The 57,671-nt window shown below is 36.2% G+C and carries 53 protein-coding genes, 2 tRNA genes, 1 other RNA gene and 2 pseudogenes (2 of these 58 only partly in view); 28 read left to right on the plus strand and 30 right to left on the minus strand.

Annotated elements, in window-relative coordinates:
• The 4 genes from tuf to carA form a co-directional block, all read right to left on the minus strand.
• Positions 1-618: the 5' portion of an elongation factor Tu gene (gene tuf, locus ABWU72_RS07600; protein ID WP_010962759.1), read on the minus strand. The gene continues 555 nt to the left of window position 1, outside the view; only the first 618 of its 1,173 coding nucleotides appear in the window; the start codon lies at positions 616-618; the stop codon falls past the left edge of the window.
• Between the two features lie 78 nt (positions 619-696).
• Positions 697-767, minus strand: a tRNA-Gly gene (locus ABWU72_RS07605).
• Between the two features lie 4 nt (positions 768-771).
• Positions 772-854 (minus strand) — tRNA-Tyr (locus ABWU72_RS07610).
• Positions 855-968: 114 nt separating this feature from the next.
• Positions 969-2,168: a glutamine-hydrolyzing carbamoyl-phosphate synthase small subunit gene (gene carA, locus ABWU72_RS07615; RefSeq protein ID WP_353284029.1), complete on the minus strand. Its 1,200-nt coding sequence runs from the start codon at positions 2,166-2,168 to the stop codon at positions 969-971.
• A 205-nt stretch (positions 2,169-2,373) separates the two neighbouring features.
• Between carA and ABWU72_RS07620 the strand changes: the two genes are divergently transcribed.
• A complete protein-coding gene (locus tag ABWU72_RS07620) occupies positions 2,374-2,868 on the plus strand; it encodes a hypothetical protein (protein WP_155968320.1) in 495 nt (164 codons plus the stop codon).
• Between the two features lie 420 nt (positions 2,869-3,288).
• Here ABWU72_RS07620 and ABWU72_RS07625 read toward each other — a convergent pair whose 3' ends face one another.
• Both ABWU72_RS07625 and glpX read right to left on the minus strand, forming a co-directional pair.
• Positions 3,289-4,656, minus strand: coding sequence for a hypothetical protein (locus tag ABWU72_RS07625; RefSeq protein ID WP_353284030.1), 1,368 nt, complete (start codon positions 4,654-4,656; stop codon positions 3,289-3,291).
• Between the two features lie 81 nt (positions 4,657-4,737).
• A complete protein-coding gene (gene glpX / locus ABWU72_RS07630) occupies positions 4,738-5,664 on the minus strand; it encodes a class II fructose-bisphosphatase (RefSeq protein WP_155969529.1) in 927 nt (308 codons plus the stop codon).
• Positions 5,665-5,792: 128 nt separating this feature from the next.
• Between glpX and ABWU72_RS07635 the strand changes: the two genes are divergently transcribed.
• Positions 5,793-6,821, plus strand: coding sequence for a hypothetical protein (locus ABWU72_RS07635; protein ID WP_174516021.1), 1,029 nt, complete (start codon positions 5,793-5,795; stop codon positions 6,819-6,821).
• An 85-nt stretch (positions 6,822-6,906) separates the two neighbouring features.
• Here ABWU72_RS07635 and ppdK read toward each other — a convergent pair whose 3' ends face one another.
• Complete coding sequence (gene ppdK, locus ABWU72_RS07640) at positions 6,907-9,633, minus strand: pyruvate, phosphate dikinase (protein ID WP_196770132.1); 2,727 nt, start codon at positions 9,631-9,633, stop codon at positions 6,907-6,909.
• Between the two features lie 210 nt (positions 9,634-9,843).
• On the opposite strand from ppdK, the pseudogene ABWU72_RS07645 reads away from it, so the two are divergent.
• From ABWU72_RS07645 to ABWU72_RS07660, 4 genes and pseudogenes are all read left to right on the plus strand, one after another.
• Positions 9,844-10,089: pseudogene (locus tag ABWU72_RS07645) on the plus strand (PD-(D/E)XK nuclease family transposase); the annotation flags it as partial.
• A gap of 454 nt (positions 10,090-10,543) precedes the next feature.
• Positions 10,544-10,687 (plus strand): hypothetical protein, encoded by a 144-nt coding sequence (locus ABWU72_RS07650; protein WP_173862902.1) that lies wholly within the window; start codon positions 10,544-10,546, stop codon positions 10,685-10,687.
• A gap of 37 nt (positions 10,688-10,724) precedes the next feature.
• On the plus strand, positions 10,725-12,272 hold the full coding sequence (ltrA, locus tag ABWU72_RS07655; RefSeq protein ID WP_006280223.1) for a group II intron reverse transcriptase/maturase: 1,548 nt from the start codon (positions 10,725-10,727) through the stop codon (positions 12,270-12,272).
• Positions 12,269-12,997, plus strand: a complete 729-nt coding sequence (locus tag ABWU72_RS07660; RefSeq protein WP_353284031.1) for an Rpn family recombination-promoting nuclease/putative transposase — start codon at positions 12,269-12,271, stop codon at positions 12,995-12,997. Before ltrA ends, ABWU72_RS07660 begins: the two co-directional genes overlap by 4 nt.
• Positions 12,998-13,103: 106 nt before the next feature.
• Here the strand turns inward: ABWU72_RS07660 and ABWU72_RS07665 are convergent, their stop codons facing one another.
• On the minus strand, positions 13,104-14,459 hold the full coding sequence (locus ABWU72_RS07665) for a phosphomannomutase/phosphoglucomutase (protein ID WP_155968310.1): 1,356 nt from the start codon (positions 14,457-14,459) through the stop codon (positions 13,104-13,106).
• Positions 14,460-14,597: 138 nt separating this feature from the next.
• Here ABWU72_RS07665 and ABWU72_RS07670 point away from each other — a divergent pair, with 138 nt between their 5' ends.
• From ABWU72_RS07670 to ABWU72_RS07680, 3 genes are all read left to right on the plus strand, one after another.
• The gene (locus ABWU72_RS07670) at positions 14,598-16,691 is read left to right on the plus strand and encodes a hypothetical protein (protein ID WP_231115860.1); all 2,094 of its coding nucleotides are present in this window, start codon (positions 14,598-14,600) and stop codon (positions 16,689-16,691) included.
• Between the two features lie 509 nt (positions 16,692-17,200).
• The gene (locus tag ABWU72_RS07675; RefSeq protein WP_007552904.1) at positions 17,201-17,464 is read left to right on the plus strand and encodes a hypothetical protein; all 264 of its coding nucleotides are present in this window, start codon (positions 17,201-17,203) and stop codon (positions 17,462-17,464) included.
• Entirely contained in the window at positions 17,454-17,969 is a 516-nt protein-coding gene (locus tag ABWU72_RS07680; RefSeq protein WP_155968308.1) for a transposase, read from the plus strand. Before ABWU72_RS07675 ends, ABWU72_RS07680 begins: the two co-directional genes overlap by 11 nt.
• A gap of 352 nt (positions 17,970-18,321) precedes the next feature.
• Here the strand turns inward: ABWU72_RS07680 and tsaD are convergent, their stop codons facing one another.
• Positions 18,322-19,329, minus strand: coding sequence for a tRNA (adenosine(37)-N6)-threonylcarbamoyltransferase complex transferase subunit TsaD (tsaD, locus tag ABWU72_RS07685; protein ID WP_155968306.1), 1,008 nt, complete (start codon positions 19,327-19,329; stop codon positions 18,322-18,324).
• A gap of 134 nt (positions 19,330-19,463) precedes the next feature.
• On the opposite strand from tsaD, the gene ABWU72_RS07690 reads away from it, so the two are divergent.
• Complete coding sequence (locus ABWU72_RS07690; RefSeq protein WP_213863588.1) at positions 19,464-19,676, plus strand: hypothetical protein; 213 nt, start codon at positions 19,464-19,466, stop codon at positions 19,674-19,676.
• Between the two features lie 106 nt (positions 19,677-19,782).
• On the opposite strand, the gene ABWU72_RS07695 is transcribed toward ABWU72_RS07690, so the two are convergent.
• A complete protein-coding gene (locus ABWU72_RS07695) occupies positions 19,783-20,520 on the minus strand; it encodes a hypothetical protein (RefSeq protein WP_213863589.1) in 738 nt (245 codons plus the stop codon).
• A 528-nt stretch (positions 20,521-21,048) separates the two neighbouring features.
• A complete protein-coding gene (locus ABWU72_RS07700; protein WP_155968302.1) occupies positions 21,049-22,185 on the minus strand; it encodes a cysteine desulfurase family protein in 1,137 nt (378 codons plus the stop codon).
• A gap of 155 nt (positions 22,186-22,340) precedes the next feature.
• Here ABWU72_RS07700 and ABWU72_RS07705 point away from each other — a divergent pair, with 155 nt between their 5' ends.
• A complete protein-coding gene (locus tag ABWU72_RS07705) occupies positions 22,341-23,039 on the plus strand; it encodes an alpha/beta hydrolase (protein WP_151808056.1) in 699 nt (232 codons plus the stop codon).
• Between the two features lie 238 nt (positions 23,040-23,277).
• Here the strand turns inward: ABWU72_RS07705 and ABWU72_RS07715 are convergent, their stop codons facing one another.
• Both ABWU72_RS07715 and ABWU72_RS07720 read right to left on the minus strand, forming a co-directional pair.
• Entirely contained in the window at positions 23,278-23,952 is a 675-nt protein-coding gene (locus ABWU72_RS07715) for an ABC transporter ATP-binding protein (protein WP_155968298.1), read from the minus strand.
• A gap of 39 nt (positions 23,953-23,991) precedes the next feature.
• Positions 23,992-24,453 (minus strand): HesB/IscA family protein, encoded by a 462-nt coding sequence (locus ABWU72_RS07720; protein WP_010081891.1) that lies wholly within the window; start codon positions 24,451-24,453, stop codon positions 23,992-23,994.
• Positions 24,454-24,500: 47 nt separating this feature from the next.
• Here ABWU72_RS07720 and ABWU72_RS07725 point away from each other — a divergent pair, with 47 nt between their 5' ends.
• The 3 genes and pseudogenes from ABWU72_RS07725 to tnpC all read left to right on the plus strand — a co-directional run bounded on the left by ABWU72_RS07725 (position 24,501) and on the right by tnpC (position 28,233).
• Complete coding sequence (locus tag ABWU72_RS07725; protein WP_065106726.1) at positions 24,501-25,700, plus strand: deoxyguanosinetriphosphate triphosphohydrolase; 1,200 nt, start codon at positions 24,501-24,503, stop codon at positions 25,698-25,700.
• Positions 25,700-26,782, plus strand: coding sequence for a bifunctional diaminohydroxyphosphoribosylaminopyrimidine deaminase/5-amino-6-(5-phosphoribosylamino)uracil reductase RibD (ribD, locus tag ABWU72_RS07730; RefSeq protein WP_353284032.1), 1,083 nt, complete (start codon positions 25,700-25,702; stop codon positions 26,780-26,782). The genes ABWU72_RS07725 and ribD overlap by 1 nt, the downstream gene beginning before the upstream one ends.
• Positions 26,783-26,894: 112 nt before the next feature.
• A pseudogene (gene tnpC, locus ABWU72_RS07735) lies at positions 26,895-28,233 on the plus strand (IS66 family transposase).
• A gap of 143 nt (positions 28,234-28,376) precedes the next feature.
• On the opposite strand, the gene rpe reads toward tnpC, so the two are convergent.
• Positions 28,377-29,057, minus strand: coding sequence for a ribulose-phosphate 3-epimerase (gene rpe, locus ABWU72_RS07740; protein ID WP_155968294.1), 681 nt, complete (start codon positions 29,055-29,057; stop codon positions 28,377-28,379).
• A gap of 94 nt (positions 29,058-29,151) precedes the next feature.
• Positions 29,152-29,580: an MJ0042-type zinc finger domain-containing protein gene (locus ABWU72_RS07745; RefSeq protein WP_353284033.1), complete on the minus strand. Its 429-nt coding sequence runs from the start codon at positions 29,578-29,580 to the stop codon at positions 29,152-29,154.
• 74 nt (positions 29,581-29,654) lie between these two features.
• Between ABWU72_RS07745 and dapD the strand changes: the two genes are divergently transcribed.
• Positions 29,655-30,485, plus strand: a complete 831-nt coding sequence (gene dapD / locus ABWU72_RS07750) for a 2,3,4,5-tetrahydropyridine-2,6-dicarboxylate N-succinyltransferase (protein ID WP_155968290.1) — start codon at positions 29,655-29,657, stop codon at positions 30,483-30,485.
• Between the two features lie 6 nt (positions 30,486-30,491).
• Here dapD and ABWU72_RS07755 read toward each other — a convergent pair whose 3' ends face one another.
• Both ABWU72_RS07755 and ABWU72_RS07760 read right to left on the minus strand, forming a co-directional pair.
• The gene (locus tag ABWU72_RS07755; RefSeq protein WP_010962783.1) at positions 30,492-30,776 is read right to left on the minus strand and encodes a DUF2610 domain-containing protein; all 285 of its coding nucleotides are present in this window, start codon (positions 30,774-30,776) and stop codon (positions 30,492-30,494) included.
• Positions 30,777-31,148 (minus strand): hypothetical protein, encoded by a 372-nt coding sequence (locus ABWU72_RS07760; RefSeq protein ID WP_155969527.1) that lies wholly within the window; start codon positions 31,146-31,148, stop codon positions 30,777-30,779.
• Between the two features lie 101 nt (positions 31,149-31,249).
• Between ABWU72_RS07760 and ABWU72_RS07765 the strand changes: the two genes are divergently transcribed.
• Positions 31,250-32,299, plus strand: coding sequence for a class I SAM-dependent methyltransferase (locus ABWU72_RS07765; protein ID WP_007549412.1), 1,050 nt, complete (start codon positions 31,250-31,252; stop codon positions 32,297-32,299).
• Positions 32,300-32,748: 449 nt separating this feature from the next.
• On the opposite strand, the gene terL is transcribed toward ABWU72_RS07765, so the two are convergent.
• The 3 genes from terL to ABWU72_RS07780 all read right to left on the minus strand — a co-directional run bounded on the left by terL (position 32,749) and on the right by ABWU72_RS07780 (position 37,346).
• Entirely contained in the window at positions 32,749-34,200 is a 1,452-nt protein-coding gene (gene terL / locus ABWU72_RS07770; RefSeq protein ID WP_213863582.1) for a phage terminase large subunit, read from the minus strand.
• 777 nt (positions 34,201-34,977) lie between these two features.
• Positions 34,978-36,552: a penicillin-binding transpeptidase domain-containing protein gene (locus ABWU72_RS07775; protein ID WP_353284034.1), complete on the minus strand. Its 1,575-nt coding sequence runs from the start codon at positions 36,550-36,552 to the stop codon at positions 34,978-34,980.
• On the minus strand, positions 36,507-37,346 hold the full coding sequence (locus ABWU72_RS07780) for a polysaccharide deacetylase family protein (protein WP_065106681.1): 840 nt from the start codon (positions 37,344-37,346) through the stop codon (positions 36,507-36,509). The genes ABWU72_RS07775 and ABWU72_RS07780 overlap by 46 nt, the downstream gene beginning before the upstream one ends.
• A 122-nt stretch (positions 37,347-37,468) precedes the next feature.
• On the opposite strand from ABWU72_RS07780, the gene ABWU72_RS07785 reads away from it, so the two are divergent.
• From ABWU72_RS07785 to ABWU72_RS07800, 4 genes are all read left to right on the plus strand, one after another.
• Positions 37,469-38,977 (plus strand): YifB family Mg chelatase-like AAA ATPase, encoded by a 1,509-nt coding sequence (locus ABWU72_RS07785; RefSeq protein ID WP_353284035.1) that lies wholly within the window; start codon positions 37,469-37,471, stop codon positions 38,975-38,977.
• A gap of 85 nt (positions 38,978-39,062) precedes the next feature.
• Positions 39,063-39,581, plus strand: a complete 519-nt coding sequence (locus ABWU72_RS07790; protein ID WP_246165607.1) for a hypothetical protein — start codon at positions 39,063-39,065, stop codon at positions 39,579-39,581.
• A 245-nt stretch (positions 39,582-39,826) separates the two neighbouring features.
• The gene (gene ftsZ / locus ABWU72_RS07795; RefSeq protein WP_010962790.1) at positions 39,827-41,023 is read left to right on the plus strand and encodes a cell division protein FtsZ; all 1,197 of its coding nucleotides are present in this window, start codon (positions 39,827-39,829) and stop codon (positions 41,021-41,023) included.
• Positions 41,023-41,421: an EVE domain-containing protein gene (locus ABWU72_RS07800; protein WP_077188253.1), complete on the plus strand. Its 399-nt coding sequence runs from the start codon at positions 41,023-41,025 to the stop codon at positions 41,419-41,421. The genes ftsZ and ABWU72_RS07800 overlap by 1 nt, the downstream gene beginning before the upstream one ends.
• 33 nt (positions 41,422-41,454) lie before the next feature.
• Here the strand turns inward: ABWU72_RS07800 and ABWU72_RS07805 are convergent, their stop codons facing one another.
• Together ABWU72_RS07805 and ABWU72_RS08235 are read right to left on the minus strand one after the other, a co-directional pair.
• Entirely contained in the window at positions 41,455-41,634 is a 180-nt protein-coding gene (locus ABWU72_RS07805; RefSeq protein ID WP_022626337.1) for a hypothetical protein, read from the minus strand.
• A gap of 15 nt (positions 41,635-41,649) precedes the next feature.
• Complete coding sequence (locus ABWU72_RS08235) at positions 41,650-41,781, minus strand: hypothetical protein (protein ID WP_259348783.1); 132 nt, start codon at positions 41,779-41,781, stop codon at positions 41,650-41,652.
• Between the two features lie 24 nt (positions 41,782-41,805).
• Here ABWU72_RS08235 and ybeY point away from each other — a divergent pair, with 24 nt between their 5' ends.
• Both ybeY and ABWU72_RS07820 read left to right on the plus strand, forming a co-directional pair.
• Positions 41,806-42,258 (plus strand): rRNA maturation RNase YbeY, encoded by a 453-nt coding sequence (gene ybeY / locus ABWU72_RS07815; protein ID WP_010082473.1) that lies wholly within the window; start codon positions 41,806-41,808, stop codon positions 42,256-42,258.
• Between the two features lie 86 nt (positions 42,259-42,344).
• On the plus strand, positions 42,345-43,133 hold the full coding sequence (locus ABWU72_RS07820) for a succinate dehydrogenase iron-sulfur subunit (protein WP_010082472.1): 789 nt from the start codon (positions 42,345-42,347) through the stop codon (positions 43,131-43,133).
• A gap of 3 nt (positions 43,134-43,136) precedes the next feature.
• Here ABWU72_RS07820 and ABWU72_RS07825 read toward each other — a convergent pair whose 3' ends face one another.
• From ABWU72_RS07825 to ABWU72_RS07840, 4 genes are read right to left on the minus strand one after another with little or no spacing between them, the layout of a single operon-like run.
• Positions 43,137-44,273, minus strand: a complete 1,137-nt coding sequence (locus tag ABWU72_RS07825) for a hypothetical protein (RefSeq protein ID WP_010962793.1) — start codon at positions 44,271-44,273, stop codon at positions 43,137-43,139.
• A 42-nt stretch (positions 44,274-44,315) separates the two neighbouring features.
• Entirely contained in the window at positions 44,316-45,095 is a 780-nt protein-coding gene (locus ABWU72_RS07830) for a GNAT family N-acetyltransferase (protein ID WP_155968998.1), read from the minus strand.
• Positions 45,085-45,567, minus strand: a complete 483-nt coding sequence (locus tag ABWU72_RS07835; protein ID WP_006279290.1) for a phosphatidylglycerophosphatase A — start codon at positions 45,565-45,567, stop codon at positions 45,085-45,087. The genes ABWU72_RS07830 and ABWU72_RS07835 overlap by 11 nt, the downstream gene beginning before the upstream one ends.
• Before the next feature lie 19 nt (positions 45,568-45,586).
• Positions 45,587-46,570 (minus strand): NAD(P)H-dependent glycerol-3-phosphate dehydrogenase, encoded by a 984-nt coding sequence (locus tag ABWU72_RS07840; protein WP_010962796.1) that lies wholly within the window; start codon positions 46,568-46,570, stop codon positions 45,587-45,589.
• Between the two features lie 325 nt (positions 46,571-46,895).
• Between ABWU72_RS07840 and ABWU72_RS07845 the strand changes: the two genes are divergently transcribed.
• Positions 46,896-47,666, plus strand: coding sequence for a response regulator transcription factor (locus tag ABWU72_RS07845; RefSeq protein WP_010962797.1), 771 nt, complete (start codon positions 46,896-46,898; stop codon positions 47,664-47,666).
• A 51-nt stretch (positions 47,667-47,717) separates the two neighbouring features.
• On the opposite strand, the gene rnpB is transcribed toward ABWU72_RS07845, so the two are convergent.
• Positions 47,718-48,067, minus strand: an RNA gene (rnpB, locus tag ABWU72_RS07850) — RNase P RNA component class A.
• 157 nt (positions 48,068-48,224) lie between these two features.
• On the minus strand, positions 48,225-50,327 hold the full coding sequence (locus ABWU72_RS07855) for a hypothetical protein (RefSeq protein WP_353284036.1): 2,103 nt from the start codon (positions 50,325-50,327) through the stop codon (positions 48,225-48,227).
• A 224-nt stretch (positions 50,328-50,551) separates the two neighbouring features.
• On the opposite strand from ABWU72_RS07855, the gene nuoE reads away from it, so the two are divergent.
• From nuoE to ABWU72_RS07870, 3 genes are all read left to right on the plus strand, one after another.
• A complete protein-coding gene (gene nuoE / locus ABWU72_RS07860) occupies positions 50,552-51,052 on the plus strand; it encodes an NADH-quinone oxidoreductase subunit NuoE (RefSeq protein ID WP_353284037.1) in 501 nt (166 codons plus the stop codon).
• Positions 51,053-52,267, plus strand: coding sequence for a tRNA guanosine(34) transglycosylase Tgt (gene tgt, locus ABWU72_RS07865; RefSeq protein ID WP_151807958.1), 1,215 nt, complete (start codon positions 51,053-51,055; stop codon positions 52,265-52,267).
• 191 nt (positions 52,268-52,458) lie between these two features.
• Positions 52,459-52,776: a hypothetical protein gene (locus ABWU72_RS07870; protein WP_010082444.1), complete on the plus strand. Its 318-nt coding sequence runs from the start codon at positions 52,459-52,461 to the stop codon at positions 52,774-52,776.
• A gap of 6 nt (positions 52,777-52,782) precedes the next feature.
• Here ABWU72_RS07870 and ABWU72_RS07875 read toward each other — a convergent pair whose 3' ends face one another.
• Positions 52,783-54,054, minus strand: a complete 1,272-nt coding sequence (locus ABWU72_RS07875; protein WP_010962800.1) for a M16 family metallopeptidase — start codon at positions 54,052-54,054, stop codon at positions 52,783-52,785.
• The gene (locus ABWU72_RS07880; protein WP_010082437.1) at positions 54,051-54,671 is read right to left on the minus strand and encodes a superoxide dismutase; all 621 of its coding nucleotides are present in this window, start codon (positions 54,669-54,671) and stop codon (positions 54,051-54,053) included. Before ABWU72_RS07880 ends, ABWU72_RS07875 begins: the two co-directional genes overlap by 4 nt.
• A gap of 943 nt (positions 54,672-55,614) precedes the next feature.
• On the opposite strand from ABWU72_RS07880, the gene ABWU72_RS07885 reads away from it, so the two are divergent.
• Together ABWU72_RS07885 and cydB are read left to right on the plus strand one after the other, a co-directional pair.
• Positions 55,615-57,021, plus strand: coding sequence for a cytochrome ubiquinol oxidase subunit I (locus ABWU72_RS07885; protein WP_006280502.1), 1,407 nt, complete (start codon positions 55,615-55,617; stop codon positions 57,019-57,021).
• On the plus strand, positions 57,014-57,671 hold the 5' portion of the coding sequence (gene cydB / locus ABWU72_RS07890; RefSeq protein ID WP_010962802.1) for a cytochrome d ubiquinol oxidase subunit II. The gene runs 365 nt beyond the window's last position; 658 of the gene's 1,023 nt are visible here — the first part of the coding sequence; its start codon is at positions 57,014-57,016; its stop codon lies off the right edge, out of view. The genes ABWU72_RS07885 and cydB overlap by 8 nt, the downstream gene beginning before the upstream one ends.

The following is a 57,671-nucleotide window of genomic DNA, read 5'->3' on the forward strand; positions in this document are numbered from 1 at the left end:
TGGTAAATCCACAGGCCTTGGTGGAACCGCTACATATTCATCTAACTTTTCCATCAATTTGTCTATTGATTTCTTTCCATATTCGCTGCTGTCATCCTCCAGCGCCTTGAGCGCTGAACCAACCACCACAGGCACTTCATCCCCTGGAAATCCGTATTTACTCAGTAATTCCCTCACTTCCATTTCTACTAAATCTATCATATCAGCATCAGCAACATCAGCTTTATTTATATACACCACGATATATCCAACACCTACCTGCTTCGCCAGCAATATATGCTCTCTCGTTTGTGGCATTGGCCCATCAACCCCCGACACTACCAATATCGCCGCATCCATCTGTGCTGCACCTACTATCATGTTCTTTACATAGTCAGCGTGTCCAGGACAATCAACGTGTGCATAATGCCTTTTTTCCGTCTGATACTCAACATGCGCTGTTGCTATCGTTATCCCCCTCTTCCTTTCTTCTGGCGCTTTATCTATCTGATCGTACGCTACAAAATTTCCATAATGCTTCGTTATCGCCGCTGTTAACGTCGTCTTCCCATGATCCACATGTCCTATTGTTCCCACATTTACATGCGGCTTTCCAAATGCTTCCACTATTGCTGTCATAATTTAAACTTTTCTACCTAAAATACAAATACATCAATAAATAATATGTTGATTTTATAAAAATACAACAAAAAAAAGAGCGGATAGTGGGAATCGAACCCACGTCACTAGCTTGGAAGGCTAGAGCTCTACCATTGAGCTATACCCGCACAATGGAGGAGGTAGGATTCGAACCTACGTACGCTCACGCGGACAGATTTACAGTCTGTTACCTTTAACCACTCGGTCACTCCTCCGCAAAAATTTGTTAAGAGAATACTATTTTAGCATCTTAACTTAAGCTCTTATTGTATTTAATACTAAACGCCTAAAATTAAAAAATCAAGCAATAAAACCTACCCTGATTAAAATCATGCAGATTTCATTTTATACAACACAATATTGCCAATAAAACGCCTAAACAAATAATGCGAATCATGCGTACCTGGCGCTTCTTCTGGATGATATTGCACAGAAAAGACTAGGTAATCCTTCATCATTATTCCCTCTACACTATTATCAAATAGAGAAATGTGAGTAATTTCAACATTACTTGGAAGAGAAGCTGAATCAACAACAAAACCATGATTTTGGCTAGTGATCTCAACTTTTCCACTAATTACATCATAAACTGGATGGTTACTCCCTCGGTGACCTATATCCATCTTGATGGTCTTTGCCCCCAAAGTAATCGCAAGTAATTGATGGCCCATGCATATGCCAAAAATTGGTATTTTAGATTTTATAATAATGTCTATTTCTGAAACTACACTTTCTCCTATTTCTTGCGGATCACCAGGACCATTTGAAAGCACTATACCATCTGGATTCATACTCAACACTTTTTGAGCAAAACCTGTGCTTGCTCTGATTAATTCAACTGTACAACCAAGTTCTATTAAGCGTGAAACTATACTGATTTTTACGCCAAAATCAACGATTACAATCCTATATTTTGCATTAAGGTCAATAGCTCTATCTGATGTCATTCCAGTGCGTGACACTGGAATCCATATATTTTTTGCTGGATCCGAGTAGTCAGCTACTTGGATGACAAAGTGCTCCGCTAGTCTATTATTTTCAAAACTGTTATTTAAGCTAACCTTATTAGTTATTTCTATCCCATTTACAGGTTTGTATTCCTTCAATTTGTCTAATGCATGCGCCTTACTCGATGAGCATATCATTCCATTTTGAGATCCATGTTCTCTCAAATGTCTTGTTAAAGCTCTAGTATCAACTCCTGATATCCCAATCACGTTATTTTTCTCTAACCAATCATTTAAACTGATATATGAAGAAGGGTGGGACATAGAAGAAAGTTCACGCATAACCACACCACTTGCAAAAATTTTCTTTCCTTCATTATCTTTATGGTTTATTCCAATGTTACCAATATGAGGAAAAGTGAACGTTATAATTTGATCGGCAAAAGAAGGATCAGTTATAGTATGCTGATAACCGGTCATACCAGTGGTAAAACAAACCTCGCCTATGCACTTGCCTTTTTTACCTACTGATTTTCCCCAAAAGCACTTGCCATCTTGTAAAATTAAAACTGCGTCCTGCACTTCATTATCTATTTAACTGATTCAAAACAGTATACAAGAATTTCAAATAATACGTAACTCTTTCTAAAATTCCAAATTTAACCACGAAGCAGCAAAAAATAACATGAAAAACTTTTAATACAATCTTTCATATAAAATATATAGTTGACTACCTTCATATTTCGTATTAGATATAGGTAAATCATAAGTAAAGTGGAGGGTAATAATGAACATTGGTACAAATCAATCAAAAAAAATAAATGAGAAGTGGTTAGCTGGAGGAATTGGCGCGCTATTATTTGTAATGATGCTACCGTCGATTCTTCTTTTAGCAAAAATAGCTATAGGGCTAATTATGGTTTCAGTTGCAGCAATAGCGATAAAAGTTGCCTTAAAAACAATATCGAATGCTTTAGAGGATAAACAGGCAGATCAAAGCCAAGCGACGCAACAAACAACACAAAGTAAAATTATAAACCTGGCTATTGGATTAACATCTATATTCGTAGGAGGATTATCACTATTCATTATAGCACAAACTGGCTTAATTGCAGCATGTGCAGCTATAACTGCTTTAGCTCTACACGAATATGTTAAAAATCAAGAAATAGGAAAAGAGATAAATGATAAATTCGATAAGGTAGCTGACGATACAATCAATTTTATTGTTAGCAGTGTTGAAAAACTTATTCCAACAAAGCCGCCAGGCATAACAGCCTAAACTGTCTCCGTTCAGGGCATAAGTGTTACAAGTAGCATTATATAAAGCGATTAATGGCATCCTCCTGATAATAGAATAATTGTATCTGTTCAGGGGCATCGCAAATATTGAAGCAAAAGTGGTCAGTGCTTACTATACGAATATTGTGATTTGAATCCACTAGGGAGGATGTCATCCCAGTGCCCAGACACTGGGATCCAGGAATTTTGATTAGAGATTAAATTGGTGAGTATAAAAGTAGCTAATCCTACGTTAAAATACAACGTTTTTAATGGGACTGCGTAAAAGGGCTGGATTCCAGTGTCAAGCACTGGAATGACACCTTTGTGTTTGAGGCAAAACCTGCTATAACATTTCTTCGCAAACAAACGTTCGTACAGTTATGTATCAGCTACTTTCATGGCACCATTTGTTGTAAACTCACATTTCTCTATGATTATCTTTATTTGCCGCTTTCCCGAACGGATGCTCTACAGTTATTTCCTCATTAATAGAGCGAGGTGCACCGGAACCAGGTACAACGATATTCTCGTGCGATTGCATATCCTTCTTTTCCTCACATGGTGTTTGCTTAATGAAATGTGCTGCTAAAACTTCATGTAAAGCTTTACCTTTTATAAGCACAGCCTCGTTTTGCTTAGCTAACTCTAAAATTTTCTTTGGTTCAACATCTTTACCGTCAATAGTTGATTTTTTAATACTAACTTGACCTAAATTTATATTTAGAACAACAGTACAGTTAAGGTCTTTTCCAGATTCATCTTTTGCACCCCAACTAATTTCGATGTCACATATTGCAAATTTTGTAAAGGAGTAGTTCCTCTGTTGTTTCTCATTCTTCTCAATTGTTACTATTCTTTCACCATTGCTGTATATTTTTGCTCTTTTTACCTCGCTTTTCTCTTCTTCCATTCTTTTAGTTTTTTCAGTGAAAAGACGACTGGTTTCTAAACTTTGTTCAGGTTTAGTAATGTTGATATTAAGATGGTCATAATGATTAAGAAGACGGTTTGCATATGGAAATGGCACATAACACCCATCAAAGAAAGCAATTGCACTACCAGTTTTTAGAAATTCTTGTCCATCGCTCATTCCTTCACCAATTCGAATAAGATATCTACCCAACCTCTTTTTAAAATTTTCTTTTAACTCCTCCTGATCTTTAGAAGTAAGCTTCTTATCCAATATACCCATTATTTCTTTTCGCTTACTCAATACCACATAATTGAAAAGGAAAATATCATCCTCTCGATAATAATTTGCTATCTTGTCAAATGGATCTGCCGGCCAACCGTTATTATAATTTACGAAATCAGAAGAATCTTCACACTTATTATCCTTAAAATCAAAATTCAATCTTTCAAAATCTGATAATACTTTTTCTGCCCTATCTTCAAAAGACCGAAGTCCATCTTGAAGTTCTTTTCCATAACTCATTCCTTTGTCAATTTGAAGAACATATTGACTATATTTCTTTCTAAACTCCTCCTGTTCTTCGAGGAGAGGAAGATTCCTATCTAATATATCGATTATTTCTTTCCGCTTATTCAATATTACATAGTTAAAAAGGGCACTCTCCCCCTTCTTTTCATAATCGTCTGCTATTTTGTCAAAACACTTATTATCCTTAAACTCCAATTCCTCAAAATCTGAGAGCACACTTTGTACCTGAGTCTCATCGAATTGAAGATTTGCTTGAGGAGATAGAAGAGTCAACTTTTCTTCACTTTCCTTGGTACTCGAATTTTTGTACAAACCATTAAATAGATTTATAATACTAGAAAACATTTCACACCTCTATTGTTATAAGTAAACTTGATTATATCTTAATGCTAAATGTTGTAAAGCTAAAATTAGAAACTAAAAAAGCTAACATAAGTTCTGCATTGTTTGCAGCTTTATCAGCCTATTAGGCAGAATTATTAAAGAATTAGTTGAATAGGTATTATGATTCAATTTAACTCCATCCACAAGTTCTCCGCTTGTTACTCCAGTTGCAATGAACACTGATTCACCTCTTGCCATATCTTTTACGGCGTAGACTTTTTCTGGGTCATCAATATTTAAATTTTTTGCTCTTTCTCTTAACTGATCCGTATCAAGTACTAATCTTCCCTCCATCTGTCCGTCGATAGAGCTTAGCGCTGCAGCCGCAAGCACTCCCTCTGGTGCTCCTCCTATACCGATATACATATCATGATTGCCATTTACTAGTGAAACTATGGCCGCAACATCACCATCATCTATTAGTTTAATTTTTGCTCCTAATTTCCTGATTTTCTCTATTAATTCACTATGCCTTTCACGTTTAAGTACAGTTACCACGAGATCATTCACTTTGCACTTTTTTGCCTTGGCTAAATTGTCTAGATTCTTTTCAATGCTATTTTTTAGTGAGACTACACCCTCTGGAAGATTTTTTCCTACCGCTATTTTTTCCATATAAACATCAGGTGCATGTAAAAAATTACCTTTTTTCGTTGCAGCAAGAACAGACATTGCCCCTGGTTTGTAATGAGCACAAATCGTAGTGCCCTCAAGTGGGTCAACGGCAATGTCGATTTCAGGACCATTTCCAGTGCCAACCTTCTCGCCAATATATAGCATCGGCGCTTCATCTCTCTCACCTTCACCAATTACGATAGTACCATTTATTTCCATTGAATTTAATACTGTACGCATTGCATCAACTGCAACCTGATCAGCCTTTTTTTCATCGCCGAAGCCTGCTAGTTTATATGCAGCAAGTGCTGCAGCTTCGGTCACTTTAACTAATTTATAGGCTAAATCTTCCATCATTTGCTTTAAGAACTATATTCAATATGTATCATGATATATCATGCTGCTTGAAACTGCAATATGCCTTGACTGGTTTTGGGAAAGTTGCTATAATAAATTAGATAGTAATAGTGGTAAAATTTGACATGACTTATGAAAAGATAAAGGAAATTGTAACTAACAATCCTAATATAACTGCTGAGGAGTTTAGTGAGAAGCTCAAAGAAAATAGGATAAACATAAAAAAAACAAATAAATATCATTATACTTTACTTGGGCATATTGTTAATTCAAAGGGACCTAATATTACAGACAACACCAATGATCGTGCTATATTTCTACACATTATTAAATTACTCACAGAGTTGAAAACTGAAGGCAATACTGGTCAATTCAAACATGTAAAAGCTGGATTGAGCGAAGCTATAACGACTAAGCAAGCTGATGTTGTAAGAATACTCCTGGATAGTGGTAAGTTTAATGAAGAAGAAAAATTTAACGCTTTGCTCTGTGCTGTTACTCAAAAGTATGTCCAGGGAGTTAAATTATTGTTAGGTCATGTAAATGATGAAAACATGCAAAAGGCTTTAAAGGTGGCCATGGATAAAGAACAAACTACACAAGTTGAAGAAATTACTCAGATACTATTAAATTTTATTACACCAGAAACATCCAATGTAGAAGAAAATATAGTACCAGCACCTCCTATAGTAACAGAAGCAAATGCTAACCAACCTGTGTCAAGTAGTGTTAATGATCAGCCAGGTCATAGTAACGAAAATGAAACGCCTGTATTAACAATAGAAACAAATACCGGCAAAACTACTATATCAGATTGTGATAATAATAAAAATGTCTTCACAAATTCTCAATTTTCTATGCCAAATGAACAAGAAACTAAATATAAAGAGAGCAAAAAGGATTTTTACACCTCATTGACAAAAGATGTTGTTGGAGTTGTTATTACAGGATTATTCATTACTGCTGCTGTGATGGTTCCATTTGTAGCTGGTGCAGTAGTTTGCAGTGTCATAGCTGCTTTGATTGCAATATATACCGGGTTGCATGTAAAAAATTCTACATTACCAAGTTATAGGGAGATGAGAGAGAATGAAGTTGAACGTGTAACAGGATGTCATCCCAGTGCCCAGACACTGGGATCCAGAAGGTCATAATAAAAACTAGATTCCAGCGTCACGCGCTGGAATGACACCCTCTGGTGGGCTCAAACCATATGAGTAGCCAACACTGCCACTATACTTACCTAGCAAATTTAGATCTAACACTAAACTGTGCTGCCACTAACTTTGCAATCGGTACTCTATAGGGTGAGCATGAAACATAATCTACCCCTGATTCGATGAGAAACTCTATAGATTTTGGATCTGCTCCATGCTCTCCACATATACCCAGTTTTATTTCTTTTCGGGTTTTTTTGCCTCTTTCAATGGCTATCTTGATTAACTCCCCTACCCCTTCGATGTCCAGCACTTCAAATGGATCATTGTCAAATATGTTGCTTTCCTTATAAGAATCGAGGAAATTAACTGAATCATCTCTTGAAAGTCCCATGGTTGTTTGCGTTAAATCATTAGTGCCAAAACTAAAAAACTCTGCATGTTTTGCTAACTTATCAGCAATCAGTGCTGCTCTTGGTAGTTCTATCATCGTTCCAATTGAGTACGCCTTGTCTGATGTCATTCCAGCGCGTGACGCTGGAATCTGCATCTGTGAGATGACAGAGGATTCTTTCTTTGCTAGCTCGCATATCAGAACAAACTCTTTCTCACTCATGATAAAAGGAATCATGATTTCAGGTTCCACTTCTATCTTCTTTTCTTTCTTTAATTCACTTGCAGCACTAAGTATTGCCCTAATCTGCATGCTATATATTTCAGGATGAGAAATAGCAAGTCTACAACCTCGATGGCCAAGCATTGGGTTCTTTTCTGATAACTGTGCTATTTTATTTTTTACTGACTCAACTGACTTACTAAGTGATTTGGCAATTTTTTCTATAGTAGACTGATCATTGGGTAAAAATTCATGCAAAGGTGGATCAAGCAACCGTATAGTGACTTCCTTGCCCTCCATAATAGAAAATATTTCTTTGAAATCAGACTTTTGCATTTCTTCTAGTTTAATGAGCGCATTTGCCCTTTCATTTTCATCGTCAGCTATTATCAATTTTTGAATGAATTCGATTCTATCACTAGCGAAAAACATATGTTCTGTGCGACATAAGCCTATACCTTCTGCACCGAATTCTTTTGCAATTTTTGCATCTTTTGGAGTATCAGCGTTCGCTCTCACTTTGATCGTTTTGATTTCATCTATCCAGTTGATTATCGTTTTGAATTCTTGCGATAATTCAGGCGAAATTGTAGGAAGAATGCCAAGCATAACCTCCCCTGTTCCTCCGTTGATGGTAATTGGTTCACCTTTATTTACTTTTGTATCCCCTACAGAAAAGAAAATTCCATCTTTATCGATATAAAGTCCACTTACACTGCAAATGCATGGCTTACCCATTCCACGGGTTACAACAGCAGCATGCGAGGTCATCCCTCCCCGTGCTGTTACTATGCCGCTTGCAGCATTCATTCCATTAATATCTTCAGGACTCGTTTCTGACCTTACTAAAATCACTTTTTTACCCTGCTCTGCAGCTTTTTCAGCATCACTTGCACTAAACACTACATATCCAGAAGCAACACCTGGAGAAGCAGGTAGCCCCTTCCCTATTACTTTTTGGTCACTCTCAACGTCAAGAACTGGATGCAATAAATTGTCAAAGGTTTTTGGATCAATTCTCAATATTCCTTCTTCTTTTGTAATCGTTCCTTCGTTTACCATATCAACTATTATGCGAATAGCAGCTTCAGCCGTGCGCTTGCCAGACCTAGTCTGCAAAATCCATAATTTACCGTCCTGTACAGTAAATTCGATATCCTGCATGTCTTTATAATGCCTTTCAAGTTTTTCACATACCACACATAATTCTCGGTAGACACTTGGCAGCAACTTCTCCATGGTGTTTTTTTGCTCTCCGTCAATTGGCATAGGAGTATAAACACCAGAAACCACATCCTCACCCTGAGCATTAATCAGAAATTCACCAAAGTATTTTTTTTCTCCAGTTGAAGGATTTCGTGTAAATATCACACCAGTTGCAGAATTATCATTTAAATTACCAAAAACCATTGCTTGCACGTTGACCGCTGTTCCAAGGTTTTCAGGAATATTATGTATTTTTCTATAGGAAACAGCCCTATCATTTTTCCAAGAAGCAAATACTGCATTCACTGAGCTGAGCAATTGCTTTTCAACGTTCTGCGGAAAATGTTTTCCTATTTTTTCATGTACTATCCTTTTGAAATTGTTAACAATTTCTTTTAAAACATCAACATCAAGATCAGCTAAGCTTTTTGCTCCACTCTTTTGCTGCTTATTATCAACAACATCTTGAAATAGGTGATGATCAAGCTGTAGTACAACATTGGAGTACATCATGATGAAACGGCAGTAGCTATCGTAAGCAAAACGTTCGCCACTTTTTTTTGCAAGCCCAACAACGGTTTCATCATTTAGACCAACATTTAAAATAGTATCAAGCATGCCCGGCATTGAACTAACACTACCAGAGCGTATTGAAACTAATAAGGGATTATTTAAATCCCCAAATTTACAACCGATGTCATTTTCGAGCATCGTCATGTAGTTTTTAATTCCACTACATATGTCATTCCAGTGCGTGACCACATTTTTTTCTGGATCCGAGTAGTCAGCTACTTGGATAACAGAAGATCTATTGTCTTGATAATAGACTTTGCAAGCAGAGGTGGAAATTGTGAAACCAGGTGGAACAGGAATGCCAACATTGCACATTTCTGCTAAATTTGCCCCCTTTCCTCCCAGCAGATTTTTCATTTCTGCATTGCCTTCGCATTTACCCTGGCTAAAGTAATGTATTAACTTTTCCCCCATCATTTTCTCCGGATTTTCACTGATAAACACATTGTACATATAGCTCCAATAAACCTGTGAGAACTTGAAACCTTAGGATAATAAATTTTACAAAATTTGGCAACAACGTTCCTTCTGGCAACATCAGTAAAGTTAACAAAAAAGATGACAAATTATTGAATTATTATCAATAAGAATATATAATATAAAGATACATTTAAAAATTTTTTTATGGCTCTTTCTAAATTTCTCGACCCCAAGAATGATGTTGCGTTCCGGCGTATTTTTGGTACTGAAAAAAATAAAGACATCCTCATTCACTTTCTCAATGATATTTTGGGGTTCACTGGCAAAGATGAAATAAAAGAAATAGAATTCCTCAGCACTATTCAAGATGCTGAAATTGCCTCTAAAAAACAAAGTATCGTTGATGTTCTTTGCAGGGATGAAAATGGGGTGCAAGTAATAGTCGAAATGGTGCGACCTGAAAGCCTTCGGTCATATTGTTTAAAAGGAGAGGAATTCATTCAGAAAGAAACTGAAAGGATTCTAAAGCTTATTGAACCAGATGTTTTGCCATCTGAGTCTACGCATCAGTGCGAATTGGGTAACCAGTTGGTGCCGAGCGACGCGGACAATGAACCTCCTCTTGATAAAGAAGATGCTCAATCGTGAGAGAAAGCATAAACTACAAGCATCATGTGGTTGGAGGGCTAGGCTTAGTGGTATGGTGAACGTAAGTGAAGCTTCATAAGTATCGTAACGATTAAAGAGCTAAAGATGCTGATAAGCTCCGACCAAAAGGTAATGTGGATGAGTTACATTTTTCATTTCTGGATGTACGCAAATAATAATTCCACCGGTATAGAGAAGCCACCTAACCCACTATTGTATGACAAAAGGAACAGGATAAGCCTGTATTTTCGCCTATATGGCAGGCAACCCGCAAGGAATGCTGATGGATGTGCAGGTAAAGGATAATGGAGAAAGCGAATGCCATTTTGTAACGAAATGGATAGAATTTGTAACATTAATTCGCGTGAAAACGAGCAGACTTCCATTTGGTCCCTCATGACAAGAAACTTTGTTAACCACTTAAGGTAGGAAAGCAGATGATTACAAGTACAACTGTAAGTGCACCTACCAATAACTCCGAAGCATGGAACCAGTTACCCTGGAAGAAATGCCAAAAAGTTGTTATGAGGCTACAGAGGCGTATTGTTAAGGCTGTCCAACAAGGCAGATGGGGTAAGGTGAAAACTTTACAACACCTTCTCACACGCTCTTTTAGCGGCAAAGCTTTGGCGGTTAAGAGAGTAACTGAAAACCAAGGAAAAAACACAGCAGGTGTAGATCGTCAAATATGGTCAACTTGCAACACAAAATTTCAAGGAATAAAGCTATTAAAACAAAGAGGATACAAACCTTCTCCGCTAAAACGGATATACATCAGTAAGTCTAATGGCAAAAGAAGACCTCTTGGAATCCCTACGATAAAAGATAGAGCCATGCAAGCATTATACTTGTTTGCTTTGGAACCGATAGCTGAAACGATCAGTGATCGTCACTCTTATGGTTTTAGACCAAAAAGATCCTGCGCAGACGCTACTGTGGCTTGTCACTTGTTACTGGCAAGCCGTAACCAACTACAATGGATACTCGAAGGTGATATTAAAGGGTGTTTTGATAACATTAACCATGAATGGCTCATGAAGCATATTCCTATGGAGAAGAAAATTCTTCATAGCTGGTTAAAAGCTGGCTTCCTAGAATCAAAAACTCTGTATTCCACAACTGCAGGTACCCCACAAGGTAGTATCATCTCTCCAATACTAGCAAATCTAGCCCTAAATGGACTTGAAAAATCATTGGAAAGTCAATTTGGTAAACTTGGCAGTAAAAGAAGAAGCAAAATCAGAAGTGGAGTAAATGTAATCAGGTACGCAGATGACTTTATCATTTCAGGAATCACACGTGAAGTACTGGAAAATGAAGTAAAACCTCTAGTATCGTCCTTTCTTCAGGAGAGAGGTCTTATCCTTTCCGAAGAGAAAACAAAAATTACATCTATTACAACAGGGTTTGACTTTCTTGGTTGTAATGTACGCAGGTATAATAAGAAGTTAATTATAAAACCTTCAAAAGAAAGTATTAAGAAACTTCTTAATAAAGCACGTACATTGATAAAGGCAAACATAGCGAACACTCAGGCCGTACTAATCAAGTTGCTCAATTCCCTATTAAGGGGATGGGGAAATTACTACAGCCATGTGTGTGCGAAAAGAGCTTTTAACAAAATAGACCATGAAATTATGTGTGCTCTATGGAAATGGGCAAAGAAAAGACATCCTCGTAAAGGATTACGTTGGATAAAGAATCGTTACTTCAAGGTAATGAAACAACGCCAATGGGTCTTTGCTGCACCCATATGCAAGAACAAACCGAAAGAGATAAGGTATTTAAGACTGCTTAGGTTGATTGATATACCTATCAGACGACATGTTAAAATCAGGGCGGATGCAAATCCACTTGACTTAAAATGGAAAAAGTATTTTGATGAAAGAGTGAAACAAACAAAAATGTTAGCAAGCTCTTTCTCAAGAGAAGGTTCTCTACTGTTGGTGTCACCATTAAGAATGATGTTTTCTGAGGAATCATGAAGGACAAGCCGGTTCGAGAAAAGAAGGACTTAGATAAGGGGCTCAAGCGTAGTGTGGGGAAACCTGCATGCTGCGTTTCTAAGGGAGGGAGTAGTAGCAATACTACTTCCTTACCTAACCAAGTTGCCAAAACTAAAGGCTTTGAAAAACGCGCTCAATATTACGCTGCTAAAGCTTATTCAAGGCAAGCTGATAAAGGTGATCAATATCAGGATCTTAAAGAAATCATTTTTATAGCTATTGCTGATTGTATTCTCTTTCCTAATAAATCTGAGTATAAGTCAGATCATGTAATGTTAGACAAAGATAGCTATGAACATGATTTAAAAGATTTTTATTTTACATTTATTGAGTTACCAAAATTTCCTAAAACTAAAGAAGACCAATTGGAGAGTATAGTTGAAAAATGGATCTATTATTTTAAATATGCAGATGAAACTAGCGAAGAAGAATTGGAAAAGATAATAGGTAGTGATGTAATAATTAAAAAGGCATATGAAGAACTAAATAGATTCAACTGGTCAGAGAAAGAATTTATTGCCTACGAACAGGAAATAAAACGTATTCGTGATGAACGGGCTGTTCTTGAACAAAAACTTGATGATGCTAAAAAGGAAGGAAAAATTGAAGTTGCAAAAACAATGCTAGCTAATAATGTTGATTTCACCACTATTGTTAAGTTTACTGGCCTCTCCATGAGTGAGATCAAAGAATTGCAGAATTAAGTGGACCCGCAAACGGTTACACGAAATAATGCTGCAGCCTGACCAGATGATAAGTACATTTAGCCTATTTATCTTTATACTTTCATGTCAATTTTATAAATCAAATTTATTTCTGTGAGTAGCTACAATTTAAAGACCTTGCTTCATCAATGTAATGGAACAAAACCTTTTTAGTAAGTTCAAAACCCTCTAAAGTCTCTCCTTCGCATCTTGCTGTAATGCAGTTTTGCGTATTTGATACCCTAAGAAGCCACCAACCTTTATTATCGGTTACCTTAACACCATCAAGATCTGAAAATACAATATTTTGCTGCTCCAGTGTTTTCTTTATTGACTCAATTATTTGAAACTTTTTCTCATCTTTCACTACAATCTTCACTTCATGAGTGATATATAACTTCGGTAAATCCTCAATCACCTGAGATAGGCTTTGGTTTTTCTTAAGCAAAATGTCAACTGCTTTAACAGCAGAATATAGCCCATCATCAAAACTTAGCTCAGAAAAGAAGAAGTGCCCGCTTAATTCACCAGCAAACTTTGCCTCTTCCTCTACCATCTTCTTCTTAACTAGTGAATGTCCAGTAGCACAGGTGATAACTTGCCCTCCTAACTTGCTAACAAAATCATGCACTTTCATACTCATTTTTACGTTAGCAATAACTTTGCTTTCTGGATATTCCTCCAACACTTCACGTGCAAAAATTATAAATAAATGGTCATTGGAAACAACGTTGCCTTTATTATCAATTAAGCGCACCCTATCGCTATCGCCATCTAGCGCAATGCCAAGATCACATCCATATTCCTTCACAATGTCAATTAATTGAGCAAGATTTTTTTCCTCTATGGGATCTGGATCATGCAGTGGAAATGCCCCATCTATAGAGTTATTGGTTACGATGTGCGTATGACCAGGCAAGATCTTTTCAATATACCTTATAATTCCACTTGCTGGACTATTTCCACAATCCCAGGCTATTTTTAATTTCTGTGTAGTATTATTCTTCACTGCACTTTTCAATATGCTAATGTACTCACTATATATATTTATGTTAATTAAGCTTCCAATTCTTGTGCTGTTTTTAATTGGACTGCTTATAATTTCCTTCATTTCTTGATCTGAGAAGACTTTTTTATTACTAAAAAATTTAAAGCCATTATATTCGCTGGGGTTATGAGAGGCAGTTATTATGATACCAAGATCCGCCTGTGTGATTTGTGTTGCAGCGTAAAGCATAGGTGAAGAGCATAGTCCAACGCGTATAACATTTGCACCGGATAAAGTTAAGCCCCTAATTAATTCTCTTTCTATACCTGGTGAATCTATTCTGCTGTCGTAGCCGACACAAACACTAACTACGGTTTGGCCAAACTTTCTACCTATCTCGTACCCATCATTAATCTGCAAGTCTTTGCCTATTATACCTCTAATATCGTATTTTCTTATAATGGTATTGTCCATACTGCACTGCTTAAGGAGTAACTACTATATAACATAATGGACAAGTGTTCAAATTTCTTCTTTATTTACCCACATAATTAGTTGATTTTTTAATTAAAATTGTTAGTATTATAGTATATTTTCTAAAAATGTAAAATTATGCCATGGGAGAACGAAAATGTATTTATAGCTGAAAGTCAAAGTTTAGATGTAGATGAACAGCAGAAAAAGGATATTTTAGATGTGATTGAATCTTGTAGCAGCTTTCAAGAGACTATAAAACAATTGGAGGAAAAAAATTTAATCTGGTATTTTATTGGCCCTTTACGCAAAGATGAGAACATTACAGGACAGATAAATTTAAAGTGGGAAAAGGAGTTCCAAAAATTTGAGCAATCAATAAATGAAACACATAGAGAATTTGAAGCATCTTTACCAAATCAAAATTTCTTAGCGTATTCAACAAAAGATGATGACTTCAAAATTAGATTTGAAAATGAAGAAAAACCAATAGAAATTAGCAATATTTTAAGAGCTAGCAGTGAAGGTAAGGTTTATAACATATCTTTAGGGAAAGATAGTCAAATAACTGCAACCAAAAAAGGCAGCGAAAGGCACTATGATTTTACTGGTTCAAGCTCATGTGAAATGACCATTAATTGGCAGGCTAAGGATTCTGAAGGTAACAGCATAGACTGTAGCATGACCGTAAAATTGGATTCTGGTGGTATACAGAGTGTTATTGGTGAGCCAAAATTTGGAGGAATAACGAGTTCAGAAGAAGTATTAAAGTTAGTTGGACAAAATAAAGAAGTTTTTATCAACGGAAAAACTCTGTATCAAGCTTTTACTGGCATATCCAAGAGTGTAGACGATCAGCAAGTACCAGCAGAGGAAATATTTACAAAAGATCTACATATATCACCACAGTCACCTACACCAAGCAGCAGTGGGTATTCCTCTCCTAGCACACCTTCTTCACGTAGAAGTTCTATATCCACCAGCAGTGAATTTAGTGATGAAGATGAAATATTTGAGGATGATATGTCTGGTGATGAAGAAGAGTATGAGCAAGAAGGATTAAAAGATGAAGTTGAGGAATTAGAGGAAGAAAAAGAAACATTTGCTAAATATTTTGCAGTGCAGGCAAAGCAGCTTGAGGATCTAAGATTAGAACGTGACTCCTTGAGAGATAAAGTCAATGAACAACAGCGAGCGATATTTGAAAGAGGTCAAAGAATAAAGGAACAAGAGGAAGAACTACAGGATAAAAATGATGTAATAAAGAACTTAAATGATCAGTTGAAAGATAAGGAAGGTGAAACAAATGAGGCAAATAAAGAATTACAGAGAAAATTGAAGCAAAGTGAAGCTAATTTAACTGTACTAAAGGAAAAGAATGCAAATTTGGAGAATGACCTGAAGAAAATAGTGGAAGGTTTAAAGGATGATCATAAAAAGCAGTTGGCAGAACAGTTAATGGAAACAAAAAAGGAAAACAATACATTGGCTGAAACGGCGAGCCAATTGTCTAAAGAATTAAATGAATTACAGAGAGAAAAGGAAGATTTAGAGAGGGAAATTCGACAACTTGAACCTGGAAGATCACTTGCAGATGAGCTAAGCGAAGAAAATACGAAGAGGGAAATAGAAAAACTTCAATATCAACTTAAGGAAAAGGAAGGGATGTTAACGTGTACACAGGAAGAGCTGGCATCTGTCAAAGAGAGTCTAGAGCAACTGCAGAACATATTACAGCAGGAAAAAGGTCAGGCAGCTACATCAACTCAAACTGAAGTTGAATATGAAAGTAGAGGAACAAGCATGCAGCAGCAAGACCAAGGTATACAAGCTGTAAACAACAACTCAAGCAGAACAGCTAGTGGGTTAAGACAAGAAAACAAAAAATTGACTAGAGACAAACTAACTATATCTGAACAATTAAAACAAAAAATAAGAGAGATTGACGAGTTAAAGAAAAATTTAAAGCAACTGCAAGAAGAAAATAAACAACTAAAACAAGAAGTTACCAAAAATGCAGGAGTTGATGCATCATCTTCAACAGGTCAAAAAGAAGCTAAAGAAGCAGAAGTTATACCGCAAAACATTATGGATTGGCCTGTTCCAATTCCAGATGATAAACCGGAAGAGCAGAAAACTCCATTAGAGCCAATCAAGGTAAATACAGAATTATCAGATCCAAAATCAATCCCTGCTGAGGGTCCGGAAAAATCTCCTCCTCTTTCAAAATGATGAGTTTTGCTTCTATAGCTGACCCAAGCAACACGTCATCCCGCGATTTATTCGCGTTATCTCAGCCGCTAACACGTAGCGGGATACTTAACCGTCATACCGTGATTTATTCACAGTATCTCTTAGCCACTAACAAGCAGCGGGATGACAGCAATCCTACGTCATGCCGCCGCGGTACCTCTAGATCCCGCTAACTAGTAGCGGAATGACGAATTTTTGTTTTTCAAATTATAGCTAAACATACTGTAATTGCTATTGAATGATGGAGAGACATACTCCATTATTTTAGCACGAAGTAACAAATTCAATGAATTGGTTCTTCAAAAATAATTTAAACTTTTACAGTAGGTCATGAAATATTATAGCGATCTCATTAAAAGAAACTTTTATAAGTATCGTTGATGAGAAAGGAAAAGTTGTTAAGGAAGAAGTTGTTGCAAGCGAAAGTAAGGCAATAGCAGATTAGCCAAGGCAAAAAATACGAACCCATAGGAATAGAAAGTGGATAGTTGTCAATATCAATGTGCAAAGAGTTAAGGAGTTTTGGATTACCAGTAATTTGTGTAGATGCAAGGCATATGGCAGCAGCGTTGTCTGCAAGAATCAATAAGAATGATAAAAACGATGCGAGGGGTATAGCGCAGATGATGAGAAGTGTTAGTAAAATCAGTTGTCAAATTAAAATAGCGCTTGGAAGCAGAAGACAGCTAATGTGTAGCAAACAGCAGGTTATTGGAACAATAAGAGGGTTGTTGAAGATACATGGTCGATAAAGGATCAAAATTTGAAACTTTCGCTTTAAGAATACAAGAGGCAATAAATAATTTGGATGAAATCAGTAGGAGTTCAATTGAAGCGTTAGTTTGTAGTTTGGAAGCAATAGAAAAGTCATTAAGAAAGCTTGACAAAATGCTTTCAGAACAAGGTGAAAAAGACGATGATTGTAAATTGTTAACTGCTGTTCCAGGAGTGGGGATTATAGTAGCAATGACGTATAAAGCTGCAATTGATAACCCACATAGGTTTGAGAAATCTGATACAGTTGGAGCATATATAGGGTTGACACCAAGGCAATATTCTTCTGGAGAAGTTGATCGGCATGGCAGCATATCAAAGATGGGACCAGCGGAATGTAGAAGTATGTTATATGAAGCTGCACAAACAATGCTTACAGTTACCAAGAGGACATTTAAATTAAAAAACTGGGGTTGCGAAGAAAAAAGGAATGAAAAAAGCAATTGTAGCAGTAGCAAGAAAATTAGCTGTAATTATGCATAGGATGTTGGTTGATAAAACAGAATTTTATTATCAATAAACATCAAAAGAGCATAGGACAATAATTTTATTGAAAATAAAGATAGCAATGCCGATGGAAGGGACAAGCAAGAACTTAGTTAGACTTCGTGGTAAATATGTTGCCGTCCACTTCCGCCTAACAAGTATAATGCGGCTTGACAAATTTATTGTCATCTCAGACCGCGGAGAGAACCATATGCTACTTTTAACTTATGTAAAATTACCAAGGATTATGGAGAAGATATGCTGTTTTGATTTGTGTGAAAATTATTGTTGACTTATGTGCAATTAGAGAACCTAAGTCACTTTAGCTATAATTCAGAATTGAGAGCTTTTAATAACTCTCTAACTCCCACTTAGGTCTTGGTGCAAAATTGAGAGAATCTATATAGCTTTTCTGTAACATTTCAATTCCTGCCCATCCAACCATTATTGCATTATCTGTACATAGGTTGTTGGGAGGAAAAAATATGTTTAAGTTTATGTGTTGTTTTAATTTTTCTCTCAAGAAATTATTTGCTGCAACTCCGCCGGTAATCACAAAGTCATTGATTTTGATATTTAAAGATTCGGCCATAATAATCGCATTACTAACCCTGTCCAGCAGTATGTCACTAATACACTCTTGAAACGAAGCACATACATCACACACATCTTGCTCGCTCATTTTAAGTTCTTGTACTAAGTTTTTTACTGCTGTTTTAATCCCAGAAAACGAAAAGTTACATCCAGAACGTTTTATCATTGCCCTTGGCAGTTTGAATCTTGTGCCATTGCCTTTTTTAGCCAACTTTTCAATTAATGGGCCTCCTGGGTAGCTTAAACCCAGCATCTTAGCAACTTTATCAAATGCTTCTCCTAGTGAATCATCGAGCGTTTCTCCAAGTTTAATGTATTTACCTACATCCTGTGCAATTAAAAATTGACAGTGACCACCTGATATTAGTAGGACTAAAAATGGAAATTTTACCTCATGCAGTAACCTAATAACCAATGCATGCGCTTCTAAGTGATTCACTGCAATGAACGGTTTTTGTGCTACATGCGCAATTGCTTTAGCCATCATTGTACCAACTATTAATCCACCTATGAGTCCTGGTCCTGATGTTGCTGCAATTGCATTGAGGTCACAAAAGTTAAGGTTAGATTTTTCCACGGCGCTTTTTATTAGACCACTTAAATGCTTCATATGAGCACGTGAAGCTATTTCAGGGATCACCCCACCACGTTTTTTGTGTTCTGCTTGGGAGAGAATTTCGTGAGCAAGGACTTGCTTGTCACTATTTACAATCGCTACTGCAGTTTCGTCGCAGCTTGTTTCAACAGCTAAAATGGTTTTCATGTATATTCGAGCACTTTATTATCAAAACTATATCTTGAAACGCTGTAGAAGTTAACTGCAAAGTTAACTTCTACAGCTAAAAGATTTACCGACAACCGTCATCCCGCTGCTTGTTAGCGGGATCTATACCGCGAATGAATCCACAACTGTACGAACGTTGTGATTTGAGAGCAATTTCCACTAGGAAGGTGTCATTCCAGTGCCTCTATGATGTTATCCCAGTGCTTGACACTGGGATCCAGCTTTTTCATAATCATCAAAATGTTGTATTTTTACATAAAATGGCTATTTTTATGCTTACCAACTTAATAAAATTCCTGGATCCCAGTGTCTGGGCACTGGGATGACACCCCACTGGTAGGAATTGCTCCCAAACTACAACGTTCGTACAGTTGTGGAATGAATCGCGGTATGACGATTCGCGGCGGTATGACGTCTGGCCTGCACTATAAGCTAATCATCATCTCCAAATATAGAGCTAATTTTTTTGCCCCCAGGAGAAAATTTATTAGTCCAACTGCTTTGCACTTTGGTTACGTCTTTAGTGGCAGTTTTATTGCTGTATTCCTTGATTTCCTTATCTATTCTCTCCATCATTTGTGAATCAAGGTAGCTCTTTTTCCATTGGCCAGTAGCAAGGAACACTTTGTTTAAGTCTTGAGTGCGGATTAAGTATTCTTTATCTTTAGGGTAAACCTCCTGCGCCCAAGCAAATAGCTCAAAATAGCGTGCAAATAATTCAGATGCACGTGATTTTGCAGTTTGATAAGCCTGTATCTCCTTAAATATAACTTGGCCGATAATTTTCTGCACAAGAATATTTGCTTGCTTTAGGTTCTGCTCAATATCTTGATAAACTTTATGGAGAAATTCCTGTTCTAAACTTAAGTTCAGTTCATTTTCAACCATATGTGAAAGTTCATGCACTATAATATATGGGTTTGACCTTCTTAGCACAATAACATATCTATTTACACCGGAAGACCTGATTGTCTTACACACTCCCTCTTCCATATCCACTAATCCCTCTTGGTATATTTCAAATGAGAGCCTGTTTTGCTTTATTAGTGATAAAGTGAGGTTTAATGTGTTCCTGAACTTCTCAAATTGATAGAGATATTCGACATACCGTATTGCATTTTCACTGCTTCCTACTTGAGTTGCTTGTTTTATTAAATTCCTGATTAGCATACCTTATTATTAAAGGAATTTTTTTTATACTCAAGAATTGATTGGCTACAAAGTGTTTTTAGGAAGCCTGATTGCATAGCTAAAGTAATTCATGTTTACTGATAACCGTCATACCGCTGCTTGTCAGCGGGATCTATGGTGAGATACCGCGAATGAATCCATAGCTGTACGAACATTCATTTTTGAAGGTAAATTGCACAGCAAATGGTGTCATTCCAGTGCTCTTTTTTTGTCATCCCAGTCTGGGATCTATTTTGCATGTAACTCCAATTGTGTTTTGGCATAAAACGCGACACGTATTAGACTTATTTGCAAGCAAAGCTTGCTAGATCCAAGTAGTCAGGGCACTGGAATGACACCATAGGGGCACTGCCGTCATAAAGGAACCAGTGTCAGCTACTTGGATGACAGCTAGCCTAACAACCGTCATCCCGCTGCTTGTTAGCGGGATCTAGAGATACCGCGGGGTTGTAAAGTAATTTTTTACATCTAATGCTCGGCCAGTGCCTGCATGATACCACGTATTATCTATACCAAGGTGTTCTGCTTGTAGATATTATACCAACAATCCACTATTTTTTTTATGTCTTGTGGTTTAGTTTCTGGACCTATACTGATTCTAATTGAACACTCTGCTTGCTCTTTTGTTGCCCCCATTGCAAGCAAAACATGGGAAGGCTCAACTTTTCCAGAAGAACATGCGGAGCCATTACTAACTGCAATATGATTCAAGTCAAAATGCATAAGCTGCACATCACTCTTTACTCCTGGCATATAAATAAAACTTGTGTTTGGCAGCCTCTTAGAGTTTTTACCGAAGATTCTTATGTCACTGGCAAGATTTAATAATTCACACTCTAATTGATCACGTAGCTCCTTTACTTCATCCATTTTTGATAGAAGGTCTGGAATATTTTGCAGTGCAGCAGAAAGGCCTGCAATCGCAACAATATTTTCCGTACCACCACGAAATCCCTTCTCTTGTCCACCACCTATTATAATAGGTTCTATCGCAAGTTCTTTATTGAATATTAAAACTCCACTGCCTGCTACACCGCCAAATTTATGGGCGGATAAAGTGAGTAAATCCACTCCTAGATCTTCCATATTAACTTTAATTTTCCCAACACTTTGAGCAGTGTCAGTGTGGCAAATTGCTCCAAACTTGTGTACTATTTTAGCTATTTCCTCAATAGGTTGAATAACTCCGGTTTCGTTATTTGCCATCATAACTGAAACTATTGCTTTGTTTCCTTTAAGTTCGCTTAGAATTTTTTCTAGCTCTAAAAAGTCAACAATGCCCTCCTGATTAACAGGTATTATATATGGATTACATGCAGAATTAAGAATTGAAGGATGCTCTATAGCTGAAATTATATGCAGGTAGCCTGCTATTCCTCTCATAACAAGGTTATTCGCTTCAGTTGCACCAGACGTAAAAACTATTTCTTTATCACTTGAGACGCCAATAGCACCACGTACGTTATCTCTTGCATCCTGAAGAATCTTCCTCGCTTCTTGTCCTCTTTTATGTAGTGATGATGGATTGAGCGTTTGTTTTAACAAGACCTCAAATATACTTTTTTTTACATTTTCACTAATTGGAGCAGTTGCATTGTAATCAGCATATACGCAACCACTATTTTCTAAAGAGAATGGACTCATCTGTCACTTAAATAAGTTTACCATCAACTATAGCCATAACTATGTACGTTAGCTTTAACACGATAAAAAATTTATTGCAAAAACAGCGAAATTAATACATAATTAATAACTCACGTCATTAATACCTGTCAAGCGGGTTCTTATTAGGGGTTACCATGGTTGAAGTTTTTTTGAATAATGCAACAAGAAAGATAGAAGGTGAATACCACCAAAGCAAAGATGCCAACGCGCCGGTTGTGCTGGTTTTACATCATCATCCTCAATATGGTGGTAATATGGATAGTAAAATTGTACATAGTACATATACGTCTTTTATCGATAACAATTTTTCTGCATTGAAGATTAACTTTCGTGGTGTGGGAAAATCTACCGGAACTTTTGATAAGGGTATAGGAGAATTAACTGACGCTGCGGTAGCCATTGATTGGCTTCAGGAACATAATCCTAGCAATGTTCCAATTTGGATCGCTGGTTTTTCTTTTGGAGCATGGGTGGCTATGCAGCTAACAATGCGCCGCCCTGAGATAGTGGGTTTTATTGCTCTTTCTCTTCCGGTAACTAAGTACGATTTTTCTTTTCTTTCTCCCTGTCCAGTTTCTGGGCTTATAATACAAAGCAGTAATGATACAATCTCAGAAGAAAGCGATGTAACAGAATTAGCAAAAAGGTTGATAAATTCAGTAAGAAGTGATCACATGAAATACCATATAATAGATGATACTAATCACTTTCTAAAGGATAAAGAAGAGGAAGTGACTCAAATCGTGGACAATTATATAAAACTGCGCTTGAATAGTGCAACTATTTCTTTTCAAAAGGTCAAAAAAGAGGTAAGGGTAAAAGAATATGCCTAATCTTTACAAACAAGAGAAATGAGTGTAGTAATATAAATGAAAAGGTTTTGTTATGTTTAAAAAGCTATTATTTTTTGTTTTAGCTGTGTTTATGTTATCGGGGTGTTCCCTAAGTAAACAGCGTAAGTTAAAAAGTCCGTGTATAAAAAGCAATGAAAGCATTTCATGCGAGTTGTACTCTGTTAATGATCATTGGTTAGATAAGTATAAGGCATAGAAATTGTGCTATTTTTCCTATTCACAACTTCACTAATGATCGATCTCTCAATTGGAAAATGCAGTCTGCCTTTTCTGCAAGGAGATGATTGTGTGTTACTATAAGCATAGAGCTGTTATTTTCCTTTACGTATGAATGTAGCAGTAAAAACACGTTAAAAGAATTTGTTGGATCTAAGTTTCCTGTTGGCTCATCTGCAAGTAAAAGCTTTGGAGAATTTACAATGCTTCTTGCAATTGCAACTCTCTGCCTTTCCCCACCCGAAACTTCAGATACCATGCTACTTGCTTTGTTTTCCAGACCAAATTTTTCCAACATTGCTTGCGAATTTTTTTTTGCTTCAGCTTTGCTTTTTCCTGCAATGAGTTGAGGAAGCATAATATTTTCCAACACCGATAACTCTTGTAACAAATAGTGAAATTGATAAACAAAACTAAGAAAATTTCTTCTTACATGAGTTTTATGCTTATTACTGGCTTGTGCGCAATTTATTCCATCTATCGTAACTATACCTGAAGTTGGCTTGTCCAACAAGCCTGCGATTTGCAATATAGTTGTTTTCCCTGCACCTGAATCGCCAATCAGCGCTACTACTTGCCCTCTTGTGACACTTAAGTTGATATCCTTTACAACAGCAGAATTGTTCTTGAAGCTTTTATCTACGGAAGTTAGTTCTAGTGCTACATTACCACCCATGTTTAAAAGATCCAGAAGGCATCTAAGTTTTAGTAATAATTAAACCGAAAAACTGTTACCACAACCACATTGAGACTTAGCAAAGGCATTCTTTATTTGAAAACCAGAACCACTGAGATCCTCAGTATAATCTATAACTGAGTTATTTAAAAATTTTGCTGAACAATTATCAACCATTAATACAGGGTTTCCATTTTCATCATTAATTACTATATCTTTACCTTTTTCGCTAAAACTGGAGTGGCTTCTATAGTCCTCACTTTCTTCATAGTCATCATCTTCGTCTTCGTCATCAAACTCATCATCGTAATCATCGTCTTCATCATCCAAAGATAGATTTTTATTCATTTGATCCATAAGAAAATTGTATTTGAAGCCAGAACATCCACCACCTGAAACTGCAACCCGTAAAATGGAACTCTTATCCCCTTCCTGCTCTGCAAGAGAGTGGATTTTTTTTAGTGCATTATCAGTTAAGTTGATGTTGTAATTTGTTGACATAGTAACCACCGTTTATTATTGATAACTTATTATAGTAGAAATTTTACATGTCAAACAATAATTTTCTATTAAATTATGCATGTTTTCCAAGCAAAACAAAAGGGAGATACTTCAAAGAGCCAGAAGATGAGAATCGCAGCTGCTTTCAGCGTGATAGGGACCGTATCATTCACTCTAATGCGTTTAGAAAATTGGAGTACAAAACACAAGTTTTTATCAATTATGAGCACGACTACTATCGCACTCGGCTTACTCATAGCCTTGAAGTTGCACAAATTGCAAGGTCCATTGCGCGTAGACTTGGCTTAAATGAGGATATCACTGAATGCATAGCGCTCGCACATGATCTTGGTCATCCTCCATTTGGTCATGCAGGTGAAGATGCTCTAAAGAAATCAGTTCAAGATTTGAATCTTGATAATGAGAAGTATGAGTTTGATCATAATGTTCAAGCTATAAGGATTTTAACTTATCTTGAACAAAAACATGCTGATTTTGATGGTATGAATCTAAGTTGGGAGGTGATTGAAGGAGTTGCAAAACATAACGGTCCCTTGCTTGGTCAAAACGCGGAGTCTTCTACAAGTAATCAGCTGTTATTAGAATACAACAAAAAATATGATCTAAAACTTGAAGAATTTTCAAGCATTGAAGCGCAAGTTGCTTCAATTGCCGATGATATTGCTTACAGTGTTCACGATCTTGATGATGCACTCAGGGCGAATTTAGTAACCATCGAAGATTTGCTGAATGTTCCTTTAATTGAAAAAATGTTTAAAGACATAAGGAGCAGATATTCAGAATTGCCTCAGAGCAAACTCATACATGAATCACTGAGTGGAACTATAGGAACTATGATAAGTGATGTTGTTTCTCAGACTGAAAGAAATATTGAAGATCACAAAATAAAAAGCGTAGAAGACGTAAGAAGTCTAAATAAAATGCTAGTCACATTTTCACCAGAAGTTGCGAATGCTACAAAAGAAATGAAAAGATTCAACATGGAGAAAATATACAGAAGCTATAAACTGAGTAGAACGATGAACAAAGCAAAACGCATAATACAGGAACTCTTTCAATGTTTTTATGAAAACCCAGGATTACTTCCCACAGAGTGGAGCAAACTCGCTTGTGAATCTCAGCGTTCAGTAATAATATGTGACTATATCTCAGGTATGACAGATAGATTTGCTATACACGAGCACAGAAGAATTTTTGATACCTCATACGAAATGACTTCTTTCTAATGACTGATGATCATTTCATGTCAATTGCATTAAGGCTTGCAGAAAAAAATCTTGGAAATGTTGCACCAAATCCTGCTGTCGGGTGTGTTATTGTAAAGGATGGTACAATTGTTAGTGAGGGATACACAGGGATTGGTGGGCGTCCGCATGCGGAGGTAGTCGCTTTGCAAAACGCTAAAGATTCAACTCATGGCGCAACTATATATATCACTCTTGAGCCATGTTGTCATCACGGAGTCACGGGGCCTTGCACTGCAAAAATCATAAAAGCTAGCATAAAAAGAGTAGTAATTGCAACTATTGACCCAGATAGTAGAGTTTCAGGCAGAGGCATGAAAGCTCTGAAAGAAGCAGGAATTGAAGTTGAGAAAGGTATTATGCAAAAAGAGGCAAAAGAACTGAATGTCGGTTTTTTCACCACTAAAGAATTACATAGACCATTTATAGCTTGCAAAGTCGCAACAACTCTTGACGGAAAAATCGCAACATTTACAGGCGATAGCAAATGGATAACAAGTGAAAATACGAGAAACTGGGTGCATGAGCTCAGAACGAAATATGATGCAATTATGATTGGCAGCAATACTCTTATTAATGATGATCCACTCTTAACTTGCAGATTACCAGGACTTGGAAGTAGATCGCCAATAAGGCTAATTATAGATAGCCAAGGGAGATTAAAGGAAGAGCATAACATTGCAAAGACTGCAGACAAAGTAATAACTTGGGTCATCACAAATAAAGAAGTAGAGAAAAAAATAAAAAACATTAACTACTTAGTAGTTAATTCAAGCAACGCAGGTAAGGTTTGCCTAAAGGACATGGCATTAAAACTTGTTTCAGAAATTGGTATAACAAGATTATTAGTTGAAGGTGGAGGAGTGTTAATCACAGAACTATTAAAGTGTAATTTAATCGACAGGTTGATAATATGCCGCAGTGGTAAAATTTTAGGCAATGATGCCACTCCTTTTGTAGGAGATTTAGGGATTCAATTCATTAACAACTGTTATCAGTTTAAAAAAACAAAGATAATAGAGTTTAGTGAGGATATAGTTGAGGTTTGGGATAGGTCGTCATAATCCTTACATACTCAAACAGTAAAAAAAAGGTATCCGTTCAGCGGAGCGGTAAAATAAAAAGTAGACAAGGAGTGCTAAAAACATAATATCACAAGTAGTATTTGTGGTAAATATGTCTGATCTACTAGCTAGTCTTCTCAAGCTCTGTGAAAGCTTTAAAATAGAGATAGAGCAACTAAAAGCAGAGATAAAGAGGTTAGAGATAGAAAACGAAAATTTTAGATCTGAGAATAAGGCGCTAAGAATCGAAAATGCTGAATTGAAAGAAAGACTAGGTCTGAATTCACAAAATTCATCGATACCGAGCTCAAAAGAGTTATACAAGCTAAAGAAGAAAAAGAAAAAAAGTGACAGGAAAATAGGGGCACAGATTGGGCATGAAGGAAAGTATCGCCCCAAAATGGAAGCAGATGAAGTGGTGAAAATAGAGTTCTTGCGAGTGCGGAGGAGAAATTGCGATATCGAAAGAGCCATACATTCATCAAAAAGTTGATTTGCCAGCTTATGTTGTGGAATACCAATGGCCGCTGTTGCAAGTGTGGAAAAAGAAAAAGTAGCAGGCTACCAGAAGGTGTTACTGCGGATACATTTGGTCCAAAAGTTAAGTCAACAATTGCGGCGCTGAGCGGATTTTACAAGAACTCGAAAAGAGAAGTAGCAAATATTATAAAAAATATTTTCAACCTGGACATCAGTGTTGGTAGCGTGTCAAATAGCGAGGCTAGAGTTGCAGAAAAATGCCAAGAAGCATATGAGCAAATCGAGCAAGAAGTAAGTAAAAGTGAAGTTCTGCATATCGATGAAACGAGCCATTATAACAAAGGTAAACTTGGTTGGTGCTGGATGTTTGCCAGTAATACAGCAAGTTTTATAAAATTGACAGAGTCAAGAGGAATGAAGGTTTTACAAAATAGTAAGTTCTGCAATCGCAATAGCTTACGACAGGTACGCAGCATACAACTACTTTGCCGATAAGAACAGGCAAATCTGTTGGGCACATTTATCAAGAGATTTTGAAAGATTAGCACATAGTTGAAGTTAAAGTTCTGGGCTGTTACTTAAGAAACGTAGCCACTGAATTATTTGCACTAAAAAAGGCCTTGCTAAAAAATGAGATAGATGTTTTTAGATTTACCAGACGTGCCAGAAAGTTGCAAAAACGTACAAGGTATTACTTGAAGCCGTTTACCTGAAGCAATTGGAGCTTCTCGAGTTGCAAAAAATATTTTGAAATCTGAAAGAATAATGTGGAATTTTTTAGATGACCCAGAAAACATTCCGCTGACAAACAACCATGCTGAACAGCAGATACGGCATTATGTCGTTTATCGCAAAAATTCATATTTTACCCAATCGAAGTGGGGAACTTGAACGGATAATTTCATTATACTTGACATGGAAACAAATGGGCTTTCCAAAACCTCTTATCTATCATCTCTCACACCGCTTAGCTGAACGGATACAACCCAAGAAAGGTTTTTCTACGTCATACCGCCGCAGTATCTCAGCATAGATTCCGCTAACGAGTAGCGGAATGACGAATTTGTTGTTTTTCAAATTGTAGGTAAACCTAAGCCACTTTAGCTATATAGGGTCACAACAATAGATTTTTAAGATCGTTTACGGCCTTCTTAATATCTTCAGCCTTGAATATCGCCGATCCCGCAACTAAAATATCTGCACCTGCTTTTATTATATCAGCTGCGTTAGAAAAGTTAATTCCACCATCTACTGAAATTTGTGTTTTAAGGTTACGCTCTTGTATCATTTTTTTTATAGTAGATATCTTGTTCAACTGTGAATGAATAAATTCCTGCCCTCCAAAGCCAGGGTTGACTGTCATAATCAGCACAATATCTAGCTCATGTATTATATATTCAAGCACACTTGGGGAAGTTGAAGGAACAATTGAGACTCCAGCTTGAATCGGTTTTTTTGCATCGTTTACATTTTTGTATGACTTTATCTTTCTTATCAACCTCTCAAGGTGTATCTCTGCTTCTGCATGTACAGTGATAATATCAGCACCAGCATTTATAAAGCTTTCAATGTGGTTACCAGGAGATTTGACCATTAAATGCACATCAAAAGGAAGATTGCTATATTTACGTATTGCAGAAACAACGCTAGGACCAATTGTAATATTTGGAACGAAATTCCCATCCATAACGTCTATGTGTATGTAATCCACACCTAAATCGCTAATTTTTCTTACTTCTTCCCCTAATTTTGCAAAATCTGCTGAAAGTATAGAAGGTGCAATTTTAATACTCATGAGCTGCCTTTTTTGCTAAAAAATAACTTATTTTTAAAACTCTGTCACCCTAAGCACCATCTGAGTAGCTAGAGACCGATATCGGTATGCCTATTTAACTAGATCTTAAATTAGATAAAAAAAGGTAGTCTTGATAAAACTTATTTACAGCAAGTTTTTTTACATTTGGACTTTCTGTTTGTTCTTTTTTGTACCCTAATTTATAGCTTATTGAATCCTTGTATAAACTGATCGTTTTGTATGCTTTGTTCATCTCTCTAGGAAAGATGCCGTTAGCAATTACGACGCATAACCCTGTAGCTGTTGCAAAAGCTAGAGTGGTAAATGCTAGATTTTGTAAAAAATTCCTTCCACTAACTTTTTTTTCCTGTATATTAGCAGAGTGCTGTTTGTTTGACACTTCTTCTAGATATTGATACCATATGTGATTGCAGTTCGTACATTTTACCTTTCTTCCAGATGCACCTATTTGCTCGTGAGATACTAAATAAGTCTTAGTACAATTATAACATTGTATTTTCATAGTACTTACGTATAAAGTAGTAACAAGCCCAAATGATACGAGCTACAAATTTAATATCAATATATATATAACAAATGGAAGGTTTGCAACTAAAAAAAGCACAGAGTGAGATAGAAGATATTTGGAAAAATAGAGAAAAATTTAATGACTGTAATCTAAAGAAAACAGCAAGAATAGCAATTAAAGAGGTAATTGAGCTCCTTGATAGTGGCAAAATTAGAGTAGCAGAAAAGCTATCAAGTGGAGAATGGGTAGTACATAAGTGGATAAAGCAAGCAATATTATTACATTTTCTCACTGAAGAAAACAAAATAATAGACAATACCAATTGCTGGTTTGACAAGATCGGTAACAAATTTAGTGAATGGAATGAGGAGAAATTTCGCCAGTTAAAAATTAGAGCAGTTCCTGGGTGTTTTGTCCGCCGATCTGCTTATATAGGTACAAATGTTGTTCTAATGCCAAGTTTTATCAACGTTGGTGCATATGTTGATTCAGGAACAATGATAGATACCTGGTCAACGATTGGTAGCTGTGCGCAAATAGGAAAAAACTGTCATATTTCCGGTGGAGTGGGAATAGGTGGAGTTCTTGAGCCTATTCAAGCTTCACCTGTCATTATAGAAGATAATTGCTTTATTGGAGCACGTAGCGAAGTGGCCGAGGGTGTGGTAGTGAGAGAAGGATCAGTCCTTGGCATAGGCGTGTTTATTGGGGCATCAACAAAGATTATTGATAGAGAAACTAGCAAGGTATTTTACGGCGAAGTGCCACCTTATTCTGTAGTGGTACCAGGGTCTATTCCATCTAAAAATAATATTTCAACCTATTGTGCAGTCATAGTAAAAAAAGTGGATGAAAAGACGAGATCGAAAATCTCTATAAATGAAATATTGAGGGATTAAACTATCTTACTCCTTGTCGTCACTTTTTTTATCATTATTACTAACCACAGTAATGGCATACGCGCATAACTCTGAGAAAGAGACTCCATTTTCTTGAGATAGTTTATATAATTTTTGTAGACTTTCTTTTACTTTATTAGGAATATTCCCTCCACGTTCTTTTACAAGCCAGGAATCTTGATGATGAATTGGATGAGCATCACTTTTTGGATTTCCTATGTATATTGCAAAAGGTGAACTTTGCCCTTTGAAGTCACATTGTACAGTAAATTTTTTTATAGATTCGGCCATTTAAAGACCTCTACTTTTCTTTTTGGTCGATTTTATAGCAGGTGGAAGAGGTGGTTTCTTTATAAAATCTTGTCTATTGACAACACTTTCTCTACCTTCCAAAGCTCGGCGAACATCAGCTCTGCTTAATTGCGACTCTTTTGCTACCTTCATTCCATGCTTTGCCATAATATTAGCACATGCTAGTACTTTTTTTACCAATGCTAGATCACCATCTAGCATTTGAACTAGCACTTGAAACACTTCCGCTAAAGTTAGTCCATCAGCATTTATAACCTTGTTTTCTATAAAATTGACAGCTTCTTCAAATTTGTATTCAATACTATCATCTTGAGGTATAAGGGCAACATAATCGGTGTTTTTGTCGTCCATAACTGAAGCACTATTACTCACAAACTTAAGTTTATACTATATATATAAATACTCTACTATTTTATATTATGGCACGCTATAGTTAAACATTTATTAATAACATGCTCACTTATATACACGAATTAATTGACAAAAGTCAAGGATCAATATCCATCAGTGATTTCATGAATGCCGTTTTGTACCATGAAAAATACGGCTATTATACAAGTAAATTACCGCTTGGTAAGGATGGTGATTTTACTACCGCACCTGAGATCAGCCAATTATTTGGTGAAGTAATTGCAGTTTGGATAATGCATACATGGGAAAAATTAGGAAAGCCATCAAAATTTTCTCTAGTTGAACTTGGGCCAGGCAAAGGAACACTCATTCACGATATAATAAGAGTCACTAAAAAATACAGCAGCTTTTTTAATTCAATGTTGATCCACTTAGTTGAAATAAGCCCTACTTTACGGAAGATACAAAAGGAAAAATTAAAAAGCTTAGATGTTAATTGGCACAAAAATATTGACAACCTACCAGAACAACCAACCATTTTTTTAGCAAATGAGTTCTTTGACGCTCTTCCGATAGATCAGTTTGTATATCATGATGAGGGGTGGTATGAAAATATGGTGACAAAACAAGATGATGGCAGTCTCTTGGTGTCATGCCAGTGCGTGACACTGGAATCCAGAAAAAAAGAATCATGGATTCCAGTGTCAGCTACTCAGATGACAAATGGAAAATTTTTTAATGGTGCAGTGGTGGAAATATGTTCAGTTGGGGTTGAAATATTAAAAAAACTTGAGAAGAAGATATATAATAATAAAGGAGCTGCTTTGATTGTAGATTACGGTTATGTATACCCCGCATATAAGAGCACTTTGCAATCGATAAAACAACATAAGTATGCTAATTTTCTTGAGAATGTTGGTAATAGTGATATTACCGCACTTGTGAACTTTCAAGCGTTAAGAGATTCATTAAAGCATGTAGATTGTGAGATTTTAACTCAAAGGGAATTTTTATATCTTTTTGGCATAAAAGAAAGAACCCAGGCTTTAATGAAAAGCGCAAGTGATGAACAAAAGAATAGGATCTTTAGTGAATTCCTAAGGTTGACTGAAAATATGGGCACTCTTTTTAAAGCAATGCTATTGATATAGCTAACCCAAGAAAGGTTTCCCTACATCATACCGCCGCAGCGCTAACGAGTAGCGGAATGACGAATTTGTTGTTTTTCAAATTGTAAGTAAACCTAAGCCACTTTAGCTATAGCATAGCTAAAGTAATTTATGTTATTGGGTAAGTTAAAAATATGATATAAATAAGATAGGAGGGAGCTACTCACTATAGGAATAGAGTTGTGCACGACCCACAACTGTACGAACATTTGTTCGCGAAGAAATGTTATAGCTGGTTTTGCCTCAAACACAAAGATGTCATACGAGTAGCTGACTACTTGGATCCAGCCTTTCCATCCAAGACGGCAGTGCCCAGACACTGGAATAACAGCAGTCCTACGTCATACCGCCGCGGTATCTCTAGATCCCGCTAATAAGTAGCGGGATGACGGTTGTCTCCTAGCTGTCATCCCAGTACTGGTAGACTCAAATCACAATGCTCGTATAGCTGCAACCCTGGAGGTACTGTTTCTCACCCACTGGAGATATTGCACGGTACTATCTACTTGATCATCGTGTCGAGTTTCAGGAAACATTAAAATCTCATACTCAAAATCGTTCAGCCATACTGCTTGATGTGGCAGAAAAACCTTGCCAGACTCTATAATCGGAACAATTTGATGAAATCGAGTGAGCTTGTCATCATGTGGCACTATTTCAATAATCGGTAAATCACTGTTTGTCTTTAGCTCTTGCACCAATTGTTGACCACTTGTTTTTGCTTCGATTAAAATTGCGTGTGGCGTCCATCTTGCAGCTAGTGACAAAACCTGTTCTTTAAGCTTTGGATACTCAAGCTTTGCGCGATATACGTCGAGTAAATAGAATTTATTATCTATTTTTGCCCAGGTGGTGCAGACACTAAAGTTGCTCATGTTACTTGTTGAAACCGCAGTATCCCAACTTTGTGTTACATGCGAGAGATTATCAGGAACATTTTTATAGCGCTTTAGCCACTCTCGTTTGACTATACCACTTGAAAGCGGCAGAGGGTTTTGTTGATATTGAGCAGCAAAAGCGTAACTCCCAAGTTCAGCTTTTATTATCTCAACTTCTTCTTTTCCTCCATCGAGGGGATATAACAACTGACCTTCTTCTCTTGAATATAATATCCTTACAGGTGACGCTGGTTTATTATATAATCGCCTGGTCGCACAGTGCTGAGCTACTCGGATGATAGGAACGGGAGGTATTGGCTTTTTGATTGAATAAATAACCTGCTTATTTTCAGAAATCATTGGCAAACAAATATGATGCCATATGTTTTTTGGCTTGGAGAGAAGGTGTCCAGTTAAGTCCTCCTGGTGTAGCCTGTGCATTACAAGAACGATGACTCCTTTTTTTCTATCGTTCAGCCTGGTTACTAAAGTCTGATCAAACCAGTTTGTGGCACGCTTTCTAAGCGTTTCACTCAAAGCTTGAGCAGAACTGAGCGGATCGTCCACAATGATAAAATCACCACCTTCACCAGTTAGTGTTCCACCAACTGATGTTGCGATTCTGTATCCTCTCTGCACTGTTTGAAATTTATATTTTGTATTCTGGTCTTTGGATAGTTCTATCTCTGGAAATAGCGCTCTATACCAACTAGACTGCATCACGCACCTGGTGTCGAGCGAGTGCTTTTCGCTGAGCCGCTGAGAATAACTTGCAACTATTATTCTCGCAGTTGGTTGGTTTCCCAGTATCCATGCGGGCCACGCAACGCTTATGCACATGGACTTCATCGAGCGCGGAGGCATATTGAATATTATTCGTTTCACTTCACCAGCGCTCGCCGCTTCCAGCCTATCTGCTATGACTTTTATATACTGATAATCGTTATACTCACACCCCGGCACTACCGTTTGAAAGCACAGTTCAATGAATTTTAGAAAGTTCATGATATAATGTTGAAACCAGCGCGTGACGCTGGGATGACAAAAAAAGGAGCACTGGAATGACACCCTACTTAACCGTCATACCGCGATTCATTCGCGGTATCTCTTAACATAGATCCCGCTAACACGTAGCGGGATACTTAACCATCATTACACCGTCATACCGCGATTCATTCGCGGTATCTCTAGATCCCGCTAACACGTAGGGGAATGACGAGGTCATGCCGCCGCGGTATCTCTTAGCCGCTAACACGTAGCGGGATGACGGTTGTTGTTTAGCTATAAATATTAAGAAATTTACCAAATAAAAAAAAAGGCAAAAGAAGCCCCGTGGTTATTATCCGCTTTAAAATATTGGCGTTTTTTATGTTTTAAACGCTTGACAAGCGAGATTCAGCCGCTTTTAATTGCAACTAACCTACGCTGCAAATGTTTAAGAAATTTACTAAGCAGAAAAAAAGACAAAGAATCCCCGAGTTAGCTAGTCTTTTACTATCTCTGTCGAGTATTGGCATTTTTTGATGTCTTGTAACGCTTTATAAGCGCGTTCAGCTTATTTAGATAAAAATCTAGATGTAGATGAAGTTTTGTAAAGACATACAGTATCTATATACTGCAAAAAATTGAACATAAGACGCCGATACATTAAGTAATCCTTACCTTTTAATCTGCAGATTGGCGAAAGCAAATACAATAGCTTCACTATCATGATAAGGGGGCTGGCGGAGTTTGTCAAGTAAGTTTTTTCGTTTCTATTTCCAATAAAAGTTCGTTATATGGTTATGCAAGAAGTTTAATACTCATAGTTTCAAGCATATACTGAAATATCTCATTAGCAATTGCAACATCTTGGCGTGGGGCTTTGCCGTGTTCTATAAACACAGAGATTGCATAGCGCGGGTTATGGTAAGGGCCATAGGCGATAAATAACTTATGACTTTCGCCCTTAGAGTTTATTTCTGGTGTACCGGTTTTGCCAGCAATTTGTATACCGCTTAGCCCTTTCTTATAGGTTCCAGTTTTAGAATTCACCACATCAAACATAGCTTTTCGAACTATGCTAAGATGCTCACAATCCACATCAATATCGGGAAAATCTTGTATCGTTTCATTCATCTTAATGCGGGGAATTACCTCTTTTCCTGTTGCAATCCTCGCTGCAAGAACTGCAAGCTGTAGTGGTGTTGTAAGCATATACCCTTGTCCTATAACTAAGTTGATAGTGTCACCTAAATACCACTGCGAATATAGCTTTCGTGTACGCCAATCTCTATCTGGCAACAACCCTGGAGCTTCTTCTTTAAACGTTCCAATCAGTGGCCCACTTCCAATACCAAATTTTCTGGCCATTTCTACTAGAGAGTCTACACTTATTTTTTTCCCTATATTATAAAAGTAAGTGTTGCATGATAATGCCATTGCTTCATTTAAAGATACATATCCATGGACTTTGCTTTTCAGGCAACGAAATTTCCGCTCACCTATTTTCATATAGCCCTTACACGAGAATTTTTCTTCTGGTGTGATTATTCCGTCTTTGAAACCCGCAAGCGCAACTATTACTTTAAATATTGAACCAGGTGGAATTTGATATGATAACGCACGATTCACGAGCGGCAATGAAGGAGCATTCAAGCTCTCCCAAGTCTCATTTGATAGCCTGCTAGCAAAAAGATTATTATCGTAAGAAGGTGAATTATATAATGCTAAAATTTCTCCATTATTTACATCAATTACCACTGCGGAGCCTTGGTGATCTTTAAATACCTCTGCGGTTTTCTCTTGCAGATTAATATCAATTGTCAGTTGTACATCTTGTCCGTCTTGTTGTGGTATGCTTGATAATTCTTTTATGACGCGTTTTTTAGAATTTATTTCCTGCTCAGATTTTCCTGACTTGCCTTTCAATATATGATCATATGTATATTCAATACCGCTGATTCCTACTTCGCTTATGCCTTGCTGTCTTTTTGTATATCCGATTACATGAGAACACATTGAACCAAACGGGTAATAACGTTTATAAAGAGCAGTTATTTTTTCTGACGATTTTGCTATCTTAGACTCGACTTCTGATAATGTCTGCAAATCAACTTCCTTACCAGAACCATCAAACAAAACAACATACGAAATTTTGTTTACCGCAAGTTCAATGCTATTCCTATCTAAAATTTTGCCCCGCTTAGGCATAATAGTAGCAACTCTTATTCTATTACTATTAGATAGTGCTTCGTACTTTTGTCTGTTTCGTATTTGTAAATTATATAACCTGCAACTAAAAACCGCAGAAATGGTAAGCTGAATACCACCTAATATGAATGCTCTGCGGTTAAAGACTTTGTTTTTTGTCCACATAACATTCCTTCAAAACACACTTTTTTCCCCTCTTTTATTGTTACACTTCTGGCTTTTACCGTATTACAAACCCTTTTTTCCCACTCACTTAAGGTCACAAACTTATAACCTGATTTTTTTAGTATTTTAATAATATGAGGTAAAGCTTCAATTGTGTTTGACCTGTTATTGTGATCATGAAACAGTATAACTGCTCCATTATGTACATTACTTAAAACTCTTTCAACTAAAGTTTCTGGCTTATCACCTTGCCAATCTAGCGAATCAACTGTCCATAATATTGAATACATATTTAATTGATCAGTATTTTCAATCAGATTATCGTCATAACATCCATATGGCGGACGAAACCATTTTACATCTTGTTTTATTGCATTTTTAATTGCTGTATTTGTCTTTTCCAATTCTTGCAATTGTTCCTCACTTGAAAGTGATGTCAACTTCCTATGCGACCAAGAGTGATTGCCTAACTCATGACCTGATTCATGAATTTTCTTTACTATTTCAGACGTTTTTTCATTTATACGTTCACCAAGCACAAAAAATGTTGCTTTTGCTTCATAGCTTTCCAGAACATTAATAATATCGTTTATTCTATTGTTGGAAGGTCCATCATCAAACGTAAGCGCAACAAACTTATCGTCGTTATTCAATAATTTTTTTATATTACTTAAATTTCTATATGATAGATCTAGATTACAACTGAGCCCACAGTATGGTAAATTAAAATTACAATCACTACAAAAAGCCGTACTTGAATATAGTAAGAAAAAAGTGATTATCCTTATAAACATTTGTAATCAGCAAAGTGATAGAATACTACACTTTTTTGCTAAGTTAAGCCATCTTTAATTGCTGTAGCCTTTACTTCATCGCTTCTTTAATATATTGTATTAACAATTTTATATAATATATTATGATTGCAAATATAAATACCGTTGCGCTTCAGGGAATTAGCACAGTAAATGTCAATGCACAAATTCATATGGCAAATGGTATTCCAGCTTTTAATATTGTTGGCTTGCCGGATAAAACTGTTGCAGAATCCAGAGAGCGCATCAGAGCAGCGTTAAATTCAATCAATCTACTACTACCTCCAAAAAGAATTACAGTTAATCTCTCCCCTGCGGATTTGCTGAAAGAAGGCAGTCATTATGACTTGGCTATTGCTATTGGACTACTTGTTGTAATGAATGTGATACCAGTTGAAAAAGTTCAGTCTTATATAATCATGGGTGAACTGGCTCTTGATAGCAGAGTTATTCCAGTTTCAGGTGTGCTGCCAACAGCAATTAATGCAAAAAAGGACAATAAAGGAGTAATTTGCCCGAGAGGAAATGGTGTAGAAGCTGTATGGGTGAAGAATGTTTCAATTCTGGCTATAGAGAAATTAACTGATATTATCAGACACTTTAAGGGTGAGCAATTAATTCAGCCAGTAATTTTTAATTATAGTGATGCACCCAAAGAAAAAAGATTGGTTCCCGATATGAAGGATATCAAAGGCCAAGTTGTTGCAAAAAGAGCAGCTGAAATTGCAGCAGCAGGTGGGCATAATATGCTTCTTGTTGGCCCTCCTGGTACTGGAAAGTCAATGCTTGCTAAACGCTTTATAGGGTTGCTGCCTGATTTGACCGAACAGGAGATGATTGATGTTAATATTATTTCCAGCATAACAAAAACTGGTAACGAAATATTCAAAGTAACTCGTCCCTTTCGTGAACCTCATCACTCATGCTCTATGCCAGCAATGATAGGGGGAGGAAAGAATGCAAAACCTGGAGAAATTACCATGGCTCACAATGGCGTGTTGTTTCTTGATGAGTTACCTGAATTTCCAAGACTCGTGCTTGATTCTCTGCGCCAACCACTTGAAGATAGAAAAGTTACCGTTGCAAGGGCAAATGCTCACATAACCTACCCTGCCAATTTTCAACTGATAGCTGCAATGAACCCTTGCAGGTGCGGTTATTTAGGTGATGCAAGCAGATCGTGCAACAAAGCTCCAAAGTGTGGCACAGATTACAAAAACAAAATATCAGGCCCATTGCTTGATAGAATAGACATATGCATTGAAATGCCAAACGTTAGCATACTCTCTCCTGAAATCTCTGTGGAGGGAGAAAGTACTAAAATCATAAGAGGAAGGGTGATAGCAGCGAGAAAAATTCAAACTGAGCGTTATAGTAAATTGAATGTTCGTTGTAACGCAGAAGTAAGCGGTGAAGCATTTAATAAATTTACTGAACCAGATCAGGCAGGGTTAGAATTGCTAAAATACGTACTGAAAGAAAATTACATTTCCAATCGAGGCTATACACGTGTATTAAAAGTTGCAAGAACCATTGCAGATCTTGCAAAAACTGAAAAAGTAAAAAGAGCACACATTGCTGAAGCGCTGAATTACAGAATCAGATTATACTAATAAATTAAATTACTTGACAGGCAGCTTTTTTTTACTATATATTATTCTTAATGAAATTTTAATATTCTATTTAAGGAGTAGAGTTATGGCAAGAATTGAAGTAATAAAACAGAAATATAGTCAAGAGGGCCTTTGGTCAGCAACTAAAGAAGTTCCTGTGCAAGGTTGGAATCTTGTAAAAGAAAATCCATACAAAACGGCCGCGACTTTTGTAGCAATTGCAGCAGCAATTTCGCTTACAGCTGCTTATTTTTTGAGCCCAGCTTATGCGGCTTTCGTTGGTACAGTTGGAACAAAAGCTGCAACACTCGTTAGTCCTGCTATTACTGCAATGTCTACATTTGCAGTTGCTCATCCGCTAGTTGCTAGTTTGATAGTTGTTGCTGCGGTGGCGGCTTTAATAGCTGCACCTGTGTATGCATATAAGAATAGTAGTAAGGCAAATCAAATTGATGCAGTGAAAGAAGAGATTCTTAAGGTCTGTGAAAAAGATGGTGATAAGCCTAAAATTGATAATGATAAGCTAAAATTTATTGTTAGTGATGTATCAACATCCTTGAATGATGTTGCGGTAGCAGTTGGATTGGTACCAGCAAAAGCATAATAAAGTAGCTTAAACAGAATAAAAAGGGATAGTCTCTGTCCCTTTTTATAAACATTTTCTATTTTTTTGCATCAGTAGAATGATACCTTCTAAAAATATAAAGTTATTATCTGTTATTTTAAATGTTATTAAGAATAAGTAAATCCCGTTTACTGTTTACGCCTATAGAAGTGAAAAGTATTTGCATATTATTAAAAAAGCAGTAACTTATTATCAAGTGAATTCGCTAAATTTGAGTAATTTAAATGTCTATTGATCTTAGTCTGCCGGAGTTACCTATATTACACCCAAGGATTACCGTTGTGGGAGTGGGTGGTGCTGGTGGAAATGCTGTGAATAACATGATCCAATCTAATTTGCAAGGAGTGAATTTTGTTGTCGCAAATACCGACGCTCAAGCACTAGAAAAGTCGTTATGTGATAAAAAAATTCAGCTTGGCATTAATTTAACTAAGGGTCTTGGTGCTGGTGCTTTGCCTGATGTTGGCAAAGGTGCAGCAGAAGAATCAATTGATGAGATTATGGAGCATATAAAAGATAGTCATATGCTTTTCATCACAGCAGGAATGGGCGGTGGTACTGGAACCGGTGCTGCACCGGTAATTGCAAAAGCAGCCAGAGAAGCAAGAGCCGCAGTTAAGGATAGAGCGCCAAAAGAAAAAAAGATATTGACTGTTGGAGTTGTAACTAAACCGTTCGGTTTTGAAGGTGTGCGCCGTATGCGCATTGCAGAGCTTGGACTTGAAGAACTGCAAAAATACGTGGATACACTTATTGTCATTCCAAATCAGAATTTATTTAGAATTGCAAATGAAAAAACTACATTTTCTGATGCATTTAAACTTGCTGACAATGTTCTGCATATTGGCATCAGAGGAGTAACTGACTTGATGGTCATGCCAGGGCTTATTAATCTTGACTTCGCTGATATAGAAACAGTAATGAGCGAGATGGGCAAAGCGATGATTGGCACCGGAGAGGCAGAAGGAGAAGATAGAGCAATTAGTGCTGCAGAAGCTGCAATATCCAATCCATTGCTTGACAATGTATCAATGAAAGGTGCGCAAGGAATATTAATTAACATTACTGGTGGCGGAGATATGACTCTGTTTGAAGTTGATGCTGCAGCCAATAGAGTGCGTGAAGAAGTAGATGAAAATGCAAATATAATATTTGGTGCTACTTTTGATCAAGCGATGGAGGGAAGAGTTAGAGTTTCTGTTCTTGCAACTGGCATTGATGGTCGCAATAATAAATCAGAAACTTCACCTATAAGTCAGAGCGAAGACTCAGAGAAAGAGAAATTTAAGTGGCCATATAGTCAAAGTGAAAGTACGCAAGACAAAACACTGGAAACAAAACCAGCTGAACAGGTAAGCGAAGGAGCTAAGTGGGGCAGCAATATCTATGATATACCAGCTTACTTAAGAAGAAAAAAATAATGCAATTTTGGCTACTCAAGTCAGAGCCAAGTGAATACTCATGGCAAAAAATGGAAAAGGATCAGGTAGTTGAGTGGGATGGTGTGCGCAATTATCAAGCTCAAAATTACATGAAAATTATGAAAGCAAGCGATCTTGCGTTTTTTTATCATACAGGTAAAGAGAAAGCAATACTTGGAATCGTTGAAGTATTTAAAGAGTATTATCATGTTAATGATCCCAAGTTCGGATTAGTGAATGTAAAGTTTTTGAAACCTTTAAATAACCAAGTAACGTTAAATAATATAAAACAAAACCCACTTTTGAAAAATATGACTATATTAAAACAACCACGTTTATCAATTGCCCCAGTTTCGGAAATTGAATGGAATGAAATAATAAGGATGAGTGATGTGTAATACCTGTCATTTCAGTTCCTAAATGATGTCATCTCAGCACACAACGCACAGCTGTATGAATATTTGTCTCGAAGGCAGTGCATTAAACGTTATAGCCGATTTTGCATCAAACACAAAGGTGTCATTCCAGTGCTTGACACTGGAATCCAGCCTTAATGCAACCACATTAAAGCCGTTGTGTTTTAATATAAGATTAGCTACTTTTATATTCACTAACTTGATGTCTAATCAAAATTCCTGGATCCCAGTGTCTAGGCACTGGGATGACATCCTTCTAGTGTACAATATTCGTACAGTTGTGTACATGACACAAGGGTCTATAACTCTTCTTTTTTGGATTCCAGTGTCAGCTATTTGCATGACACCCTTACTGATGTGTCACTCATGTTAGAAGTAAATATTCTTGACAAGAAATGGTGCAGCATTATAGAAAATCCTAAAAATTTTGTATTAGGTGTCATCAATGCTTCTCTAAAAGAATTAAAAATAGACCACTATAAACCAAATATATCAATAGCTCTGGCTGATGATGACTTGCTACATCAACTTAATTTAAAATTTAGAGAAATGGATAAGCCAACTAACGTACTATCATTTCCGTATGAACAATTGTCTAATGAGTGCGATTTAGGAGACATAGCAATTTCAATAGACACAATAAAAAGAGAATCGCATGAGTATTATATACCCATTCTTGCTCACATTGCACACATGTTAGTGCATGGATTACTGCATTTACTTGGTTATGATCACCAAAAAAAAGATGAAGAAATTATAATGAAAAATCTAGAAAGAGAGATTTTAGCTTCGCTTGGCTACAATATGTGTGCGATTTAAAAGGAATTTAATAAAAATATAGTAGATGATAATAAAATATGTTATCTACAAAGGGTTTTAGCTATAAACAATAAAAGGTAAGTGATATGGTTCAGTTTTCTTTGCCAAAGAATTCTAAAATTAATCAAAAGGGCAAAATTTATCCTATTCCTGCTAGAGCAAAAAACATCAGAAGATTTCAAATTTACCGTTGGTCTGCTGATGACGAGAAAAACCCTAGAATAGACACATTTTTTATTGATATGGATAGTTGTGGCCCTATGGTACTTGATGCATTAATAAAAATAAAGGATGAAATAGATTCGACTTTAACTTTCAGACGTTCTTGTAGAGAAGGCATATGTGGATCTTGTGCCATGAATATTGACGGAACCAATACTCTTGCATGTACTAGATCTATACATGATATAAAAGGTGACGTAAAAATATATCCATTACCTCACATGTATGTAATAAAGGACCTAGTCTCGGATTTGAGCCAATTTTATGAGCAATACAAATCAATTAAACCTTGGTTACAAGCAGATAAGCCTGCCCTACCAAATAAAGAATACTCTCAATCTTCTGAAGATAGAAAAAAATTAGATGGCTTGTCCGACTGTATATTATGTGCTTGCTGTTCGACTGGTTGCCCAAGCTACTGGTGGAATAGTGATAAATTTTTAGGACCAGCAATACTATTACAAGCTTACAGATGGATTGCTGACAGCCGTGATAATAAGACAGGTGAAAGACTTGATGTTTTAAACGACCCATTCAAGTTGTATCGTTGTCATACAATAATGAATTGCACAAAAACTTGTCCTAAAGGACTTAATCCAGCAAGAGCAATAGCGAAAGTAAAACAGCTCATGGTAGAGAGAGAAGGAGTTTAAGTATTATCTTTTGCATTCTTCGTAAGAGAACAGCAAACCTTCCGAAGCGTAGGGTATTGTTAATACCCTGAACGCTTTTCCGTTTGTGAAGTGCATCGTATCATCGTACGATTCAAATAATTTTTTGAACAACTCATGTCTTTGGTTACTAATAGTTTGAAAATCCTCTTTTTCTAAAAGCTTTTTAGATTCGAAGAGGTAAAGCATAACTTCGTGATAAGTTGGGTAAGATGCCAAAAATTTTGGGTCAAATTGAAAGGTTTTTATAAAAGCATTATTATAAAATTTTAGCTTTTGATTCTTACTATATATTACTATAGCAACCGGTAACCTCTCAAGCAAATTTTTCTGTGTAGCTAAATAACTGTTTAATTCAGTATATAATTTCTCTGCATCACTAACATCTTTCCCATACATTACTATGCTACCAGAACCTTGTATTGGAATTTTAACAAAATCGAAAACCTTAGGTTCGTTCTTATAAGTTATGACATGTCTTCCTGGTTTTGTGCTATGAGCGCTACCGGTAATAGCAAATTTCTTAGAACCATCTACATATTTATCATAAAACAAGTTATAAAATTCCACCTTTCTACTCTTGTTATATCTTAGTATTGGAAACGGTAAAGAGTTGAAAACGTTTTTATAGCTCTCCACTTCCTGTGTAAGCTTACTATTTTCTAACTCAAGTCCGTTAGCCTTTATCTTACAGTCTGAGACATTCCTTATCCATAACAGCACACCTATCACATTGTTAGAATCATCTATTATGCTTCTACCGTAACATATGCAATAAACCTCACTGTCTTTTGACTTTAAATCTAGAGTAAAAGATTTATTTATTTCCTTTGCCTCAACAAAATTTTTGATTAAGCTTTCTGATTGCTCAAAAAAATTCACAAACTCATTAAATGAGTAAAAAACAGTATTAAGCAAAATTAGTAAATTGGGAGAGAACTTTTCTATACGTTTTTTTGCATCCCAAATATAAAACCCATCATTCACAGTATCAATTAAATTATTTATGATAACATTTTGATGCTGTAAGTTCTTAATCTTATTACTAATTTTTAATTTAGAATAAGAGAGAAAGAATAATATTAGAATCAATATTAAAACCACTTCATACAAAAAAAACATAGCACTTTTAAAACAAATGTAAAAATTTGTAACCGCTCAGAATTATGCTGAAGAGGTATATAAGTAAAGATTGCCTAACATTTGAAAGCCCAATCTCTTATAAAGGTTCACAGAAGATTTCATACAATGTGCTACTATATATTTGCATTCAAGCTGTTTAGCTATCTTTATTCTTTCTAAAACCATTTGGGTACCTATTCCACGATTCCTGTAAATTGGTAAAACTCCATCACTATAAAAACCAGCTACGCTATCTTGAACATAAAGACCGCATGTCCCAATAATTTCATTATTTAGTGTTACAAGAAAAAATCTTAATCTTGAGTTCTTATCATCATAATTTGATAATCCGCGAAAAAATGTGCTGACAATTCCAACGCCATGATAAAAAATTTTAGAAGTGTGTAGATCTAACTGTTCTAAGAGGTTGCTACCATTCACAGCATTTAACCTCAAGTTTGGAATAACATCAGCAGGTAAAAAGTAATTTTTCATATTAAGTAAAGCTTTTTTTGGTGTGCTAACGTGTTTTATTTCACACTTTTCTAAAATCTCTCTTATTTTCATATGTGAATTTATTACCCATGTTGCTTCTATATCTCTTGTTCTGAGATAATCTAGAGTTTTTTGTATAGAAAGCTCGGTACATTGATCTCCACAGAACACAAAATTAAATAATGACTCCCTGGTACCATTTATTGTAAATATGATGTTATCAAATTCATCGTGTACTTCCCACTCAGATAAATTCGCTGTGTACAGTATATAATCCTTTAGATTTTGAACAATTAAGCTTGAATAATAAATTTTTTTATCCTGCATACACCAACAATAAACAATAAAAGGCTCCTATAAGAACACAGGCTAAAATTGCAGCTATAACGTCATCTAGCATAATACCTAAAGGACCTTTGGTATTTTTATCGATTAAATTTATAGGCCACGTTTTTATTATATCAAAAAACCTAAAAGAAAAAAAGCACAACAACAATGAAGAACAATTCATCTCTTGGCTTAACAATATCGAAACTAAAAGTATCGTCAGCAATTGACCAACCACTTCGTCAATTACTACCTCTTTTGGATCACATGAAGTCTTGTAATGTTTTATATAATTACCTGTAGACCATAATCCAATTAAGAATAAAAAAGAAATAATTGCTGCACCTAAAATTTTGTTGCTCAGGATTACAGGAACAAGCGGAAAAGAAGCCAAACTACCCACAGTACCTGGCATTTTTTTTACTGTTCCAGACAGCCACCACGTTGATATTAATTTATATAAAAATTTCACAATATATCCAAATACAAAATTAACTTATAAGAACAGAAAGAGTATCCTCTATAGAGGCGCTTTCATACAATAATCTATAGACCGCTTCACATATAGGCATTTTTATCTTTAGCTTTCCTGCTAAATTAAATATGGACTCAGCAGTGCTAAAACCTTCAATCACTGACTTGCCTTCTGACAAAATCTGCTGAACATTAAAGCCATTGTCACTATTACCTATTTTAAACCCAAAAGATAAGTTTCTTGAATTCAAGGATGTGCATGTCATAATTAGGTCACCCAGACATGCTGGCCCAAGTAGTGTATTTATATCCACACTACCGTCACCAATTTTTGCTGAGTATAAAGCCTTAATTTCGCTCATACTTTTCGTAATCAATGCTGCATGAGCATTAAACCCAAGTTTACTACCTAGAACAATCCCACACGCTATAGCAAAAACGTTCTTTAACGCTGCACAAATCTGTACTCCTATAATGTCGTTACTAAACTCCAATTTAACATTTTCTTGTTGCAGCTCTGATACTAGCTTTGAACCTAATGTGTTATTTTGGCATGCAAGAACCATTGAATAGGGTAATTTTCTTGCAACTTCTACAGCAAAGCTAGGACCTGAAAAAATAGCAATAGGATTGTTAGGTAAAATTTCATTTACTATTTCACTAGGTAATTTTAATGTAGACTTTTCTATTCCCTTACAAGCTAAAATTATTGCTACATCTTTTTTCAGATTACAATTATGCAATTGCTGACATACCTTCCTCAGAGACTGAGTGGGAACAGCGAGGATTGTTACTGAAGCATTAATTATGTCTTCAATAGCCAATTTTACTGACACATTATCAGAAATTCGACAACCGGGTAGCTTGTCACTTTCTCTTTTCCCGTTGATTGATTCAAATGTAGTTTCATTGTGAGTCCACAAAATCACATCTTTCTTACTACCTAATGAAATTGCGATTGCTGTACCCCATGCACCAGCACCTAAAATTGATATTGCCACACAATATTCCTGAAAATATTACTTATACTTTAAAATAGTAGGATAAGTAAATTAAAAATATAACACAGACATATAGAATAGTTAAATATTTATTAACCGAAGTATTCTTTTAATAATAGTAACTTTAATTCAATATTTACTAAAAATATTATTACTATCATGGTATGTCTATTATATTTTAGATCTATTTATATAACTTTGGAACAATATATTTACTATTAATTAATAAGTGTAATTTTGATCATTTGTTAATAAAAATTTGATTTATTACTTTCCTTAGTTATATATATTACTAAAATTATAAATTATTTATGGGGTGTAAAATATGCGTATATTATTAATTGAAGATGATCAAGTAAGTGCAAAGACTGTAGTTAACGCCTTAACTTCTGATGGACACTTCTGTGACGTTGTTACTTCTGCACAAGATTATAACAATAATATGGTTTCCTCAAACGGAGATTACTATGACCTAGTTATTTTAGATATACACTTACCTGGTGATATTGACGGATATGATATATTGTTAAGACTAAGAAGTGCAAAAATCAAAGTTCCTGTCTTAATACTTTCATGCATATCCGCTGTCAATCACAAAGCTAAAGGACTCGGGTATGGTGCCGATGATTACTTAACCAAGCCATTTCATAAAAGCGAGTTATTAGCTCGAATTAAGGCCATAGTGCGTCGTACTAAAGGCCATCCTGAATCGGTGATAAAGATTGGTAATATAAATATCAATTTTGATCACAGGGTTGTTGAGGTGAAAGGTAAAACGGTTCACCTTACTAATAAAGAGTATTCTATGATAGAATTGCTAGCACTGCGTAAAGGAACAGTACTAACAAAAGAAATGTTCTTAAATCATCTTTACAATGGCTTGGATGAACCTTCAGATAACAAGATAGTTGATGTTTTTATGTGCAAATTACGTAAGAAACTTGAAAGTGCAAATGATGGAAAAAGCCACATAGAAACCGTTTGGGGCAGAGGGTATGTTCTGAAAGAGTATATTGATGATGATGAATATTCTAATGTTAATGTAGGCGAAAGTAGTGATGGCTATCAAGCAGAACAAGTGAAGGACAACGCATGAAATGCCTACACATTTAAATATAGCATGGCTTATATCGCACGTATCATGTGAACGCCTAGGTGAAATATAAGCCGAGTTCTGTTTATGTAGCTATTTATCTGGAGTAAATGTTACCATTTACCGCATGCGATTTACCCGAGTAGATATGAGGAAAACATAAAATCTACTTCTATTTAATCTTGCTCCTAGTGTTGGTTACTCGACTACCAATGTTGCCATTGCCATGGTGTGCTCTTACCACACCTTTTCACCCTTACCTAAAAATATTTTAGGCGGTAATTTTCTGTAGCCCTATAACTGGAGTTACCTCCGGCGGGCATTACCCGTCACTATTTTTCCTTGGAGCCCGGACTTTCCTCTGCTATGTTTATCACACAACAGCAGCTACTTATTTCACCTAGGAATTATACTTTAACATGAAAATCACAAAAGCAAAAGACAATTTCCTAACAGTCTACATATTAAAAACATTTAGACAAATAGCTAAAGGTGATATTCCGGCACATCATCACTATCCCAAGATAAGCTTTTTTCACTTTTAGACTCCGCTTCAGTTAGTCAAGAGCCTGGTCCACCGCTTGAAGACGATGAGCTACTTCTTGATCGACTACTACTTTCTACTGATATACTATTTAGCACTGTTTCAGATTGATATATAGTTCGCATTCTGTTACCAGTGGTAAAAATTTCTTCATCGCTACTTGAAGATGATCGCCTTCTATAACCCAAATCAGTTAGTTCTAATACAGGAGCAGCATTACGACCCTTAACATATCTATATGCTATGAATCCTATAATTCCAACAATACCTATTGCTCCAACCAAAGATCCCCCTATCATTCCTGCCTTATTAGACCCTATAGCAAGTTGAGTAGGTTGTGGTGAAGAAGTAGACTGAGGAAGTAAAGTCGTGGTGAATATAGGAGTTGTTGACTCTTTTGTTCTAGTACTTGGTATACTAAATACTGTTTGTGTAGTTTTCTCTGAGCTTGTTGTTGGCGCAGTTGGTTCCACTGTTACTGTGCTTGTTTGAGTCGTTGACTCTGTTGAAGGTTTATTCGTTGTAGAAGTAGGTGCAACGGCTTCTGTTGTTGGCTTCACTGTTACTGTACTTGTTTGAGTCGTTGACTCTGTTGAAGGTTTACTCATCGTAGAAGTCGACGCACCAGTCGCTGCTGTAGGTTTTACAGTACTTGTCTCAGTCCCTGAAGTTACTATCGGCACACTAGTTGACGTTGTAGCAACCGTGGTCGCTTGTGAAGTAGTAGTTGTTTTTGCTACTGTCGTTGACTCCGTTGAAGGTTTACTTATTGTAGAAGTAGGTGCAACGGCTTCCGTTGTCAATTTAGTAGTCTTCACAGCGTCGGTTTCTGCTGTGCTAGTAATTGCAGCAGTCGGCGTTTTCTTAGAAGTCACAACCGTTTCTGCAACAGTTATAGGAGCCACGGTACTACTAGAAATAATATCTGGCGTTAATCGACCGTTAATGATATTAACAAAATCACTGAGAGTTTTGATGCTATTTGCCGGTATTATTGTTGCTTCAGAAGATTTTCCAGAGCCGTTTTGATTAAAAGTTACAATATTTTCTCCACTTACCGCAGTTACGATAAAACCACCCTGACCGTTGCCTTTAATATATAATTGCTCTATAGGATCTGTAAATTGATAGATAGGAAAATCTGACACTGATCCATTTTTAAGTAGAGTTGCTATATGTAACCTCTGCTCATTAGCTGATTGGTCATTTTCAAGAAAAGCAACTAGATCATTTCCTTCCGTTTGTTCAACATACTGCAAAAAGCTTATTTCATGTTCTCTAGAAAGAGATAGTGCTTTATTATCTATTTGACCTTTTCGATTACCAAGTAAAAAGCCATTAACTCCATCCTTCAGACCCTGAATCACTTTAGCCATATCAAATTTAAAAATACGTGTTTTTCTCACCTCTTGATTTTCCTTAGTAATCCTTTTGCTCACTTGCGAATAAAGCATCGTGTTTCCATTTAATGCCAATTGCCCCTGATTATCAAAATTGAACAATTTTCTTTCTGTAACACCTTTTTCTCCAGTCAATACCTTAAATTTTCCGCTCTCGCTTGACTTTAAGTACCAAGAAACTAAAGTTTGATCCTTTAAGTTATGGGCGATTACAATTACTTCACCATTACCAACTTTCACTGCTCTTGGTTGAAAGTAACTATTGCCCACATTTGCAAGACTATTATTATCAATATTCTTTTGTAATTTTCTTTTATCTAAATGTTCAACTGAAGGAGTATTAACTGATTGTTTAATTCCGTAAGTGTTAAAAGATAAGCCTTTAACGCATTTTTCTCCTTCTTCGCTAATTCCTTCTTCAGGAAAGATAACTCCAACTTTATCTATTTCAGCTGAATCTTCTATTAATGTGAGAGATAATTGATCTTTGAATTCATTTGCTACGCTGATATTTGTACCACATTCGTATGTTTTTGATTGATATAATGGACTAATAAGTAATTTTACTTTACTGCTCCCATTACCATTATCTTGATAGCTGAGTCCGTAAGCAACTCCATTCCCCTCAATTAATTCTACGTTTGTTGGATTAAAACCTATCGCTTCTTTAATTTCCGGTGTATTTGAGTTGATCCCGAGCAATCTTCTTAATATAGACATAATTTTATTTAAAATATTAATAAAATGCTATTATGATTACTCCTGTGTGTTAATGTCAATGAAAATTTTAACTAAAATTAAAAAATTAATATAATATTTTATACTAAAAGGTAAATATAAGCTTGAAGAGGGCTAAGAAGCTTTATGCTATTTCTCAAAAAACCAACAATTGCAATCATTGGTTCTACAGGTATAATCTGTTAAAGTTTACACGAGTCTCATGAATGATAGAAAAAGAAGAGCAGTTTAGTTTTACATCAGAAAACCTCAAGAAAGCGGGAAAGTTTATAGAGATGTATCCCAAAGGTAGAGAAGGTAGTGCTGTTATGCCTTTACTATATCTGGTTCAAGAGCAATGCGGATGGGTTTCTGAATCTGCTATGCGTTATGTTTCTGATATGCTGCATATTCCACATATTCGTGTATATGAAGTGGCAAATTTTTACACCATGTATAATTTAAAACCAGTAGGCAAATATCTAATACAAATTTGTAGAACAACTCCTTGCTGGTTGTGCAATAGTGAAGAAGTTTTAAATACCTTTAAAAAAAAACTTGGAATCAATATCGGTGAGACTACTAAAGATAATTTGTTCACTTTAAAAGAAGTTGAATGCCTAGGTGCATGCGTTAATGCTCCCGTTGTGCAGATCAATAATGACTTCTATGAAAATCTTACTCCTGAGAAAGTAGAAAACATCATAACAGAACTTTCAGGCAAATAGATGAAAGAAGAATTTTCATTCAAGAGAATCAAGCAATCAGGTTCTGCAAGAGTTGGAACAATTAAAACTCCAAATGGAAGCGTAGAAACCCCCGCTTTTATATTCTGCGCAACAAAAGCTGCAATTAAAGCTGCAGATATTGAAAGAATAAGTGAAGCTGGTACCCAAATCATACTTTCCAACACCTATCACCTAATGCTTCAACCAGGAGAGAATACTGTTGCAAAACTTGGTGGTTTGCGCAAGATGATAGGATGGAATGGGCCAATGCTAACTGACTCAGGTGGATATCAGATATTTAGCTTAGGCCACGGATCAGTTTCGGAAGAGATAAAAGGAATAAGAAAAAAACAAAAAACTTTGATCAAAATTAATGAGGATGGGGCAATTTTTCGTTCTTACATTAATGGTAAAATTTATTGCTTAACTCCTGAAAAATCTGTACAAATTCAACAGAAATTAGGTGCAGATTTAATCCTAGTTTTAGATGAATGCACTCCATTTCACGTAAGCAAAGAATACACAGCAAAATCAATGCTCATGAGCCACAGATGGGCTGAACGTTCTTTAAATGAATTTGAAAAAAACAATAATGGCAAGCAGGCACTGTATGGAATTAGTCAAGGCGGAGTGTATCAAGATTTACGTAGAGAAAGTTGTGATTTTATCAACGATTTGCCATTTTTTGGTCAAGCAATAGGTGGATCACTTGGTCAAAGTAAAGAGCAGATGCATGATGTAGTTTCTTTCACTATGGACCACCTGAAAAAAGACAGGCCTACTCATTTGCTTGGTATTGGTGGAATTGTGGACATCTTTCGCGGAGTAGAGCTTGGAATTGACACGTTTGATTGCGTGCATCCAACCCGCTTAGCAAGGCATGGTGGCGCACTTGTTAAAGTAAAAAACAGAAATTCTATTTCTTCAAAGTGCAAAGAGCATATTAATTTGCGGAATCAACGATTTGAGCTGGACAACAACCCAATTGAAAGTGACTGTTTATGCTTTACCTGCAGAAAACATTCAAGAGCTTATATACACCATTTACTGAAAGCTAAAGAGCTCCTGGCTTACACGCTCGTTACCATTCATAATATTTTCTTTATGAATAAGTTAATGGCATCAATAAGGCAGGCTATATTAGATGATAGGCTAGATCGGGAGAAAAATAATTGGATTAGTGAGATACCACTACACTGTGAATTATACACCTAGTTCATATTTTTCTACGCTTATTTTATATTCCCTAAAACAGAAAAAGCCTTCCTCTTCCTACTCTTTCTTCCTTGGCTAATCCATAGTTAGCGTCTTTTGCACATGTGCGTTGCATTTTTTAATCTTCTTTAAAAACTTGACAATACATGACAACACTGGTATGTTAAAAATATAGTTTTTGTGAGGTATTTATGGTTAACAATAAAGAAAAACATCAAATAGCGTTTTGCGTTTCAGCCGTTACATTCTTAGCTGGGTTATCATTAATCGCAACTGCAATTGCAGTGGGTACCGTACCTGCTATAGCTGCTTGTCTAGTGATAGGAGGAATTTTGACTGTCTTGTCTGGTGTGCAAGCAGTAGAAAGCTATTTATTTTTACGAAACAGCGAGAAAACTTTGAATAAACTGATAAGTAATATACGCGATGAACCAGAAAGTAAACTTTTTATAGAAAGGATTTTGCAACCGTTCATTGAACTTTTTAGTGAGCTTAAGCAACATAATTAAAGTACACTAAGCTTTAAGCATAGAAACCACTTTATCGTAACTTGGCAATGATTCAATTTCTCCAATTGCAGCTAGAGTGGTTTTTTCATGCTGAGATAACAATTCTTCTGCTGCTTTTTTTACGTTAGCAGTGGTAACTGCACTAATTTTTTCTATTAATTCATTTTTACTGATGTACCTATTATAGTTACCGTAGTAGTGTCCCAATGTTTCAGCACGTGAGCTAACACTTTCGCGTGACATTAAAATTTGGGATTTTACTCGCTCTTTCACTCTATTTACTTCTTCTTCCTTCAGATCATCTGTAGACAACTTCTTCAACTCTGTCGTTATAGATTTTAAAAGCTTATCTAAGTTACTACTGTCTGTACCAGCAAAAATGGAAAACATTCCTGTATTAGTATAGCTGGAATTAAATGAATAAACAGAGTAAGCTAATCCCTGCTTTTCCCTTACTTCCTGGAATAAACGTGATGACATTCCGCTCCCTAATATAGAATCAAGCACTTGAAACGTGTGATATTTATCGTCATGGCGAGAAACACTAGGTAGACCAATTAGCAAGTGTACCTGATCTAATTTACGATGTTCTAAATACTCACCACCAGTACAGCTCGCATTTTGGCTTTTTTTCAGCTTTTTAGAATGAATCTTTGAGAGAAAATCTTTGGTTAATGCAACAACTTCTTCATGTTCAACATTTCCTGCAACGGCAAATAGCATATTCTCACCAAAGTAATGCTCATTTATGTAATTATCTAGATCTCCTCGAGTAAAAGATTTTACAGTATTTTGCGTGCCTAAGATTGACCTACCAAATGGTTGGTCTTTATAAGCTGCCTCAAAATATTTGTCGAAAATAATGTCACTTGGTGAATCATTAGTTTGAAAAATCTCTTGTATTACAACACCCTTCTCACGTTCCAATTCATCTTCTGGAAACGTGGAATTCATCAATATATCTATTAATATATCAATACCAGTTTTTATGTCTTTCTTGAGGACTTTTGCATAATAGGTGGTGCTTTCCCTACCGGTGCTAGCGTTGAAAACTCCACCTATGTCATCAAAAGCTTTTGCAATTTCAAAGGCAGTTCTTGTCTTCGTCCCTTTGAAAGCCATGTGTTCTAAAAAATGGGATATTCCATTTTGCTTTGCACTTTCTGCTCTACTGCCAACACCAACTCGTATGCTTAAAGCTACGGAATCAATATCACGCACCTGCTCAGTTATTATGCGCAGACCATTATCTAATTTTGTTACCCGGGGTATATTCATCTCATATATTCTTCTAAGTTCTCTTCTGCAAAATCCCAATTAATCAAATGATCAAGGAAAACTTTTATGTAGTCAATTCTACGGTTTTGACAATCTAAATAATAGGCGTGCTCCCACACATCCATAGTGAGTAGTGGCACTTGGCCATAAATTATTGGCAAATCTGCATTTGGAGTCTTGGTGATTTTGAGCTTTCCTAACCTACCTTTTTCGAGCACTAACCATACCCATCCACTGCCAAACTGGCTTACTCCATGACTCGAAAATTCTTCATAAAATTTATCAAAGCCACCGATATCGTCTTGAATTTTTTTTGCTAGAAGACTACCATCTTTAGGCTTACCACCACCATTTTTTTTCATTGAATTCCAATAAAAAGTATGGTTCCAAACTTGTGCTGCATTATTAAATATAGGCAAGTTGCCGCTATTACCATGCACTTTTGTTATTAATTCCTCAATTTTTACATGTTGATAATCCGTATTTTCAACTAGCTCGTTGAGTTTATTTAAATATCCTTTATGGTGCTTATCATAATGAAAATCTAAGGTTTTTGCAGATATATAAGGCTCCAAAGCTGTTTTATCGTATGGTAATTCAGGTAAAGTAAAACTCATAAAAACCTCTTTATTTCTAACCTACTTGGATGGTAGGGCAATATATGCTTTTGTGCAACATATAATTAATAGCTAAAACATTTAGGTATCTATTGCATTATTCTAAATTATACTACAATAACGATTATTATATAAGCCATAGAAATGGATTAAATGCAAAAGTTACTTGACACCCTTCGCCAACCCCCTTATCATGAAACTGAAGCTATTTATTTATCTTCTCTGTACAGATTAAATGACAAAAAAACTCACGTATCTGGCGTCTCATGTTTAATTTTTTGCACTATGTGCACCTTATGTCTTATAAAATTTCTACCTACATAAGCTGAAACGCGCTTATAAAGCGTTTAAAACATAAAAAAACGCCAACTTAAAAAATGGATAGTGAATAACTAGCTACCCTAGGGTTTCTTTTGCCTTTTTTTCTGTTTAGTAAATTTCTTAACGTTTATAATTTAGATTAGTTGCGGTTTAAAAGTAGCTGAATCGCGGTTATTAAACGTTTAGAATAAAAAAACGCCATACTTGAAAGTATAATGTAAGTAATTAGCCAACCACGGGGCTTCTTTTGCCTTTTTCTCCGCTTGGTAAATTTCTTAATGTTTATACGGAAGGTGTCATTCCAGCGCGTGACGCTGGAATCCCAAAAAAAGGATGATGTCATCCGAGTAGCTGACACTGGGATGACAAAAAAAGGAGCACTGGGATGACATCATAGGGGCGCTGGCCTGACAATCGTCATTCCGCTACGTGTTAGCGGGATCTAGAGATACCGTGACGGTATGACAAGGGAGAACAGTTGTATTCCTGCACAATTTATTCTCATGACAAAAACGTCTTAACTTTCTCTCTACTTTTTCTGGGTAAGGTCAATTTTGTGAAAAAATGGATTGAATTATAGGCAGATTTGGCTATTATTTGTAATACATGGGTATTAGGTAAAATGTTTAAATTTGATCCTTTATTATTAGCTCGAATTCAGTTTGCCTTCACAATAGGCTTTCACATTATATTTCCTGCTTTCACGATCGGGCTTGCAAGTTTTCTAGCCTTTTTGGAATGGTGTTGGCTTAAGACTGGTGATACACGTTTCCGTGATGTTTATAAATTCTGGATCAAGATTTTTGCCGTTGCTTTTGGCATGGGAGTGGTATCTGGAGTTGTAATGTCATATCAACTTGGTACCAATTGGTCGATTTTTTCTGACCGCATAGCCAATGTTCTCGGCCCTCTATTTTCCTTTGAGGTTTTAACAGCCTTTTTTCTGGAGGCATCTTTTTTGAGTATTATGCTATTTGGATGGAATAGAGTAAGTTCTCGTATGCACTTTGCTTCTACTTGTATTGTTGCAGTGGGAACGCTTATTTCAGCTTTTTGGATTATTGCGGCCAACAGTTGGATGCAAACACCCGCTGGATTCACGATTGGTGAGAATGGTCTCCTATATCCAACCAATTGGTTAGAGATTATTTTTAATCCTTCTTTCCCTTATCGCTTTATTCATATGGTAACAGCAGCCTATCTTACAACAGCTTTTGTGGTTGGTGGTGTAGGAGCATTTTATCTTTGGAGAAAACGACATGCTCCTCAAGCAAGAATTATGCTTGGTATGGCAACCATTATGGTAGCTTTAGCTGCACCATTTCAGCTGTTCATGGGAGATAGGCATGGATTAAATACACTAAAGCATCAACCTGCTAAGATTGCTGCAATGGAAGGTATATGGGAAACCGAAAAAGGGGCTGGCTTACTTTTATTTGCTTATCCGGATCAGCAAAATGAAATTAATCACTACGAGATAAAAATTCCTAATCTTGCCAGCTTGATCTTAACACATGATTTTTTAGGAGAAGTAAAAGGATTAAAGGAATGGAAAAAAGAAGATAGACCACCTGTAGTATGGGTATTCTGGTCCTTCCGTATAATGGTTGGAGTTGGAATTTTAATGATCATAATTGGGTCAGTAAGTGTTATACAGTATCTTCGTGGCAAATTATTCCAAAGTTGTTTCTTACATGGATGGTGGATATCAATGATGCCGTCTGGGTTCATAGCGTTACTTGCAGGTTGGTTTACTACTGAAATTGGCCGTCAACCTTACACTGTATATGGAATTATGCGCACAATTGAATCATTTTCATCTGCGATTACCGGTCCTCAGGTTGCATGGTCTTTGATTGCATTTATCGTTATGTATACCCTTATATTTGGAGCAGGTAGTTACTATATTCTGAAACTTATATACAAAGGAATTCCTGTCATTAAAGAAGAAGAGCAATTTTATAAACACGGTATTGGAGCTTCAGTGATTGATGCTGGTACATCTGGAAAGGACAACAATCATGTTTGATTTTTCTTCCTTAATTAATTTACCCCTAATCTGGGGATTACTAATTGCCATAGCTGTTTTACTGTATATTTTAATGGATGGGTTTGATTTAGGTATTGGTATTTTACTTCCTTTTGCACCGTCAGATAAATGCCGTGATCACATGATAAGCTCAATTGCACCATTTTGGGATGGAAACGAAACATGGTTGGTATTGGGTGGTGGAGGGTTGTTTGCTGCTTTTCCTCTTGCATATTCAATATTAATGCCTGCTTTTTATATTCCAATCATTATTATGCTGCTTGGCCTTATAGTGCGCGGAGTATCCTTTGAGTTTCGTTTTAAGGCAGAAGGAAAATACAGGCGATTATGGGATTATGCCTTTCATTTTGGGTCACTTGGTGCTGCATTTTGCCAAGGCATGATTTTAGGTGCATTTATACATGGTGTAGAAGTAAACGGACGCAACTTTTCTGGTGGCCAATTTGATTGGGCAAGTGCTTTTAGTGTAATGACAGGCATTGCTGTGATATTTGGATATGCACTTTTAGGTTCTACATGGCTCATAATGAAGACAGAAAATATAACACAAGAATGGGCACGCAAGGTTGCTTCTTATACGCTTGGTTTTGTAGGTATTTTCATGGGACTAGTGAGTGTAGTGACACCAT

The organism is Wolbachia endosymbiont (group A) of Lypha dubia, assembly GCF_964028575.1.
In the GTDB taxonomy this organism is placed as follows: Bacteria; Pseudomonadota; Alphaproteobacteria; order Rickettsiales; family Anaplasmataceae; genus Wolbachia; species Wolbachia pipientis.

Excerpts from the sequence above, each read along its gene's own strand:
- ABWU72_RS07620 (WP_155968320.1), top strand. The coding sequence starts at position 2,374 with ATGAACATTGGTACAAATCAATCAAAAAAAATAAATGAGAAGTGGTTA.
- ABWU72_RS07625 (WP_353284030.1), bottom strand. The coding sequence starts at position 4,656 with ATGTTTTCTAGTATTATAAATCTATTTAATGGTTTGTACAAAAATTCG.
- glpX (WP_155969529.1), bottom strand. The coding sequence starts at position 5,664 with ATGGAAGATTTAGCCTATAAATTAGTTAAAGTGACCGAAGCTGCAGCA.
- ABWU72_RS07635 (WP_174516021.1), top strand. The coding sequence starts at position 5,793 with ATGACTTATGAAAAGATAAAGGAAATTGTAACTAACAATCCTAATATA.
- ppdK (WP_196770132.1), bottom strand. The coding sequence starts at position 9,633 with ATGGGGGAAAAGTTAATACATTACTTTAGCCAGGGTAAATGCGAAGGC.
- ABWU72_RS07650 (WP_173862902.1), top strand. The coding sequence starts at position 10,544 with ATGGCAGGCAACCCGCAAGGAATGCTGATGGATGTGCAGGTAAAGGAT.
- ltrA (WP_006280223.1), top strand. The coding sequence starts at position 10,725 with ATGATTACAAGTACAACTGTAAGTGCACCTACCAATAACTCCGAAGCA.
- ABWU72_RS07660 (WP_353284031.1), top strand. The coding sequence starts at position 12,269 with ATGAAGGACAAGCCGGTTCGAGAAAAGAAGGACTTAGATAAGGGGCTC.
- ABWU72_RS07665 (WP_155968310.1), bottom strand. The coding sequence starts at position 14,459 with ATGGACAATACCATTATAAGAAAATACGATATTAGAGGTATAATAGGC.
- ABWU72_RS07670 (WP_231115860.1), top strand. The coding sequence starts at position 14,598 with ATGCCATGGGAGAACGAAAATGTATTTATAGCTGAAAGTCAAAGTTTA.
- ABWU72_RS07680 (WP_155968308.1), top strand. The coding sequence starts at position 17,454 with ATGGTCGATAAAGGATCAAAATTTGAAACTTTCGCTTTAAGAATACAA.
- tsaD (WP_155968306.1), bottom strand. The coding sequence starts at position 19,329 with ATGAAAACCATTTTAGCTGTTGAAACAAGCTGCGACGAAACTGCAGTA.
- ABWU72_RS07690 (WP_213863588.1), top strand. The coding sequence starts at position 19,464 with ATGAATCCACAACTGTACGAACGTTGTGATTTGAGAGCAATTTCCACT.
- ABWU72_RS07695 (WP_213863589.1), bottom strand. The coding sequence starts at position 20,520 with ATGCTAATCAGGAATTTAATAAAACAAGCAACTCAAGTAGGAAGCAGT.
- ABWU72_RS07700 (WP_155968302.1), bottom strand. The coding sequence starts at position 22,185 with ATGAGTCCATTCTCTTTAGAAAATAGTGGTTGCGTATATGCTGATTAC.
- ABWU72_RS07705 (WP_151808056.1), top strand. The coding sequence starts at position 22,341 with ATGGTTGAAGTTTTTTTGAATAATGCAACAAGAAAGATAGAAGGTGAA.
- ABWU72_RS07715 (WP_155968298.1), bottom strand. The coding sequence starts at position 23,952 with ATGGGTGGTAATGTAGCACTAGAACTAACTTCCGTAGATAAAAGCTTC.
- ABWU72_RS07720 (WP_010081891.1), bottom strand. The coding sequence starts at position 24,453 with ATGTCAACAAATTACAACATCAACTTAACTGATAATGCACTAAAAAAA.
- ABWU72_RS07725 (WP_065106726.1), top strand. The coding sequence starts at position 24,501 with ATGTCAAACAATAATTTTCTATTAAATTATGCATGTTTTCCAAGCAAA.
- ribD (WP_353284032.1), top strand. The coding sequence starts at position 25,700 with ATGACTGATGATCATTTCATGTCAATTGCATTAAGGCTTGCAGAAAAA.
- rpe (WP_155968294.1), bottom strand. The coding sequence starts at position 29,057 with ATGAGTATTAAAATTGCACCTTCTATACTTTCAGCAGATTTTGCAAAA.
- ABWU72_RS07745 (WP_353284033.1), bottom strand. The coding sequence starts at position 29,580 with ATGAAAATACAATGTTATAATTGTACTAAGACTTATTTAGTATCTCAC.
- dapD (WP_155968290.1), top strand. The coding sequence starts at position 29,655 with ATGGAAGGTTTGCAACTAAAAAAAGCACAGAGTGAGATAGAAGATATT.
- ABWU72_RS07755 (WP_010962783.1), bottom strand. The coding sequence starts at position 30,776 with ATGGCCGAATCTATAAAAAAATTTACTGTACAATGTGACTTCAAAGGG.
- ABWU72_RS07760 (WP_155969527.1), bottom strand. The coding sequence starts at position 31,148 with ATGGACGACAAAAACACCGATTATGTTGCCCTTATACCTCAAGATGAT.
- ABWU72_RS07765 (WP_007549412.1), top strand. The coding sequence starts at position 31,250 with ATGCTCACTTATATACACGAATTAATTGACAAAAGTCAAGGATCAATA.
- terL (WP_213863582.1), bottom strand. The coding sequence starts at position 34,200 with ATGAACTTTCTAAAATTCATTGAACTGTGCTTTCAAACGGTAGTGCCG.
- ABWU72_RS07775 (WP_353284034.1), bottom strand. The coding sequence starts at position 36,552 with ATGTGGACAAAAAACAAAGTCTTTAACCGCAGAGCATTCATATTAGGT.
- ABWU72_RS07780 (WP_065106681.1), bottom strand. The coding sequence starts at position 37,346 with ATGTTTATAAGGATAATCACTTTTTTCTTACTATATTCAAGTACGGCT.
- ABWU72_RS07785 (WP_353284035.1), top strand. The coding sequence starts at position 37,469 with ATGATTGCAAATATAAATACCGTTGCGCTTCAGGGAATTAGCACAGTA.
- ABWU72_RS07790 (WP_246165607.1), top strand. The coding sequence starts at position 39,063 with ATGGCAAGAATTGAAGTAATAAAACAGAAATATAGTCAAGAGGGCCTT.
- ftsZ (WP_010962790.1), top strand. The coding sequence starts at position 39,827 with ATGTCTATTGATCTTAGTCTGCCGGAGTTACCTATATTACACCCAAGG.
- ABWU72_RS07800 (WP_077188253.1), top strand. The coding sequence starts at position 41,023 with ATGCAATTTTGGCTACTCAAGTCAGAGCCAAGTGAATACTCATGGCAA.
- ABWU72_RS08235 (WP_259348783.1), bottom strand. The coding sequence starts at position 41,781 with ATGCAAATAGCTGACACTGGAATCCAAAAAAGAAGAGTTATAGACCCT.
- ybeY (WP_010082473.1), top strand. The coding sequence starts at position 41,806 with ATGTTAGAAGTAAATATTCTTGACAAGAAATGGTGCAGCATTATAGAA.
- ABWU72_RS07820 (WP_010082472.1), top strand. The coding sequence starts at position 42,345 with ATGGTTCAGTTTTCTTTGCCAAAGAATTCTAAAATTAATCAAAAGGGC.
- ABWU72_RS07825 (WP_010962793.1), bottom strand. The coding sequence starts at position 44,273 with ATGTTTTTTTTGTATGAAGTGGTTTTAATATTGATTCTAATATTATTC.
- ABWU72_RS07830 (WP_155968998.1), bottom strand. The coding sequence starts at position 45,095 with ATGCAGGATAAAAAAATTTATTATTCAAGCTTAATTGTTCAAAATCTA.
- ABWU72_RS07845 (WP_010962797.1), top strand. The coding sequence starts at position 46,896 with ATGCGTATATTATTAATTGAAGATGATCAAGTAAGTGCAAAGACTGTA.
- ABWU72_RS07855 (WP_353284036.1), bottom strand. The coding sequence starts at position 50,327 with ATGTCTATATTAAGAAGATTGCTCGGGATCAACTCAAATACACCGGAA.
- nuoE (WP_353284037.1), top strand. The coding sequence starts at position 50,552 with ATGATAGAAAAAGAAGAGCAGTTTAGTTTTACATCAGAAAACCTCAAG.
- tgt (WP_151807958.1), top strand. The coding sequence starts at position 51,053 with ATGAAAGAAGAATTTTCATTCAAGAGAATCAAGCAATCAGGTTCTGCA.
- ABWU72_RS07870 (WP_010082444.1), top strand. The coding sequence starts at position 52,459 with ATGGTTAACAATAAAGAAAAACATCAAATAGCGTTTTGCGTTTCAGCC.
- ABWU72_RS07875 (WP_010962800.1), bottom strand. The coding sequence starts at position 54,054 with ATGAATATACCCCGGGTAACAAAATTAGATAATGGTCTGCGCATAATA.
- ABWU72_RS07880 (WP_010082437.1), bottom strand. The coding sequence starts at position 54,671 with ATGAGTTTTACTTTACCTGAATTACCATACGATAAAACAGCTTTGGAG.
- ABWU72_RS07885 (WP_006280502.1), top strand. The coding sequence starts at position 55,615 with ATGTTTAAATTTGATCCTTTATTATTAGCTCGAATTCAGTTTGCCTTC.